General features: G+C 66.6%; 53 protein-coding genes. 19 read left to right on the top strand and 34 right to left on the bottom strand.

Annotated elements, in window-relative coordinates:
• Nucleotides 1-657 (bottom strand): aldehyde dehydrogenase family protein (locus ACAG21_RS24665; RefSeq protein ID WP_370498887.1); only part of this gene is annotated, 657 nt, incomplete at its 3' end.
• 81 nt (nt 658-738) lie between these two features.
• Here ACAG21_RS24665 and ACAG21_RS24670 point away from each other — a divergent pair.
• Nucleotides 739-2,385, top strand: coding sequence for an acetolactate synthase large subunit (locus tag ACAG21_RS24670; RefSeq protein WP_370498888.1), 1,647 nt, complete (start codon nt 739-741; stop codon nt 2,383-2,385).
• A gap of 32 nt (nt 2,386-2,417) precedes the next feature.
• Here ACAG21_RS24670 and ACAG21_RS24675 read toward each other — a convergent pair whose 3' ends face one another.
• Together ACAG21_RS24675 and ACAG21_RS24680 are read right to left on the bottom strand one after the other, a co-directional pair.
• Nucleotides 2,418-3,170 carry an HNH endonuclease signature motif containing protein gene (locus ACAG21_RS24675; RefSeq protein ID WP_370498889.1) on the bottom strand — a complete coding sequence of 251 codons (753 nt, stop codon included), beginning with the start codon at nt 3,168-3,170 and terminating at the stop codon, nt 2,418-2,420.
• Entirely contained in the window at nt 3,167-4,117 is a 951-nt protein-coding gene (locus tag ACAG21_RS24680) for a R2-like ligand-binding oxidase (RefSeq protein ID WP_370498890.1), read from the bottom strand. Before ACAG21_RS24680 ends, ACAG21_RS24675 begins: the two co-directional genes overlap by 4 nt.
• Before the next feature lie 223 nt (nt 4,118-4,340).
• Between ACAG21_RS24680 and ACAG21_RS24685 the strand changes: the two genes are divergently transcribed.
• Nucleotides 4,341-4,595: a hypothetical protein gene (locus ACAG21_RS24685; RefSeq protein WP_370498891.1), complete on the top strand. Its 255-nt coding sequence runs from the start codon at nt 4,341-4,343 to the stop codon at nt 4,593-4,595.
• Nucleotides 4,596-4,601: 6 nt separating this feature from the next.
• Here the strand turns inward: ACAG21_RS24685 and ACAG21_RS24690 are convergent, their stop codons facing one another.
• The 5 genes from ACAG21_RS24690 to ACAG21_RS24710 form a co-directional block, all read right to left on the bottom strand.
• A complete protein-coding gene (locus ACAG21_RS24690) occupies nt 4,602-6,050 on the bottom strand; it encodes a lipase maturation factor family protein (protein WP_370498892.1) in 1,449 nt (482 codons plus the stop codon).
• Between the two features lie 87 nt (nt 6,051-6,137).
• Nucleotides 6,138-10,349, bottom strand: coding sequence for an alpha-(1->3)-arabinofuranosyltransferase family protein (locus tag ACAG21_RS24695; protein WP_370498994.1), 4,212 nt, complete (start codon nt 10,347-10,349; stop codon nt 6,138-6,140).
• A gap of 151 nt (nt 10,350-10,500) precedes the next feature.
• Nucleotides 10,501-10,674 carry a DUF2613 domain-containing protein gene (locus ACAG21_RS24700; RefSeq protein ID WP_066947240.1) on the bottom strand — a complete coding sequence of 58 codons (174 nt, stop codon included), beginning with the start codon at nt 10,672-10,674 and terminating at the stop codon, nt 10,501-10,503.
• 85 nt (nt 10,675-10,759) lie between these two features.
• A complete protein-coding gene (locus ACAG21_RS24705; RefSeq protein WP_370498893.1) occupies nt 10,760-10,966 on the bottom strand; it encodes a DUF2613 family protein in 207 nt (68 codons plus the stop codon).
• An 88-nt stretch (nt 10,967-11,054) separates the two neighbouring features.
• A complete protein-coding gene (locus tag ACAG21_RS24710; protein ID WP_370498894.1) occupies nt 11,055-11,315 on the bottom strand; it encodes a DUF2613 family protein in 261 nt (86 codons plus the stop codon).
• Nucleotides 11,316-11,442: 127 nt separating this feature from the next.
• Between ACAG21_RS24710 and ACAG21_RS24715 the strand changes: the two genes are divergently transcribed.
• From ACAG21_RS24715 to ACAG21_RS24725, 3 genes are all read left to right on the top strand, one after another.
• A complete protein-coding gene (locus ACAG21_RS24715; RefSeq protein ID WP_370498895.1) occupies nt 11,443-12,588 on the top strand; it encodes a glycoside hydrolase family 3 N-terminal domain-containing protein in 1,146 nt (381 codons plus the stop codon).
• 66 nt (nt 12,589-12,654) lie between these two features.
• The gene (locus tag ACAG21_RS24720; protein WP_370498896.1) at nt 12,655-13,284 is read left to right on the top strand and encodes a TetR/AcrR family transcriptional regulator; all 630 of its coding nucleotides are present in this window, start codon (nt 12,655-12,657) and stop codon (nt 13,282-13,284) included.
• 18 nt (nt 13,285-13,302) lie between these two features.
• A complete protein-coding gene (locus ACAG21_RS24725) occupies nt 13,303-14,562 on the top strand; it encodes a chloride channel protein (protein ID WP_370498995.1) in 1,260 nt (419 codons plus the stop codon).
• Nucleotides 14,563-14,678: 116 nt separating this feature from the next.
• Here the strand turns inward: ACAG21_RS24725 and ACAG21_RS24730 are convergent, their stop codons facing one another.
• A complete protein-coding gene (locus ACAG21_RS24730) occupies nt 14,679-15,524 on the bottom strand; it encodes a MaoC/PaaZ C-terminal domain-containing protein (protein ID WP_370498897.1) in 846 nt (281 codons plus the stop codon).
• A gap of 72 nt (nt 15,525-15,596) precedes the next feature.
• Nucleotides 15,597-16,961 carry a 3-oxoacyl-ACP reductase gene (locus ACAG21_RS24735; protein WP_370498898.1) on the bottom strand — a complete coding sequence of 455 codons (1,365 nt, stop codon included), beginning with the start codon at nt 16,959-16,961 and terminating at the stop codon, nt 15,597-15,599.
• Between the two features lie 123 nt (nt 16,962-17,084).
• Between ACAG21_RS24735 and ACAG21_RS24740 the strand changes: the two genes are divergently transcribed.
• Complete coding sequence (locus tag ACAG21_RS24740; RefSeq protein ID WP_370498899.1) at nt 17,085-18,437, top strand: acetyl-CoA C-acetyltransferase; 1,353 nt, start codon at nt 17,085-17,087, stop codon at nt 18,435-18,437.
• 311 nt (nt 18,438-18,748) lie between these two features.
• Here ACAG21_RS24740 and ACAG21_RS24745 read toward each other — a convergent pair whose 3' ends face one another.
• Complete coding sequence (locus ACAG21_RS24745) at nt 18,749-20,584, bottom strand: acyl-CoA dehydrogenase (RefSeq protein WP_370498900.1); 1,836 nt, start codon at nt 20,582-20,584, stop codon at nt 18,749-18,751.
• A gap of 201 nt (nt 20,585-20,785) precedes the next feature.
• Between ACAG21_RS24745 and ACAG21_RS24750 the strand changes: the two genes are divergently transcribed.
• Together ACAG21_RS24750 and ACAG21_RS24755 are read left to right on the top strand one after the other, a co-directional pair.
• On the top strand, nt 20,786-21,850 hold the full coding sequence (locus ACAG21_RS24750; protein WP_370498902.1) for an isopenicillin N synthase family dioxygenase: 1,065 nt from the start codon (nt 20,786-20,788) through the stop codon (nt 21,848-21,850).
• On the top strand, nt 21,847-22,335 hold the full coding sequence (locus ACAG21_RS24755) for a flavin reductase family protein (RefSeq protein WP_370498903.1): 489 nt from the start codon (nt 21,847-21,849) through the stop codon (nt 22,333-22,335). The genes ACAG21_RS24750 and ACAG21_RS24755 overlap by 4 nt, the downstream gene beginning before the upstream one ends.
• Nucleotides 22,336-22,405: 70 nt before the next feature.
• On the opposite strand, the gene ACAG21_RS24760 is transcribed toward ACAG21_RS24755, so the two are convergent.
• The 4 genes from ACAG21_RS24760 to ACAG21_RS24775 form a co-directional block, all read right to left on the bottom strand.
• On the bottom strand, nt 22,406-23,152 hold the full coding sequence (locus ACAG21_RS24760) for a succinate dehydrogenase/fumarate reductase iron-sulfur subunit (RefSeq protein WP_370498904.1): 747 nt from the start codon (nt 23,150-23,152) through the stop codon (nt 22,406-22,408).
• Complete coding sequence (locus ACAG21_RS24765) at nt 23,152-25,071, bottom strand: fumarate reductase/succinate dehydrogenase flavoprotein subunit (protein ID WP_370498905.1); 1,920 nt, start codon at nt 25,069-25,071, stop codon at nt 23,152-23,154. Before ACAG21_RS24765 ends, ACAG21_RS24760 begins: the two co-directional genes overlap by 1 nt.
• Before the next feature lie 39 nt (nt 25,072-25,110).
• Nucleotides 25,111-25,938, bottom strand: coding sequence for a hypothetical protein (locus tag ACAG21_RS24770; RefSeq protein WP_370498906.1), 828 nt, complete (start codon nt 25,936-25,938; stop codon nt 25,111-25,113).
• Nucleotides 25,939-26,017: 79 nt separating this feature from the next.
• Nucleotides 26,018-26,314 carry a hypothetical protein gene (locus ACAG21_RS24775; RefSeq protein ID WP_370498907.1) on the bottom strand — a complete coding sequence of 99 codons (297 nt, stop codon included), beginning with the start codon at nt 26,312-26,314 and terminating at the stop codon, nt 26,018-26,020.
• A gap of 112 nt (nt 26,315-26,426) precedes the next feature.
• Here ACAG21_RS24775 and ACAG21_RS24780 point away from each other — a divergent pair, with 112 nt between their 5' ends.
• Nucleotides 26,427-27,188: an isocitrate lyase/phosphoenolpyruvate mutase family protein gene (locus ACAG21_RS24780; protein ID WP_370498908.1), complete on the top strand. Its 762-nt coding sequence runs from the start codon at nt 26,427-26,429 to the stop codon at nt 27,186-27,188.
• A gap of 125 nt (nt 27,189-27,313) precedes the next feature.
• Here the strand turns inward: ACAG21_RS24780 and ACAG21_RS24785 are convergent, their stop codons facing one another.
• Complete coding sequence (locus tag ACAG21_RS24785; protein ID WP_370498909.1) at nt 27,314-27,808, bottom strand: winged helix-turn-helix transcriptional regulator; 495 nt, start codon at nt 27,806-27,808, stop codon at nt 27,314-27,316.
• Nucleotides 27,809-27,905: 97 nt separating this feature from the next.
• Here ACAG21_RS24785 and ACAG21_RS24790 point away from each other — a divergent pair, with 97 nt between their 5' ends.
• Nucleotides 27,906-28,445, top strand: a complete 540-nt coding sequence (locus tag ACAG21_RS24790) for a DUF302 domain-containing protein (RefSeq protein ID WP_370498910.1) — start codon at nt 27,906-27,908, stop codon at nt 28,443-28,445.
• A 65-nt stretch (nt 28,446-28,510) separates the two neighbouring features.
• On the opposite strand, the gene ACAG21_RS24795 is transcribed toward ACAG21_RS24790, so the two are convergent.
• Nucleotides 28,511-28,951, bottom strand: a complete 441-nt coding sequence (locus tag ACAG21_RS24795; RefSeq protein ID WP_370498911.1) for an Hsp20/alpha crystallin family protein — start codon at nt 28,949-28,951, stop codon at nt 28,511-28,513.
• Nucleotides 28,952-29,176: 225 nt separating this feature from the next.
• Between ACAG21_RS24795 and nirB the strand changes: the two genes are divergently transcribed.
• Both nirB and nirD read left to right on the top strand, forming a co-directional pair.
• Nucleotides 29,177-31,738: a nitrite reductase large subunit NirB gene (gene nirB, locus ACAG21_RS24800; protein ID WP_370498912.1), complete on the top strand. Its 2,562-nt coding sequence runs from the start codon at nt 29,177-29,179 to the stop codon at nt 31,736-31,738.
• Nucleotides 31,739-31,755: 17 nt separating this feature from the next.
• Complete coding sequence (gene nirD, locus ACAG21_RS24805; protein ID WP_370498913.1) at nt 31,756-32,112, top strand: nitrite reductase small subunit NirD; 357 nt, start codon at nt 31,756-31,758, stop codon at nt 32,110-32,112.
• On the opposite strand, the gene ACAG21_RS24810 is transcribed toward nirD, so the two are convergent.
• The 11 genes from ACAG21_RS24810 to ACAG21_RS24860 form a co-directional block, all read right to left on the bottom strand.
• Nucleotides 32,109-32,558 (bottom strand): hypothetical protein, encoded by a 450-nt coding sequence (locus ACAG21_RS24810; protein ID WP_342926246.1) that lies wholly within the window; start codon nt 32,556-32,558, stop codon nt 32,109-32,111. The genes nirD and ACAG21_RS24810 overlap by 4 nt on opposite strands.
• Before the next feature lie 24 nt (nt 32,559-32,582).
• Entirely contained in the window at nt 32,583-33,320 is a 738-nt protein-coding gene (locus ACAG21_RS24815) for a sirohydrochlorin chelatase (RefSeq protein WP_370498914.1), read from the bottom strand.
• Nucleotides 33,317-34,462 carry a uroporphyrinogen-III synthase gene (locus ACAG21_RS24820; RefSeq protein ID WP_370498915.1) on the bottom strand — a complete coding sequence of 382 codons (1,146 nt, stop codon included), beginning with the start codon at nt 34,460-34,462 and terminating at the stop codon, nt 33,317-33,319. Before ACAG21_RS24820 ends, ACAG21_RS24815 begins: the two co-directional genes overlap by 4 nt.
• A 77-nt stretch (nt 34,463-34,539) precedes the next feature.
• Nucleotides 34,540-35,937: a nitrate/nitrite transporter gene (locus ACAG21_RS24825; protein WP_370498916.1), complete on the bottom strand. Its 1,398-nt coding sequence runs from the start codon at nt 35,935-35,937 to the stop codon at nt 34,540-34,542.
• A 406-nt stretch (nt 35,938-36,343) separates the two neighbouring features.
• Entirely contained in the window at nt 36,344-37,753 is a 1,410-nt protein-coding gene (locus ACAG21_RS24830; protein ID WP_370498996.1) for a nitrate/nitrite transporter, read from the bottom strand.
• A gap of 235 nt (nt 37,754-37,988) precedes the next feature.
• Entirely contained in the window at nt 37,989-38,534 is a 546-nt protein-coding gene (locus ACAG21_RS24835; RefSeq protein ID WP_370498917.1) for a GNAT family N-acetyltransferase, read from the bottom strand.
• A 53-nt stretch (nt 38,535-38,587) separates the two neighbouring features.
• Nucleotides 38,588-39,475 (bottom strand): 5-oxoprolinase/urea amidolyase family protein, encoded by an 888-nt coding sequence (locus tag ACAG21_RS24840; RefSeq protein ID WP_370498997.1) that lies wholly within the window; start codon nt 39,473-39,475, stop codon nt 38,588-38,590.
• 41 nt (nt 39,476-39,516) lie between these two features.
• On the bottom strand, nt 39,517-40,179 hold the full coding sequence (locus ACAG21_RS24845; protein ID WP_370498918.1) for an allophanate hydrolase subunit 1: 663 nt from the start codon (nt 40,177-40,179) through the stop codon (nt 39,517-39,519).
• 99 nt (nt 40,180-40,278) lie between these two features.
• The gene (locus ACAG21_RS24850) at nt 40,279-41,277 is read right to left on the bottom strand and encodes an ABC transporter substrate-binding protein (protein WP_370498919.1); all 999 of its coding nucleotides are present in this window, start codon (nt 41,275-41,277) and stop codon (nt 40,279-40,281) included.
• Nucleotides 41,278-41,333: 56 nt separating this feature from the next.
• A complete protein-coding gene (locus ACAG21_RS24855; RefSeq protein WP_370498920.1) occupies nt 41,334-41,918 on the bottom strand; it encodes a TetR family transcriptional regulator in 585 nt (194 codons plus the stop codon).
• The gene (locus tag ACAG21_RS24860) at nt 41,905-43,197 is read right to left on the bottom strand and encodes a DNA polymerase domain-containing protein (protein WP_370498921.1); all 1,293 of its coding nucleotides are present in this window, start codon (nt 43,195-43,197) and stop codon (nt 41,905-41,907) included. The genes ACAG21_RS24855 and ACAG21_RS24860 overlap by 14 nt, the downstream gene beginning before the upstream one ends.
• A 58-nt stretch (nt 43,198-43,255) precedes the next feature.
• On the opposite strand from ACAG21_RS24860, the gene fadD2 reads away from it, so the two are divergent.
• Nucleotides 43,256-44,935: a long-chain-fatty-acid--CoA ligase FadD2 gene (gene fadD2, locus ACAG21_RS24865; protein WP_370498922.1), complete on the top strand. Its 1,680-nt coding sequence runs from the start codon at nt 43,256-43,258 to the stop codon at nt 44,933-44,935.
• Between the two features lie 18 nt (nt 44,936-44,953).
• On the opposite strand, the gene ACAG21_RS24870 is transcribed toward fadD2, so the two are convergent.
• Entirely contained in the window at nt 44,954-45,337 is a 384-nt protein-coding gene (locus ACAG21_RS24870; protein WP_370498923.1) for an ATPase, read from the bottom strand.
• Nucleotides 45,338-45,943: 606 nt separating this feature from the next.
• Here ACAG21_RS24870 and ACAG21_RS24875 point away from each other — a divergent pair.
• Nucleotides 45,944-46,324 (top strand): hypothetical protein, encoded by a 381-nt coding sequence (locus tag ACAG21_RS24875; RefSeq protein ID WP_370498924.1) that lies wholly within the window; start codon nt 45,944-45,946, stop codon nt 46,322-46,324.
• Between the two features lie 171 nt (nt 46,325-46,495).
• Here the strand turns inward: ACAG21_RS24875 and ACAG21_RS24880 are convergent, their stop codons facing one another.
• Genes ACAG21_RS24880 through ACAG21_RS24895 form a run of 4 tightly spaced genes read right to left on the bottom strand, consistent with a single transcriptional unit; the run spans nt 46,496 to nt 51,469 of the window.
• Entirely contained in the window at nt 46,496-48,682 is a 2,187-nt protein-coding gene (locus ACAG21_RS24880; RefSeq protein ID WP_370498925.1) for an acyl-CoA dehydrogenase, read from the bottom strand.
• Between the two features lie 51 nt (nt 48,683-48,733).
• Entirely contained in the window at nt 48,734-49,696 is a 963-nt protein-coding gene (locus ACAG21_RS24885) for a 2-hydroxyacid dehydrogenase (RefSeq protein WP_370498998.1), read from the bottom strand.
• Nucleotides 49,693-50,826, bottom strand: coding sequence for an alpha/beta hydrolase (locus ACAG21_RS24890; protein ID WP_370498926.1), 1,134 nt, complete (start codon nt 50,824-50,826; stop codon nt 49,693-49,695). The genes ACAG21_RS24885 and ACAG21_RS24890 overlap by 4 nt, the downstream gene beginning before the upstream one ends.
• Nucleotide 50,827: 1 nt before the next feature.
• Complete coding sequence (locus ACAG21_RS24895) at nt 50,828-51,469, bottom strand: TetR/AcrR family transcriptional regulator (protein ID WP_370498999.1); 642 nt, start codon at nt 51,467-51,469, stop codon at nt 50,828-50,830.
• Nucleotides 51,470-51,572: 103 nt separating this feature from the next.
• Here ACAG21_RS24895 and ACAG21_RS24900 point away from each other — a divergent pair, with 103 nt between their 5' ends.
• Nucleotides 51,573-52,154 carry a VOC family protein gene (locus tag ACAG21_RS24900; RefSeq protein ID WP_370498927.1) on the top strand — a complete coding sequence of 194 codons (582 nt, stop codon included), beginning with the start codon at nt 51,573-51,575 and terminating at the stop codon, nt 52,152-52,154.
• A gap of 35 nt (nt 52,155-52,189) precedes the next feature.
• Nucleotides 52,190-52,738 (top strand): hypothetical protein, encoded by a 549-nt coding sequence (locus ACAG21_RS24905; RefSeq protein ID WP_370498928.1) that lies wholly within the window; start codon nt 52,190-52,192, stop codon nt 52,736-52,738.
• Here the strand turns inward: ACAG21_RS24905 and ACAG21_RS24910 are convergent.
• Complete coding sequence (locus tag ACAG21_RS24910) at nt 52,671-53,375, bottom strand: TetR/AcrR family transcriptional regulator (RefSeq protein ID WP_370498929.1); 705 nt, start codon at nt 53,373-53,375, stop codon at nt 52,671-52,673. The two genes, ACAG21_RS24905 and ACAG21_RS24910, sit on opposite strands and share 68 nt — an antisense overlap.
• Nucleotides 53,376-53,458: 83 nt before the next feature.
• Between ACAG21_RS24910 and ACAG21_RS24915 the strand changes: the two genes are divergently transcribed.
• From ACAG21_RS24915 to ACAG21_RS24925, 3 genes are all read left to right on the top strand, one after another.
• Entirely contained in the window at nt 53,459-54,367 is a 909-nt protein-coding gene (locus ACAG21_RS24915) for an oxygenase MpaB family protein (RefSeq protein WP_370498930.1), read from the top strand.
• Between the two features lie 134 nt (nt 54,368-54,501).
• Nucleotides 54,502-56,097, top strand: coding sequence for a PPE family protein (locus tag ACAG21_RS24920; protein WP_370498931.1), 1,596 nt, complete (start codon nt 54,502-54,504; stop codon nt 56,095-56,097).
• Nucleotides 56,098-56,226: 129 nt separating this feature from the next.
• A complete protein-coding gene (locus tag ACAG21_RS24925) occupies nt 56,227-57,132 on the top strand; it encodes a class I SAM-dependent methyltransferase (RefSeq protein WP_370498932.1) in 906 nt (301 codons plus the stop codon).
• Nucleotides 57,133-57,149 lie beyond the last annotated feature (17 nt).

The raw sequence follows: 57,149 nt of genomic DNA on the forward strand, positions 1-57,149 counted from the left end.
GCCGACGGACTGGCCGGCCGGCTCGCTGCCGGTCAGCGTGGCCGCCGCCACCCGGGGGTCGCGCAGGATGCGTTCGACGACGCTCGAGGACACCAGCAGCGTCTGGAAACAGCCCTCGGGGAAACCGCCGCGCGCGATCACGTCGGACAGATACAGCGCCGACTGCGGGACGTTGGAGGCGTGCTTGAGGATGCCGACGTTGCCCGCCATCAGCGCGGGTGCGGCGAACCGCACGGCCTGCCACAGCGGGAAGTTCCACGGCATGATGGCCAGCACCACGCCGAGCGGCTGATAACGGGTGTAAGCGCGCTTCGCGCCCACCGCCTTGGCGTCGGCCGGTTCGTCGGCGAGCAGCTGCTCGGCATTATCGGCGTAGTAGCGAAAGCCCTTGGCGCACTTGATGACTTCGGCCTTGGCCGATTTCAGGGTCTTGCCCATTTCCAGGGTCATCATGGCGCCGACCTCGTCGGCCTCGGCTTCCAGCAGGTCTGCGGTGGCGTTCGCCCACTCGGCACGCTGGGCGAAAGTGGTGTTGTGGCGGTAGTCGCGGAATCGCTCGTAGGCGCGGGCGATCGCCGCTTCGACTTCCTCGTCGGTTGCCGGGCTGAAGGTTTTGACTGTCTCGCCGGTAGCCGGGTTGACCGTGGCAATGGGCACGCTGACATCCTTCGCGTTTAAGGGTTGGCAATACGTCCAACATCTAGCCTGCCACTATCGTTCCCTCCAGGGAGGTGCCGGATGAGCAAAGCCGCCGAGCTGATGGTCAAGTGCCTGGAAAACGAGGGAGTATCCGTCGTGTTCGGGCTGCCGGGGGAGGAGAACATCCGCTTCGTGCAGGCGCTGGCGTCGTCGACCATCCGCTATGTGCTGACCCGCCACGAGCAGGCCGCGGCGTTTATGGCCGAGATGTACGGGCGTGTGACGGGCCGGGCGGCCGTGGTCTCGGCCACGTTGGGCCCGGGCGCGATCAACATGCAGCTCGGGGTGGCCGACGCCACCACGAACAGCACCCCGATGGTGGCGATCTCCGCGCAGGTCGGCCAGGACCGCCAATTCAAGGAGTCGCACCAGTATGTCGACTTGGTCTCGATGTTCGCCCCGATCACCCGCTGGGCCGACGGCGTGCCCACCGCACGTGCGATCCCGGAGATGTTCCGCAAGGCGTTCAAGGTCGCCGAGGCCGAACGCCCGGCCGCGGTCTACCTCGCGGTGCCCGAGCACATCGACGCCGACGAGACCGACTACGAGCTGAGCCCGCTGCCGCGCAACGTGGTGCGCGCCGAGGCGCCGGCTCCCGGCCAGATAGAACGCGCGGTCGACATCCTGCGCAGCGCCAAGCGGCCGGTGGTGCTGGCCGGGCACGGCGCCGCGCGCGCCGACGCCACCGCGGCATTGGTCCGGTTCTCCGAGGACTTCGGGATTCAGGTCGCCAACACCTTCCACGGCAAGGGCGTTATGCCCGACGATCACCCCAACGCCATCGGGACCATCGGGTTCATGCGCCACGACTACGTCAACTTCGGATTCGACAACGCCGACGTCGTGATCGCGGTCGGCTACGAACTGCAGGAATTCGACCCGGTCCGGATCAACCCGCAAGCCGACAAGAAGATCATCCATATTCATCGCTTCCCGGCCGAGGTCGACATGCACTACCCGGTCGACGTCGGGATCATCGGCGACATCAGTGCTTCGCTCAACGCCCTGACCGAGGCGCTGGCCGGTCACGGCATCGAACATGCCGACGAGGTACCCGGGTCAGGACTGCTTGCCGAGGAATTCGCTCGGGGACAACAGGATTCGCGGTACCCGCTGGCGCCTCAGCGAATCGTCGCCGACATTCGGGCCGCGCTGGGCCGCAGCGACGTCGTGCTCGTCGACACCGGTGCGACCAAGATGTGGATGGCCCGGCTCTACCCGACCTATGAGCGCAACACCTGTTTGGTTTCGAATGGCTTGTCCACCATGGCTTTTGCGCTGCCGGGAGCGTTGGGAGTCAAGCTGGCCCGGCCGGAGTCCAAGGTGCTCGCCGTGGTGGGTGACGGCGCCTTCTTGATGAACTCGCAGGAAATCGAGACCGCGGTGCGGGAGAAGATCCCGCTGGTGGTGTTGATCTGGGAGGACGGCGGCTACGGCCTGATCGAGTGGAAGATGGATCTCGAGCTCGGCAACCACTACTACGTGAAGTTCGGCAACCCCGACATCGTCAAGTACGCCGAAAGCTTTGGCGCCAAAGGGTATCGGGTCAACAGCGCCGCCGAGTTGTTGCCGACGCTACAGACCGCGCTCGCCGACGATGGGGTCTCGCTGATCGCCTGCCCGGTGGATTACTCCGAGAATCTGCGGCTGACCGACCGTCTCGGCGAGCTGGACGAAACGCTCTAAATCCTCTTCTCTGCGAATAATGTTGGGGGAAGTCATGATAGGTCTTCGCCCCGGGCGTATCGGCTGACGAAGTCCAATCCGGCATCGGCGACTTCGTATTTGTGATGAGTCGATGCGGGTGACGAGTCGACTCGTTTCAAGAGCCCGTCATTGACGGCGCGCAGCAGTGGGATCTCCAAACCGGCCTCGACGACGAAGGACTTCCGGCCGCTCTCGGCGATCTGGTCGAACAACCGTCGCTCCAAATCGGAGTAGCGACTGTTCAAGATCCCAAGGTTGCGCTTGTACGTGCGGATCGACTGCCGGGCGATACCTTTCCCTTGGCAGCTCGGGCATAACGCGATTAGGTTGTCGAACGAGTCGTCGCGGCGCTGCGTCTCAGACACGATGTGAGCTATCTCCGTCGTCGGATTCCGGCAGGTGGGGACGGCGCATCGATGAGCCGCCTCGACGAGGACTCTTCTCTTCACCTCTGGGTTTCCCTGAGCGGTCGTCGGAAATGCCGGCCCAACCCAGACTGCCCGGCGGGGGACCGGACCGGCCGGGACCCGAGGGGCGGGACTGGAGCGATGCGAAATCAATCCGATAACCCACGCGATAAGACCGACTGTTGTCATGAACACCCCATAATGCAGCCCCCACTGCCACCAGGGTGGGTTCTTCTCCTCGTCTGCGGCGCTGCTGGAGTACGCAACCGCCTGTGCCACAACGGGTGTCGTTGCGACTACGAGAGAAATCGGTACGAACGCTATGGTGGCCGCCGCCAAAGGCCCCAGTGCTTTCATCGCACTGGTGCCGAGGCTGCCAGGGCCTTCTCGTCCTCGACGGCGAAGGTGTCCTCGAGTTGCAGCGGCGAGTAGTCGAGGTCGATCTCTTCAAGCGGTCGGCCGCGGGCGCTGGATATGGTGCCAAACCGCCGAATTCCCCTGTCGGAGGCGTACTGTCGCGAATCCTCCATGTCCAGACCGAACGGGATGGGGTCGCCGAAAATCGCATACGCCTGCTCGGTGGCCTGCAGCACCAGCGGGATCAGCTCGTTCATCCGTGCCTCGAAGACGGCCCAGTTGGTGTCGTCGGCGGCGACGTGACGCCGGCAGGTGAAGGTGCCCCAGGCCATGTGCCGGCGCTCGTCGTCGCCGATGCGCCGGACCAGCTCCTGCATGCCGGGCAGAATGTTATGGCCGACACAGATGTGGTGCCAGGAGCGGTAGCCGGTCAGTGCCATCATGCCCTCGACTACGTGGTTGTAGGTGACGGACGCCCGGATCTGCGCGGCCGGCGAGGGGTCGGTTGCCAAGGCGCCCAGACTTTTTGGCAGCTCATCGTAGAAGATCTGCCGGTATGCGGATAGCGGTTCGAGGTAGTGGTGCAGATCGTCGGTCTCTCCCACGGCGTCGAGCCACAAACGGAACACCTGCGTGTGCCGGGCTTCCTCGTAGGCGAACTGCGTCAGGTACATTTCGTCGCCCAACCGGCCCTCGGCCCGCATGGCGGCCATGAACGGCTGAATGTCTTCGGTCACCGCCTCCTCGCCGGCGACGAACTGGGCGCACAACTGCATCGCAAGTAGGCGTTCCTCATCGGTCAGCCGTTCCCAGTCCTCGCGGTCACGGGAGAAATCGATGTCGGCGGGATTCCAGAACTTGGCATTGCCCCCGGCAAAGAGCCGCAACGGCAGGCTATCCCAGTTGAGCCCGCCCGCAGCCAGTGAGCCTGTGCCTGTGCGTTTCATCTGATCGTCCTCCTCGATCCGCGGAATGTGACCGCACTGATCCGATGGTGACGGCAATTCGGGCCCGAGGCCACACGCTGGCCAGAACGCGCATGAGTTAATACGTCCTACGCACGGCGCTGAACGCGAAGTTTCTCGAGGGCAGTCGCGACGACCGAATGCTGCGTATGTCGTACGAGCCGGTCGCCAGCGCCTTCAATTTCACCGCACTCAGCGGCGGTCCATGGCCGAGATGCTGGATCAGACTGCTACGCACTGCGGTTCGCTGGTGACGGGCTGTCCCTGTCCGACGTTGAGCATGACTGTGACGATCCTGCGCGCCGGAGCGACGAAATCCTATGTGGCGACCGGCCGCGTGCTGAAACTGGCGAGGACCAACGCCGTGCTGGGCGCCGACCTCGATGACGACACGGGCCGCCGAATTGCCACGATCACGGTGGTTTCCCAGCTCCTCACGGACCTGGGCAGAATTACCTGACCACGCTCACCCGGCAGGCGGCGAGGTCGTCTTCTGCAGCGTCATCGGCGAAACATAGCTACCCACCAGCGCGCGATGCCACCACACCCGATCGCGCCGCAACTCCGCCGGTGTGGTGAAGCGGTACTGGTAGAGCTGCGCTCGCACATACCGCGGCGGCGAATCGGGAAAAGGATTGTGCCGCAACAGCCGCAGCGTGGGCCGATCGTTGCGCAGCAGTCGTTGCAGGAAGGGTGTCAGCCATGGCTGGGCATAACCCGGCGAGATGGCGGCAAACCACATCAGCCAGTCCAGCCGCAAATGGTAGGGCGCCCACTGACGCGGCAACCGTCCCGGAGCGCCGGGTTTACCTTTGAACTCGTATTCCTTCCACACTGTCTGCGCGGTGAGCCGCGGTTCGTCGGTGCCCTCGATCACCACCTCGCGGCGGACGCGGCCGATGTTGCCGAAGGCGCCGTAGGTGTTCACCAAATGAAACGGGTTGAACGACATGTTCATTCGCTGACGCGGTGACAGCATGTTGCGCACCGGCCAGTAGGTCAGGAACAGCACCGCGCCGGCAAAGCCCACCACCAAGACGGCGAACCACAGCGGCGCGCCCGACGCGGCAAGATGTCGGGGGATCGGCACCAGCAGCGCGGCGGCCGAATCGCCGATGGCGCTGAACGCCAGCACGATCGTCAGCCAATTGAGCCAGGCGAAGTTGCCCGATGCCACCAGCCACAGCTGCGTCACCACGACGATCGCCGCAGCCACGCTGGCCACCGGTTGGGGCGCGAACAACCCGAACGGGACCACTAGCTGCGCGAAGTGGTTGCCCGCCACCTCGATTCGATGCAGCGGTTTGGGCAGGTGATGGAAGAACCAGCTCAGCGGACCCGGCATCGGCTGGGTTTCGTGGTGGTAGTAAAGGCAGGTCAAGTCGCGCCAGCATGCATCGCCGCGCATCTTGATCAACCCGGCGCCGAACTCGACCCGAAACAGCAGCAGGCGCACCATCCACAACGTCAGCACCGGCGGAGCGACGCGATCGTTGCCGAGGAAGATCATCAGGAATCCGCTTTCCAGCAACAGGGATTCCCAGCCGAACGAATACCACGCTTGCCCGACGTTGACGATCGAAAGGTAGAGCACCCACAGAGTCAGCCAGACCGACATCGCGGCCCAGAGCGGCAGCACGTCGGCCGCGCCGACGACGACAGCCGCCGACAGCGCGGCGCCGAGCCAGGACACCGAGGCGAACAGCCGATCGGAGTAGTGCAGCACAAAGATGCTGGGCGATCTCCACACCGACCGCCCCGCCAAAAATCGCGGCACCGGCAGGATTCCGTGCTCTCCGATCAGGACGCGGAACTGCAGCGCGGCGGCGATGAACGCGATCAGGTAGATGGCCGCTACGCCGCGCTCGAGCACGAACCTGCCCAACCAGTAGTCGGGGGCTGAAAACCAGTCCATGGCCACAACTCCTCGGACAGTGGCGGTCATACGATGACCGCGTATCCAGTCAACCAGGCGATAAACGGCTAGCCAACGCCGGAAACGTTATTCGTCGCGCGCCGGGTGCCCGCGATCCGGCATGGCGACCACCGAGGCGGCGAGCACCGCTAGCGAAATCAGCACCAGCAGTTGAACATTCGCCCAATGGCCGGAATACCCGTCGACCGACCGCCAGGGATGCCGCGACAGCGCCGCGCCGGCCAGAATGAGTCCGCCCGCACTGGCGGCGATGGTGATCCGATCGCGCAACCGCTCGCGCTGACGCAGCGCGTACCGCAGGCCGAGTGCGGCGCCGATCACGATGACCCCCGCCACGCCGGCGATCAGTGCCCCGGCCGCCAGCAGCGGCGCGGCGGCCCAGGGCCCGGGCGTCCAAGGCGGCGCCGGTGGGTCGTCGGACCGGACGCGCCGGCGCCACAACGCGAGCATGGCCAACAGCGGCAGCAACGCCAGGCCCGCGGCAAGTCCGACCCGATACAGCGAGTTGGACGCGAAGCTCAGCGTGATCGTGCCGGGATCTCCGGCAGGCACCACCCAGCCCTGCTGCCACCCGTTGACGGCCACCGGCGTCAACCGGGTCCCGGTGCTGGTGCGTGCCACCCAGCCGGGATTGATGCTTTCCGGAATGACCAGCACCCGGGAGACGGACGACGCCGGGGCCCGGACTTCGCGGCGGTCCGGTCCCCACGCCCCCGTCACGGCCGGCACCGTCGAAACCCGCGTGGGACTGGATGTTTCGGCGGTCGAGAGTTGTGCACCGTCGACGACGAACTGGGCACCGGGACTGATCAACAATTCCTGTTGCCCGGCCGGCAACGCGATCGGATTGGGATCGCAGGTGCTCACCGGTGTCGGCTCGCCGTTGCGCAGCGCTTGCGCCGTGGTCCGGATCGAGGTGTGCACGAACCGGCCGGCGACCGCGATGACCGGGCCATGGTCGCAGTCGACGACGATCTCGCGTGACCGGTTGCGTGCCGCGTCGGCGGGGGCGATCGGATTGCCGTCGGCGCCCAGCGCCGCGACCTCGGCCAGCCCCGGCGGCTTGAGCTGGTCGAAGCCCAGCGCGTTGCGGTCGATGACGTCTTGCCAGTCCAGCAGGCTGACGCTGACGGTGTCGGTCACCCGGGGCCGCAGCGCCAGGGTCTGGGCGGCCGCATCGTCGCTCGGCGTGATCTTGCGAACCTGCGGGCCGTCGCCGAGGTTGACGGCCACCACCGTGGGTTGAGCGGGCAACGTCGACCGACTCGGCACCAGCCGCAGTCCGGCGACCTCGGTCGGCCGCGGCAGCACCAGCGTCAACGTCGGCGCGCTGCGGTGTTGCACCACGCGCTGCGGCGCCGTCCAGGCGGTCGCCGGATCGCCGTCGGTAGCCGCATAAGCCGAACCCAGGATGTCCACTGTGTCTGAATCACCTTGGGCCCGAGTGGTATTCGGCTCAGCGATCAAGTCGGCCAAGTGGGGGCCTTGCCGGGGCCGCACCCACAACCGCGGGGTCACCGACACCGGCGCCGCAACGGTCAGGGTGCGGCTGAAATTGACCGGCTCCTCCGGAGCCAGCGCCATCGACGGCGCACAGCGCACGCTGTCGTCCGCCGCGGCACAGCCCGGCCGGCCGAGCAGTTCGGTGCCCAGGTCCCAGCCGGTGATCGCCGAGCCCGGCGGCGGACCGGGCACTCGCACGGTATGGCGCAGGTCGACCGGGTGCGCGAAACCGGAGGCGTCGTACTGGGTGATCGACAGGTCGGTGATGCCGAACTGCACGCCGCTGGATCCGTCGTCGGTGCCGGCGGCGGTGATCCGCACCCACGGGGTTTCGCCGTAGGGCAGGGCCGCGGTGAGCGGTTTGCCGGGCTGATCGAAGCGCAGCGTGGTGCTGCCGGTGGCGGTGTCGATCACGATGCGACGGACCTGGGAACCCACCGCGGTCGCGCTGGGTGTGAGGGTGAGCGCCGCGTTGGTCACCGGGTGGTCGAAGTTCACCTGCATCCACTGCCCGACCGCGGCTTGCAGGGCATTGGTCACCCACGCGGTTGCCGGATCGCCGTCGATCGCGGCGGCCGGCGAGGTCGCCGGAGCCACGTCGGGCATGGCGGTCGAATCCGACGACGAACTCGAGACCGTGATCCGGCCGCCGTTCCACCCGCCGAGTACCGGTTCGGCGCCCGGGACCGGGTAGTCGGGCACCCTGTTGAAGGTGTGCCGGCTGTCGCCGTCGGCGCGGATCGCCGACGAGTGTTCGTCGACGCGGCCGTAGTCGGTTTCCCGCGCCGTCGGGGTATCCGTCACGGTCACGACGGGTGCGGGCAGGTCGGCACCGCGAGCGTCGGTGGTCAGCAGCACCGGGCCCAGTGGCGGCTGGCCCAGCAGCCGGCGCCGTTCGTCGAGACGCAGCAGCACTTCGGGTCCGCCGTCGATGCGGGGCAACTGATCGACGTCGGCAAAGTAGGGCGCGCCGGGATTGCCGGCAGCGGCCACCTTATAGATCTCGACCGCCGGGTAGCGCGGCCGCAGCCCGCTGTCGGCGACGAACCCCGGCAACGTGCCGGGCCCGACCGGCTCGCCGAACTGTGCCGCTTTTTCCAGTCCCGGTGAGCCCACGATAGCGCGGTGCACCAGGATCGGGCGCGCCGAGCGCGACGCGTCGGGATCCAGGTCGTTGCGCACGACTACGTACGAAATGCCTTGGCGGGCAAGGGTATCGGCCAGACCGGCGGACGGGAGGCCGGAGGCGAACAGGCGTTGTACCGAGTCCAGCGCCCGGATGGTTTGGGGCGGGGTCAACGGGATGGAGTCGCGCACGCCCCACGGGCTGCTGCCGAGCACCTGCAGCGGCTCGTCGTGGGTGGTACCCCATATCTGCGTGGCGAACGGTGCACCCGGGACCACCAGCACCCGCCCGGGGGTCGGTGTCCCCGCGTTGTGGGCGCTGAGCCAGTCGGCGGCGTCGTGCCAGTAGCGGGGGATCGCGCTGAACGTGCCCGGCGGAGCCAGGCGCGCGGTCCACGCCAGCGAGGTGCTGACCATCAGCGCGGTCAGCACCACCACCGTCGCGGCGACGCGTTTATCGCGCTCGGGGTGGGCGAACGCGTGCAGCCACTGCGCCCTCGGCGCGCTGCCCGGTAGCGGCACCCGGCCCAGCAGCTGCGCGACGCCCAGCACGATCGGAATCCGGATGACCGACTCCAGCTTGTGCACGTTGCGCAGCGGTGCGCCCGCGGCATCCAGGAACAGCTGCACCTGGTGTGCCAACGGCGAGCCCAACCCGCCGCTATAGCCGACGGCCATCAGCACCACCCCGACCAGCAGCATCGTCACCAATCGTCCGCGGGCCGGCGTCGCCGGGCTGGCAAGCCCGGCCAACCCGGCCGCCGCGACCAGACAGGTCGCCAGGATGGCCGCCGATCCGGTCACCAGCGGCGCGCCCGCGGTCGCGGTCGGGGCCACGAACGGCGTCCAGCTGTCGGTACCGCGCAACATCTCGACCAGAGACGACCATTGCGTCGTCACCCCCGAGGATTCGATGAAGTCCAGAAACGGCGGGCTGACGTTACGCAGCAGCACCAGCGCGACGACCCACCACAGCGTCGCCAGCACCAGACTCAACAGCCACCATCCCGTGTAACGCCACCACACGCGATTCGGCCGATGACAGGCCCACCAGATCACTGCCGGCAGACAACCCGCCAGCGTGGCGATGGCGTTGACCGCGCCCATCAGCGCGACCGCCAGCCCCGCTTGGCCGGCCAGTGCCCGCACCGATCTGCCGCCCCGCAAAGCCAGGATCGTCGGCAGCAACACCCACGGCGCCAGCATGATCGGCAAGGTCTCCGACGAGATCGAGCCCAGAGTGGTCAGCACCCGCGGGCTCAGCGCGAAGGCGGCGGCGCCGATCAGACGCGAAGTCGGGCTGCCGATCCCCAGCGCCTCGGCGACCCGCAGCAAGCCCCAGAAGCCAACCGTCAACAGCAATGCCCACCACAGTCGCTGGGTCATCCAGCCGGGCACGCCGAGCAAGTGGCCGATCGCGAAGAACGCGCCGTGCGGAAACAGATAGCCGTAGGCCTGATTCTGCGTCTGGCCGAACGGCAGCTCGCTGTTCCACAGATTGGTCGCGCGGGCCAGGAAGCGCAGCGGGTTGGCCGTCAGGTCCAGCTTGGTGTCCGGGGACACCTGCCCGGGGGATTGCGCGAACGTCAGCGCCAGGCAGATCGCGCCAACCAGCAACAGCCAGCGCCGCGAGAGGGGCGCGGCGGGCAAGCTCACGGCCGAGTCCGCCGCCGGCGGAGTACGCGCCGCCACTGAGCCCGATGGCGGCGACCCGCTGCGCGCGGCTACTTCCTGTAGTGACGACCCGCTGCGCCCGGCTACGCCGCGCTTGCGATCGCCACGGCCGCGCTTGCGATCGCCGCTAGCTACGGTTGCCGTACTCGACCCGGTTGAGCACTGACGACTGCGGATCGCCCCCGGGAAGTGGCGGCTTCGTGTCCTGCTGCACCATCAGGGTGACCCCGAAGATCGCGGCCGCGCCCAGCAACAAACCAACCACCACACTCGCGGCAGCGGGTGCAATGATCCGGTTCATCGGTCTCCTTGGGTTTCGCGGCGTCACGGAGGACTACCCAGAAGTCAACCTAGCAGAACGCCCGTCCCGGTCCGCGGACCGCGAGTCATGGCCATGGCACGCAATGGCCATGCCAACAGCGGGAGCCGTAGTTCACCAGATACGGTCCCGCGGGACTGGGGATGGCCGGCGCGCTTGGTACGGGCCCCATCCGATGGTCCTCGACGGTGAGCGTGACGCCGACGGTCGCGGCGGCACCGATCGTCAGCCCCGCCGCGATGCCGACGGCCGCGGCCAGCGCGAACCCGGGCATCGCTGGCTCCTCCCCTTGCCAGTCACAGGTCTGTGGCCAACCTAACCGGGACGGGATCGGAAATGCGTGACGACGGCCGCGAGTCGCGTCAGGGCTGCAATTCCGGCGGCAGTCCCGGTATCGGCGGGATCTGGTTCAAGCAGTCGTCCGGGTTGTCGCACGGTACGCAGTAACCGCCGATGCACCGGTCGCCGTAGTGCACGAGGTAGTGCCAGGACGGGTTGGACGGGGCTCGGGCCGGCACCACGGTGTGGTCTTCGGCGGCGAGCGTGACGCCGACGGTCGCGACGGCACCGATCGCCAAACCCGCAGCGATACCCGCCGCGGCCGCCAGCGTGAAGGCAGTCATCGCTGCCTCCTCCCTCCCCGTGCTGATGAGCCGTAGCTAACGTATCCCGGGTCCTCGGTCGACGCCCATGGAATTGGCCCAGTCGGGCGCGCATCGATGCGCACACCCGTCGTGACACCATGTCCCGATGCCATTTCCGCGCACTCTGGCCGTGCTGGCCGCCGCCACCGCTGTAGTGGCGGCGTGTGGACACGACACCGGCCGGCCCCCCGCATCCACCACGAGCAGCAAGGTGGTCGCCGCACCTCCGGCGCCACCGGTTTGCGGTGATCCCACGGCCAAGCTGTCGACCCGCGACAAGCTGGCCCAGCTGCTGATGGTCGGGGTGAAGAACGCCGACGACGCCCGCGCGGTGGTCAATGGCTACCACGTCGGCGGCATCTTCATCGGCAGCTGGACGGACCTGGACATCTTCAAGGGCCCACTGGCCGAGATCGCGGGCAACGCGGGGCCCCTGCCGCTGGCGGTCAGCGTCGACGAAGAAGGCGGCCGGGTATCGCGACTGAAATCGCTGATCGGTACCGCGCCCTCACCGCGGCAGCTGGCCCAGAGCCAAACCGTCGAGCAGGTCCGCGACCAGGCGGCCCAGCGCGGCAAGAAGATGCACGACCTGGGCATCACCGTCGACTTCGCGCCGGTGGTTGATGTCTCCGACGAGCCGGACGACGACGTGATCGGGAACCGCTCTTTCAGCAACGACCCGGCCGTCGTCACCGCTTACGCCGGGGCCTATGCGCAGGGCCTGCGCGACGCCGGAGTGCTGCCGGTGCTCAAACACTTCCCCGGCCACGGGCACGGTTCCGGGGATTCGCACAAGGGCGGTGTGGTCACCCCGCCGCTGAGCGATCTGCAAACCAGCGACCTGGTGCCGTATCGGACGCTGATCACCGCGACACCGGTCGCTGTCATGGTGGGCCACCTGCAGGTTCCGGGGCTGACCGGCGACGACCCGGCCAGTTTGAGCCGGCCCGCGGTGCAATTGCTGCGCGACGGCATCGGCTACGGGGCTCCGCCCTTCAACGGGCCGGTGTTCAGCGACGACCTGTCCAGCATGGCCGCGATCTCCGATCGTTTCGGCGTTGCCGAAGCGGCGCTGCGGAGTTTGCAGGCGGGTATCGACGTCGCGCTGTGGGTCACCACCGACGAAGTCCCCGCGGTCCTGGACCGCCTCGAAAAGGCAGTATCCGCAGGCGAATTGGCGTTGCCAGGGGTGGACCAATCGCTGGTCCGGGTGGCGACGATGAAGGGACCCGCCCGGACGTGTGGACACTGAACGGCCGCTCGGTCGTTACCCTGGAGTCAGATTGACAGAGCCCGAAGGGCTTGAAAGGGCGCAGCGATGGCAGGTGGTACCAAGCGGCTACCGCGTGCTGTCCGGGAACAGCAAATGCTCGACGCCGCCGTGCAGATGTTCTCGGTCAACGGCTACCACGAGACGTCGATGGACACCATCGCCGCCGCGGCCGAGATTTCCAAGCCGATGCTCTACCTGTACTACGGCTCCAAAGAGGATCTGTTCGGCGCCTGCCTGAATCGCGAGATGACCCGGTTCATCGAGGCGGTGCGCGCCGACATCGACTTCACGCAAAGCCCGAGGGACTTGCTGCGCAACACCATCGGCTCGTTCCTGCGCTACATCGACGCCAACCGGGCGTCCTGGATCGTGATGTACACCCAGGCCATCAGCTCGCAGGCGTTCGCCCACACCGTGCGCGAGGGACGTGAACAGATCATCGAGCTGGTGGCCGGGCTGGTACGGGAAAACAGTCGCACGCCGCGCACCGACGCCGAGCACCAGATGATGGCCGTCGCGCTGGTGGGTGCCGGCGAGGCGATGGCCAATCGGCTGTCCACGGGCGACATCGACGTCGACGAGGCGGCCGAGCTGATGATCGACCTGTTCTGGCACGGCCTTCGGGGCGTGCCGGTGGATCAGGACATCAGCGCCTCAACACGCAACGCGGGCTAGATTCGTGCAGTGCCCCGCGTGCGCGCCTGGACATCGGGCCGCAATGTCGACTTCTTCTGCGCCGTCGTCATTGTGGGGCTGTTGGCCGGGGTCGCCGGCCTGTCGACGACGTTTGTGCTGCGCTTTGTTCAGCACCTGACCTACAACTACAGTTTCGGCACCCTGTTGGTCGGGGTCGCCGGCAGCAGCCCGGTGCGCCGCGCGCTGGGGCCGATGGTCGGCGCGTCGCTGGCCGGGCTGGGCTGGTGGATTTTGCGGCGCCGGGCGCAGGTGCCGCCGCTGGCCGGAACCATCGCCCGCCATGAGCCGATACCGCGGCTGTCATGGAGCATCGACGCGATGCTGCAGGTGCTGTTGGTCGGTTCCGGGGCGTCCCTGGGCCGGGAGGGTGCGCCGCGCCAATTCGCCGCGGCATTAGGCGATTTCGCGACGTGCTGGCTGCGGCGACTGTCCGGCCGGGACCGCGAGATCCTGCTGGCCTGCGCGGCCGGGGCCGGGTTGGGTGCGGTGTACGCCGTGCCGCTGGCCGGTGCGTTGTTCTCGGTGCGGATCATGCTCAACACCTGGCATCCGCGGGCGCTGGGCGCGGCATGTCTGACCTCCAGCCTGGCCGTCGCGATCGGCTCGGCCATCACCCGCGATCAGCCCAACCTTGCCTGGCCGATCGGGGAGTCCACCTACCTGCTGACCGCACACGGCTTGTTGCTGGCGCCGTTCGCTCTCGCGGTGGGGCTGGCGTTTAACCGGCTGATGTCGGCCGCGCGCCCCGCCCGCCAGATCCGCAGCTGGGTGCTGATCCCCGCGCTCGCCGGCGCCGGGCTGGTGATGGGTATCTGCTCGCATTGGTGGCCCGAGCTGCCCGGCAACGGCCGCAGCATCCTGACCGTCAGCCTGGCCAGCGGCCTGACGCTGACCGCGGCGACCGCGATCCTGGTGTTGAAGCCGTTGCTGACCGCCCTGTTCCTGCGGGCCGGGGGTGCCGGCGGGATGCTCACGCCGTCGCTGGCCACCGGCGCCGCGACCGGCACGGCGCTGGTGCTGACCATCAATTGGCTGACCGGAACGCATTTGCATGTGCCGGCCGTCTCGCTGGCCGGCGGCGCCGGGGTGCTCGCGGTCACCCAGGGCTCGCCGATCTGGGCCGCGATCTTCGTCTGGGAGCTGGCCCGGCCGCCGCTGTGGCTGTTCGGAGTTTTCCTGCTGACCGCGACCGGCGCCCACGGCCTCAAAAAACTGCTGAGCGTGCGCGCGCAGAAGCAGGACGAACGCGCCGGCTGAGCCGGGACGGCTTTCGTCGTCGAAAGTGCGTCTAGGGCGCCCTGGGCGCACAGTCACCGCCATGAGCGCACACTCGACGTTGACGACGACGACGAACGTCCCGGCTGATCCGGTCGCTACAGCGCCCGGACGGTTCCGGTCAAATGCGGATAACCCTTGGCGATGTTGCGCAGGGCGAGCTCCCAGCTGCCCCGGTCGTTTTCCTCGATGTAGAGGCCCATGGTCGCGGGCAGGATCACCGGCTTGCCGAACCGCACCGAGTACCTCACCGCGTCGGGTATCCGGGCCTCGATATTAGCTAATACCGCTGCGGCGCTGAACATTCCGTGCGCAATAACGGTCGGGAATCCGAATAGCTTGGCGGCGATCGGGTTGGTGTGGATGGGGTTGTGGTCACCGCCGATGACGGCGTAGCGGCGGATTTGGCCGGGCGTGATCCGCAGCAGCGCAGGCGGTGGCGGCAGCTTCGGCTGCTTCTGCGGCGGGGGCTTGGGTTCGTCGGACAAGCTGGTGCGCTGCTGATGCAGGAAGGTCGTCACCTGATGCCATGCGGTTTCGTTGCCGACATGTACGTCGGTCACCAGGTCGACAAGCAGTCCCTTGCGGTGCTCACGCAGATTCTCGGCGTGCACCCGCACCCCGACGGTGTCGGTGACCGCGATTGGCCGGTACTGCGTGATGTGGTTCTCGGTGTGCACCGAACCCATTGCGGCGAAAGGGAAGTCAAAACCCGTCACCAGCGACATCAGTGCCGGGAAGGTCAGCGCGAACGGGTAGGTGAGCGGCACGTTGTTGCCATAGCGCAGACCCGTGATCGCGGCGTACTCGGCCACGTTCGTCTGGTCGATCGGCAGTTCCTCGACGGTCACCGTGCGGCTGGGCAGCTGATCCGTCCGGGACACCAGGGGCAGCGCCCCGGCCGCTGCTCGCAGCATGTTCCGCAGGCCGCTTGGCTGATTCATTCGTGTCTCCTTGAGCTTCGGCTGAACTGTCCGCTCCTCAGCGGGCCGTTCCCACCCGCATCGCCACCGGACTCAGGCGCCCAGCATGGCCTGGCCGCAGACGCGAATGACGTTGCCGGTCACCGCGTTTGACGCCGGACTGGCGAAGTAGGCGATCGCCTCGGCGACGTCGACCGGCTGCCCGCCCTGAAACAGCGAGTTCATCCGGCGGCCCACCTCGCGGGTGGCCAGCGGAATCGCTTCTGTCATCTTGGTTTCGATGAACCCCGGTGCCACCGCGTTGATCGTGATGCCCTTCTCGTGCAGCTCCGGCGCCAGCGCCTGGGTGAGGCCGATCATCCCGGCCTTCGTGGTGGCGTAGTTCGTCTGCCCACGGTTGCCGGCGATACCGGCCATCGACGACAAGCCGATCACCCGGCCACCTTCGCCGATGCTGCCGTTGCCGATCAGCCCTTCGGTGAGTCGTTGCGGGGCAAGCAGATTGACGGCCAGGACGGAGTCCCAGCGCGCGTCGTCCATGTTGGCCAGCAGCTTGTCCCGCGTGATGCCGGCGTTGTTGACCAGCACATCGGCGTGCCCGGCGTAGTGGTCGCGCAGGTGCTCGGTGATCTTCTCGACGGCGTCGTCGGCGGTGACGTCGAGCCAAAGCGCTGTGCCGCCCACCCGGCTCGCGGTTTCGGCCAGCGCCTCGGCACTGGACTCCACGTCGATTGCGACCACACGCGCGCCGTCGCGGGCGAATACCTCGGCGATCGTCGCGCCAATGCCGCGGGCGGCACCGGTCACGATCGCCACCTTGCCGTCCAGCGGCCGGTCCCAGTCCGCCGGTGGCGTCGCGTCGTCGGCGCCCAGGTAGAAGACCTGGCCGTCGACATAGGCCGACTTGGCCGAAAGGATAAACCGCATGGTCGATTCCAGGCCCGTCGCGGCCGGTTTGGCCTCCGGTGACAGGTAGACCAGCGCCACCGTCGAGCCGTGGCGCAACTCCTTGCCCAGCGAGCGGGTGAAGCCCTCCAGCGCGCGCTGTGCGATCCGCTCGTCGGTGCTGCCCGCGGCGTCGGGTGTGGTGCCGACCACAACCACGCGCGCACAGTGGGCAAGATTGCGCAGCAGCGGCGTGAAGAAATCGTGCAACGCCTTGAGGCCCTTGGGCGCCGTAATACCGGTGGCGTCGAAGACCAGCCCGCCGAATCGGTCGGCCCAGCGGCCACCCAGATTGTTGCTGACCACGTCGTAGTCGCCGTCCAGCGCCGCCCGCAGCGGCTCGACCACCCTGCCTTCGCCGCCGATCAGCAAGGATCCGGGCAGCGGCGCGTCACCGGCGGAGTAGCGGCGCAGGTTCTCGGGTTGCGGAACACCCAGCTGCTTTGCCAAAAAGGATCCGGGACCGGAGTTGACCACTTGTGAGAACAGATCGGACGGACGATTGGGAGCCACTGAGCTGCCTTCCGTTTCTTGAGTGCCGTACAAGCCAACCGTATCGGGGACGAACTTACTGCAGAGTAAGAACCGTGGGTAGTATGGGTCCCAACGTCCAATCCCCCAAACTGAAAACTGGAGATGAACGTGGCCCCTGCAAGTTCGCAGCCAGGCAATCAGGCAGCTCAGACGAGTGAGAAGCCCCGGCGGCGCGTCGCCGTGCTGGGCGGCAATCGCATTCCCTTCGCACGGTCCGACGGTGCCTACGCCGAGGCGTCCAACCAGGACATGTTCACTGCGGCCCTCGGTGGCCTGGTGGACCGGTTCGGGTTGGGCGGTCAGCGGCTGGGCGTGGTCGTCGGGGGTGCGGTGCTCAAGCACAGCCGCGACTTCAACCTGATGCGTGAGTGTGTGCTGGGGTCCGAATTGTCTTCTTACACACCGGCATTCGACATCCAGCAGGCCTGCGGTACCGGCTTGCAGGCGGCGATCGCGGCTGCGGACGGCATCGCGTCAGGCCGCTACGAGGTCGCCGCCGCCGGCGGAGTGGACACGACGTCGGACCCGCCGATCGGCCTGGGCGACAACCTGCGCCGCACCCTGCTGAAGTTGCGCCGGTCCAAGTCCAACCTGCAACGGCTGAAGTTGGTGGGGACGCTGCCCGCCACGCTCGGCGTCGAAATCCCGGCCAACAGCGAGCCGCGTACCGGCCTGTCGATGGGCGAGCATGCAGCCATCACCGCCAAGCAGATGGGGATCAAGCGGGTCGACCAGGACGAGTTGGCCGTGGCCAGCCACCGCAACATGGCCGCGGCCTACGACCGGGGCTTTTTCGACGACCTCGTCACACCCTTCCTCGGGCTGTACCGCGACGACAACCTGCGAGCCAACTCCAGCACCGAGAAGCTCGCCACGCTGCGCCCGGTATTCGGCGTCAAGGCCGGCGACGCGACGATGACGGCGGGCAACTCGACACCGTTGACCGACGGCGCCTCGGTCGCCCTGCTGGCCACCGAAGAGTGGGCCGCCGAGCATTCCTTGCCGCCGCTGGCCTACCTGGTGGACGCGGAGACCGCCGCGGTCGACTACGTCAACGGACGGGACGGGCTGCTGATGGCACCGACGTATGCGGTGCCACGGTTGCTGGCCCGCAACGGCCTGAGCCTGCAGGAATTCGACTTCTACGAGATCCACGAGGCCTTCGCGTCGGTGGTGCTGGCGCATCTGCAGGCGTGGGAGTCCGAGGAGTACTGCAAGGAACGGCTGGGGCTCGACGCCGCGCTCGGATCGATCGACCGGTCCAAACTCAACGTCAACGGCTCGTCGCTGGCCGCCGGCCACCCGTTCGCGGCCACCGGCGGGCGGATCCTGGCGCAGGCCGCCAAACAGCTGGCCGAGAAGAAAGCCCAGAGCAAGGGCGGGGGGCCGGTACGTGCGCTGATCTCGATCTGCGCGGCCGGTGGACAGGGTGTAGCAGCGATTTTGGAGGCCTGACCTGTGCTTTCGGTATCGGCTCACCCGCACGGGTCGCGCATGAAGTTCGTCACACCTGGTTAGTGCGAGCAGAGGACGGGTAACCGGACTGCGGATTGTCCCGTGTTGTGGTCTGACCCCCCGACCCCGACGGCAACACGGGGCATCCCCCATTCGACCGCCGGTTCACAAGACGGGCGTACGAAAAGGGCCGCCGCTGGTTTGAGGGGATCCAGCGGCGGTCTTTTTGGTACTCCCGCCCCATACCGCCAGAGACTCAAAATCCCCCGCTTCAACGTGGAAGCGGGGGATTTTGCGTGTACAGCTTTGTCTTAGAAGGCGGCCTCGTCGAGTTCCATGATGTCGTTGTCCAGCGTCTCGATCACCTCGCGGGTGCCGGCCAACAGCGGCAGGAAGTTCTTCGCGAAGAACGACGCGACCGCGATCTTGCCTTCGTAGAAGGAGCGGTCGGCACCGCTGGCGCCGGCGTCGAGCGCCTGCACGGCCACCGCCGCCTGACGCTGCAGCAACCAGCCGATCACCAGGTCTCCAACGCTCATCAGGAAGCGCACCGAACCCAGACCCACCTTGTACAGGCTGGAGATGTCCTCCTGAGCGGCCATCAGGTAGCCGGTCAGGGTGGCGGCCATCGCCTGGACGTCTTCCAGGGCCTTGGCCAGGTGCTCGCGCTCGGTCTTGAGCCGGCCGTTGCCGGCCTCGGCGTCGACGAACTTCTGGATCTGCTCCGACACGTGCGCCAGCGCCACACCCTTGTCGCGGATGATCTTGCGGAAGAAGAAGTCCTGCGCCTGGATGGCCGTGGTGCCCTCGTAGAGGGAGTCGATCTTGGCGTCCCGGATGTACTGCTCGATCGGGTAGTCCTGCAAGAAGCCGGACCCACCGAACGTCTGCAGGCTCTCGGTCAGCTTCGCGTAGGCCTGCTCGGAGCCCACGCCCTTGACGACCGGCAGCATCAGGTCGTTGACCTTGACCGCCATGTCCGCGTCGACACCGTACAGCGCCTCGGCGACGGCCGCGTCCTGGTAGGTCGCGGTGAACAGGTACAGCGCGCGCAGACCCTCGGCGTAGGCCTTCTGGGTCATCAGCGACCGCCGCACATCCGGGTGATGCGTGATGGTCACCCGCGGTGCGGTCTTGTCGGTCATCTGGGTCATGTCGGCGCCCTGCAGGCGCGACTTCGCGTACTCCAGCGCGTTCAGGTAGCCGGTGGACAGCGTGGCAATTGCCTTGGTGCCGACCATCATCCGGGCCATCTCGATGACCTCGAACATCTGCGCGATACCGTTGTGCACGTCACCGACGAGCCAACCCTTGGCGGGCACGTCGTGCTGGCCGAACGATAATTCGCACGTCGCGGAGACCTTCAGGCCCATCTTGTGCTCAACGTTGGTGACGAACACCCCGTTGCGCTCGCCGAGCTCGCCGGTCTCGTGGTCGAACAGGAACTTCGGCACGATGAACAGCGACAGTCCCTTGGTGCCCGGTCCAGCGCCTTCGGGGCGGGCCAGCACCAGGTGCACGATGTTCTCGAACAGGTCGTCAGAGTCGGCCGACGTGATGAACCGCTTGACGCCGTCGATGTGCCAGGAGCCGTCCTCCTGCTGGACTGCCTTGGTGCGGCCGGCGCCGACATCCGAGCCGGCGTCCGGCTCGGTCAGCACCATGGTCGCGCCCCAGCCGCGCTCGGCGCACATCACGGCCCACTTCTTCTGCTCCTCGGTACCGAGGTGGTAGATGATGTTGGCGAAGCCGGCGCCGCCGGCGTACATCCACACCGCCGGGTTGGCGCCGAGGATGTGCTCGTGCAGGGCCCACACCAGCGCCTTGGGCATCGGCATGCCGCCCAGCACCTCGTCGATGCCCGCCTTGTCCCAGCCGGCTTCGATCACCGCGCGGACAGACTTCTTGAACGACTCGGGCAGGGTCACCGCGTGAGTCTTGGGGTCGAACACCGGCGGATTGCGGTCGCCGTCGACGAACGACTCGGCGACCGGCCCCTCGGCCAGCCGGCTCATTTCGGTAAGCATTTCGTGGGCGGTGTCGGCATCGAGGTCGCTGAACGCGCCTTGGCCGAGCGCCTGGTCAACGCCCAACACTTCGAACAGGTTGAATACCTGGTCGCGGACGTTGCTCTTGTAGTGGCTCACTACTCTCCTCCTCGTTGAGAATGCCACGCTGTGGTTGAGTACTTGGGCTAAGTTACCCACCAGTAACACCGCTAAATATAGCCGTTGGATCGGTTGGCGCAAGGGAATGTGAGCTAGATTTCATTGTCTAATTAACCAACCGGTTGGGAAGGCCCAGCTCACGCCGTCGACGGCTTCTCTACCTGCGGCGATAATGGAACGGTGACAGGTGTGAAGAGCATCACCGCCTTGCCGGTGGTGGACCTGACGGCCGAGACCGACGTGTTGCGCGAAGGCCTGCGCGAGGCCGCCCACGAGGTGGGTTTCTTCTATCTGACCGGCCACGGCGTACCGCAGGCGCTGGTTGACCGGGTGCTCGAAGTGGCCCGCGCGTTCTTCGCGCTGCCGCAGGCCGATAAGGACGCCGTCGCGATGGCGCACAGTCCGCACTTCCGCGGTTACACCCGGCTGGGCGGCGAGCTGACCCTGGGCGAGGTGGATTGGCGCGAGCAGATTGATATTGGGCCCGAGCGCCCGGCCATCGCCGGGCCGGGCCGGCCGGACTACCTGTGGCTGCAAGGCCCCAACCAGTGGCCGGTGGCGCTGCCCGAGTTACCGGCGATCATCGCCGAGTGGGACACCGCCCTCTCGCGAGTGGCCCGCATCCTGCTGAGGCACTGGGCGGCCTCGCTGGGCAGCCCGCCCGAGGTGTTCGACGCCGCCTTCGCCGAGACGCCCGCCACGCTGATCAAGGTCATCCGCTATCCGACCCGCGCGGCCAGCCCGCAGGGCGTGGGTGCGCACCGGGACTCCGGGGTGCTGACGCTGCTGCTGGCCGAGCCGGGCAGTCGGGGACTGCAGGTGCGCCGGGGCGCCTCGCACGGCTGGGTCGATGTTGCGCCGTTGCAGGGGGCGTTCATCGTCAACATCGGCGAGTTGCTCGAGTTCTCGACGAGCGGCTACCTGCGTGCCACCGAACACCGGGTAAATCTGGGCGGCGGGACCGCCGAGCGAATTTCGATCCCGTTCTTCTTCAACCCCCGGCTGGATGCGCAAATACCGGTGCTGTCGCTGCCCCCGGAGCTGTCGGCACCCGCCGCCCGCACCGATAGGACCTGGACACCGACCGAAAATCCGTCGGACCCGATCTTCTCGGTCTACGGTCGCAATGCCTGGAAGAGCAGGCTGCGGGCGCACCCCGATGTGGCTAATGCGCACGGGCACTCGACAGGTAGGGTCAGAAACGCGAATCCGTCGTTGGCTCAAGGGGCGAATGAAGTCCAGTGAATGCATCGAACAAGCTGACACCATCCACACTTCGTGAGGCCTTCGGTCATTTCCCGTCCGGCGTGGTGGCGATCGCCGCCGAGGTCTCGGGAGTCCGGGTGGGACTGGCCGCCAGCACCTTTGTCCCCGTCTCGTTGGACCCGCCGCTGGTCTCGTTCTGCGTGCAGAACACCTCGACCACGTGGCCCAAACTCAAGGACCTGCCGATGCTGGGCATCAGCGTGCTCGGTGAGGCGCACGACGAGGCCGCGCGCACCCTGGCCGCCAAGACCGGAGACAGGTTCGCCGGTATGGAGACGGTGTCCTATGAATCCGGCGCCGTCTTCATCAAGGGCACCGGACTCTGGCTGGAGAGCGCGATCGAGCAGACGATCCCGGCCGGGGACCACGTCATCGTCGTCCTACGGGTCAACGAAGTGGCGATTGATGCCGAGGTGGCCCCGATTGTGTTTCACCGCAGCGTATTTCGTCGCCTCGGCGCCTGACTGCCGCGAGACTGTAACTGGCAACGCATCGCCTGAGAGACGACGTCGGTAGTTACAGCCTCGCGCAGGATCAGCGGCGGAACAGCTTGTTGCCCAGCCAGACGACCGGGTCGTACTTGCGGTCGGCAACCCGCTCTTTCATCGGGATCAGCGCATTGTCGGTGATCTTGATGTGCTCGGGGCAGACCTCGGTGCAGCACTTGGTGATGTTGCAGTAGCCCAGGCCGAATTCCTCCTGGGCCATCTCGCGCCGGTCCAGCGTGTCCAGCGGATGCATCTCGAGCTCGGCGGCCCGCATCAGGAAGCGAGGACCGGCGAAGGCCTTCTTGTTCTCCTCGTGGTCGCGAATCACGTGGCAGACGTTGTTACACAGGAAGCACTCGATGCACTTGCGGAACTCCTGCGAGCGCTGCACGTCGGCCTGCGCCATCCGGTACTCGCCCGGTTGCAGGTCCTTGGGCGGTGCGAAAGACGGGATCTCCCGGGCCTTTTCGTAGTTGAACGAAACGTCGGTGACCAGGTCGCGGATCACCGGGAAGGTCCGCAGCGGCGTCACCGTCACGACCTCGTCCTCGGCGAACGTCGACATCCGGGTCATGCACATCAGCTTCGGCATGCCGTTGATCTCCGCCGAGCAGGATCCGCACTTTCCCGCCTTGCAGTTCCACCGCACCGCGAGGTCGGGGGTCTGCGTTTGCTGCAGGCGATGGATGATGTCGAGCACCACCTCGCCCTCGTTGACCTCGACCGTGAAGTCCTGCAGTGCGCCGCCGACATCGTCGCCGCGCCACACCCGCATCGTCGCGTTGTAGCTCATTAGCCTCTCCGTCCTGGGTGGTCGGCCAGCTCTTCATCGGTGAAGTACTTCTCGAGCTCGGAGATCTCGAAGAGCTCCAAGAGGTCGGGCCGCATCGGCACCTGGTCTTCGCGCGTGACGGTGATGTCGGGAATCGCGTCGTCGTCACCGCTGGCCGCACGGCACACCAGCAAGACCTTGCGCCACGACGGGTCCATGCCCGGGTGGTCGTCGCGGGTGTGTCCGCCACGGCTTTCGGTGCGCAGCAGCGCGGCCTTGGCGACGCATTCGCTGACCAGCAGCATGTTGCGCAGGTCGATGGCCAGGTTCCAGGCGGGGTTGTACTGGCGGTGTCCCTCGACGTGAATGTGCTTGAACCGCTCACGCAGCGCGGTGAGCCGTTCCAGCGCCTCGGAGATCTCTTCCGACTTGCGGATGATGCCGACCAGGTCGTTCATCGATTGCTGCAGTTCCAGCTGCAGCGTGTACGGGTTCTCGGCGGCCGAGCCGTTGGTCGGTGCCTCGAAGGGGGCCAGCGCCCGCTTGGCCGCCGCCTCGATGGCGTCCTCGCTGACGGTCGGGCGACTGGACAGAGCGCGCGCATAGTCGGCGGCGCCCAGCCCGGCGCGACGGCCGAAGACCAGCAGGTCCGACAGCGAGTTGCCGCCCAGCCGGTTGGAGCCGTGCATGCCGCCCGAGCATTCACCGGCGGCGAACAGGCCGGCGACGGTGGCCGCGCCGGTGTCGGGGTCGACCTCCACACCGCCCATCACGTAGTGGCAGGTGGGCCCGACTTCCATTGGCTCCTTGGTGATGTCGACGCCGGCCAGCTCCATGAACTGGTGGTGCATCGACGGCAGCCGCCGCTTGATCTCGTCGGGCGTCAACCGGGAAGCGATGTCCAGGTAGACGCCGCCGTGTGGGGTGCCGCGACCGGACTTGACCTCCGAGTTGATCGCCCGGGCGACCTCATCGCGGGGCAGCAGGTCCGGGGTGCGCCGCGCCGAGTCGTTGTCCTTGAGCCATTGGTCGGCCTCCTGCTCGGTCTCGGCGTACTGGCCCTTGAACACCGGCGGGATGTAGTCGAACATGAAGCGCTTGTTGTCGGAGTTCTTCAGCACTCCGCCGTCGCCGCGCACGCCCTCGGTGACCAGAATTCCCTTCACACTTGGCGGCCAGACCATGCCCGTCGGGTGGAACTGGATGAACTCCATATTGATCAGCGTCGCCCCGGCCCGCAGCGCCAGCGCGTGGCCGTCGCCGGTGTACTCCCAGGAGTTCGACGTGACCTTGAAGGACTTGCCGATGCCACCGGTGGCCAGCACTACGGCGGGGGCGTCGAAGACGACGAACTTGCCGCTTTGGCGCCAGTAGCCGAATGCCCCGGCGATCGCGTCGCCGTCTTTGAGCAGTTCGGTGATCGCGCATTCGGCGAAGACCCTGATCCGCGCCTCGTAGTCGCCGAGTTCGGCGAAGTCTTCCTGCTGCAGCGAGACGATCTTCTGCTGCATGGTGCGGATCAGCTCCAGGCCGGTGCGGTCACCGACGTGCGCCAGTCGCGGGTAGGTGTGGCCACCGAAGTTGCGCTGGCTGATCTTGCCGTCCTTGAGACGGTCGAACAGCGCGCCGTAGGTCTCCAGCTCCCAGACCCGGTCCGGTGCTTCCTTGGCGTGCAGTTCGGCCATCCGCCAGTTGTTGAGGAACTTGCCACCGCGCATCGTGTCGCCGAAGTGGGTCTTCCAGTTGTCCTTGGGGTTGGTGTTGCCCATGGACGCCGCGCAGCCACCCTCGGCCATGACCGTGTGGGCCTTGCCGAACAGGGATTTGGTCACCACCGCCACCTTGAGGCCGCGTTCGCGCGCTTCGATGACCGCGCGCAAACCCGCGCCGCCGGCACCGATCACGACCACGTCGTAGGAGTGCCGTTCGACCTCAGTCATGGAACCTCACTTAACATTCGAATTCCGCCAAAGGGCTTATCAGCCAACAAATCTCGGGTCCGAGATGGTGCCGCTGGCCACCAGTGCGATGTAGAAGTCGGTAAGCATCAGCGTGCCCAGGGTGATCCACGCGTACAGCTTGTGCCGGGTGTTGATGACGCTGACCTGAGTCCAGATCCAGTACCGCACAGGGTGTTTGGAGAAGTGCTTGAGCCGTCCGCCGGTCACGTGCCGGCACGAGTGGCAGGACAGGGTGTAGACCCACAGCATGATGACGTTGCCGAGCAGGATCAGATTGCCCAGACCGAACCCGAATCCGCCCGGTCCCCCGTCGGAATGGAACGCGACGATCGCGTCATAGGTGTTGATCACCGAGATGATGCCGGCGATGTAGAAGAAGTATCGGTGCGTGTTCTGCACGATCAGCGGGAACTTGGTTTCCCCGGTGTAGTGGACGCGGGGCTCGGCCACCGCACACGAGGTGGGCGACTGCCACACCGTGCGGTAGTAGGCGCCGCGGTAGTAGTAGCAGGTCAGCCGGAACAGCAGCAGGAATGGCAGGGTCAACGCCGCGTACGGCAACCACCACACGTCCGGAAGGACCTGCGGCCAGAATTCGCTGGACGCACCGCAGGCTTTACTCACGCACGGCGAGTAGAACGGCGTCAGGTAGTGGTACTTGGGGACGTAGAAGTAGTTCTGCTGGAACGCCCGGAACGTCGCGTAGATGACGAATGCGGCGAAGCCGAGGTCGATGCGCAACGGCGACATCCACCACCGGTCGGTCCGTAGTGTCCGCTGCTGAATTTGGGCGCGCGTCGGTGAAAAGATGCCGGACGCAGGACGGTTCGCCGTTGGTGCGCTCATGCAAATGTTCCTCTTCGAACAGGGCTGTTGGTCGAAGGGTACAAGACCAATGCCTCCGATTTAACGGGGGCTTGGAATATCAGGAACGATTGTGACCCCCGACACCCTCGTCGTCGACATCACGCCAGAAATCGGTGTCGTACTGGGTGTCGGGAATGACGATCTTCTCGCCGGAATGCTGAACAGTGGCCCGCGCCAAGTCCAATTCCGAAACATCGGTGTCGAGTAATTCGACATCGCCGATGATGCGGTCGGCGTCCATCACGATGCGGCGCATCGCCGGGCTGTCGCCGTAGCGCGACCTCAAGGAGCTCACGCACCGCCGCAAACCACCGATGAGATCGTGCAGTTCGGCGAGTTCAGTCGTGGTGGACAAGAGATCTCCTAGGGCCGAGGGTGTCAAGGATCACAATATGACTTTCGATACTATCCACCGCGCAGGACCGACGTCGGACAGATGACGCGCCCAGATTGCGGAGCAAACACCCATGACAGGTCAGACCACCGCCGCCGAGCGCGCGGCCACGCTGCTGAAATTGCACCAACCGGGCAACCCGGTAGTCCTGCCGACGGTATGGGATGCCTGGTCGGCCCGTCTTGCCACGAGCGCCGGATTCGCCGCCTTGACCGTGGGCAGCCATCCGTTGGCGGACTCCATCGGCAAACCCGATGGCGAGGGCATGTCGTTCGACGATGTGCTCACCCGGGTCGCCCAGATCACCGCGGCGGTCGACGTGCCGGTGTCGGTGGACATCGAGTCCGGCTACGGCCAGCCGGCCCAGCGCCTGATCGACGGCTTGCTGAGCGTCGGCGCCGTCGGGCTCAACATCGAGGACACCGTGCATTCGGAGAACAAGCGACTGCGGTCCGCGCGCGAGCATGCCGAAATGGTCGGCGCGCTGCGCTCGGCTGCCGATGCGGCCGGGGTGCGCGTCGTGATCAACGCCCGTACCGATCTGTTTCTGCGCAACGACGGCGACGAGTCGGACCGCGTCGAGCGGGCCGTGGCACGACTGATCGAGGCGGCCGACGCCGGCGCCGACGTGCTCTACCCGGTGGGTCGACACGACCCGGAGACGTTGCGGCGCTTGGCAACTGAGCTGCCGCTGCCGATCAACGCGATCGCGCTGCCCGACCAGGGCGACCCGGCGTCGTTCGGCGCGTTGGGGGTCGCCCGGATCAGCTTCGGCCCGTTCCTGCAAGCCGCGCTGGCCGAGCGCGCCAAGGAACTGCTGGCCCGCTGGGCCTGAAGCTCGAGTGTGCCTTGCGGGCTTCGAGTGTGTCCTGTGGGCGCAATTCGATCCCAAATTCCGCCGTGGGTGCACACTCAAAACCGTGATGGCACACCCAATCGCGCACCGCTGGGCTAGATCGGCTAGATCGGCTCCAGCATGCGGCGCGGGCGGCGCAACGCCTCGCTGACCGCATCGTCGCGACTCGGATCGTGCGGCCGGCGCGGCGGATGCCCGATCAGGTCGGCGACGTCGGGAACCCGCTGGCAGCGCTCGCAGCGTCGATCGGGCCCGATGCCGCCGCCGCAGTCTGCGTGCCGATAGGTGCGGGTCGGCTTGTCCAGCAGGTTCTCGCTTCCCCACGCGATCATCGACCAGAGCAGTGGCCACAGCCGCTTGCCCTTGGTGGTCAGCGTGTATTCGCCGGCGGTCTTGGTCAGCACGCCCTCGGCGACCAGGAAGGTAAGCCGTTCGGAAAGCACAGCTTTGGGGATGCCGAGGTGGTTGTGGAAGTCGCTGAATCGCCGCACGCCATAGAACGCGTCGCGCACGATCAGCAACGTCCAGCGTTCGCCGACGATCTCGAGGGACCGGGCGATCGGGCAATTCTCGTCCGGATATTCACGGGGGAGGGCCACGCTGTCAATGCTACCTCTTGCCGGTTCATTCACTGAACCGTATAGTCGAATTTGTTAAGTTCGTTCACCGAACCATTGACGAATCTTGAGGAATGTCATGACAAGTAGCGTTAAGACGGCCGAATTCAACCGTGTGTCGCACACCATGAACCGCATCGACATCACCACGGGTGTGGATTTCGACGAGTTCATCGCGGCCTTCGAGAAGGCTGCTCCGGTGGTCGACCGGGCGGCGGTCCAGGAGATCGTCGATCGCGGTGGCAGCTGGGACGACATCCTCGCCGCCGCGGCGCGCAACGCGCCTCACGATCTGATGGTTTACGCGAAGATCGACGCGCTGCCGTTCTTCAGGGTGGCCGGCCACACCACCAAGGCGGTGGAGTATCTGCTCGGCAACCACACGATCGCCGAAACGATGTACCGCCACGATCCGAAAGCCTTGCTGTACGCGCCATTACGGCTGCTGATCTACTCAGACGCGGACGGCAATGCGGTGTTTTCGATGGACCAGCCTGGTCCCGCGTTCGGCAGCCTCGGCATCGCCGAGGTGACGAAGGTCGGCGAGAGCCTGGACCGCAAAGTGGTTAACCTGTTGCGAGTCATCGGTATTGACGCCGACCAGGCGTTCACCCGTTAAGACGCGAACGTCGGGTTGTTGGGCGCCATGATGGCTAGATTGCCCAACAACCCGACGATCGACGGTTACTTGGCTATCTCGATGCGCTGCGCCCGGGTTCCGGCGTACGCGCCGCTGACCCGCACGGTCAATACACCGGCTTCGTAGGAAGCCTTGATGGCTTCGCCGGTGACGTGCGCGGGCAGCTGGAACGAGCGACGGAACGATCCATAGCGGATCTCGCGCAAGGTACGGCCGTCCTTGTCTTCTGCGTGCTCGTCGCGGTGTTCGCCGTGGATGACCAGCCGGCCCCTGTCGACCTCGACGTTGACGTCCTTGTCGACGTCGACACCGGGCAGTTCCAGGCGGACTACCGCGTCGTCGCCGTCCTTGACGATCTCGGCTGCGGGGTTGAAACCGCTGTTCACCGGCTTGTACCAGTCCGCCGTCGCGGCCGGGCCGAAGAAGTCGCGCAACCACCGGTCGGTGTCCCAGGCCGGGCGCGACCACACTGCGAGATTACTCATTTCGTCACCTCATTGCTTCCTTGAGCTTCATTGTGAGTGTGCTGTGACCGGCGCCTTGCCGGCCGGCTACTTAGACGAACTTGAGTTGACTACGCTTAAGTTCCACCTGCTCGTTCGCCGGAAGCGAACACACATCACACAGGAAGTTGTGAGGTGTGAGACCCACGTCATACGAGCGATACATTCGGGGATTTTTCCTTAATTTCTGGCCCCTAACCTCGTGGCATGACCTCAGCCCCAGACTCGAGCCAGCAGTGTGCTGCCCGTCACTTGGTTGTGGTCGGGCATGGCATGGTGGGCCACCGTTTGGTCGAGGCGCTACGCGCCCGTGACACCGACGGCTCTTGGCGCATCACGGTTTTGGCCGAAGAGGCCGACGCCGCCTACGACCGCGTTGGATTGACCTCGTACACCGAAAGTTGGGACCGCGCCCTGCTGGCGCTGCCCGGCAACGACTACCCCGGTGACGAGCGGGTACGACTGCTGCTGAACGCACGGGTCACCGAAATCGACCGTGCGGCAAAGGCCGTGGTGACCGCGGACGGCGAACGTCACGACTACGACGTCCTGGTTCTGGCCACCGGTTCCTACGCATTCGTCCCTCCCGTGCCCGGACACGACCTGCCCGCGTGCCACGTCTACCGCACCCTGGACGACCTCGACGCGATCCGGGCCGCGGCCGAACGTGCCCGTGATGAGGGTCACAATGCGGCCGGCGTGGTGATCGGCGGCGGTCTGCTGGGACTCGAAGCCGCCAATGCGCTGCGTCAGTTCGGGTTGGAAACACACGTCATTGAGATGATGCCGCGACTGATGGCCCAGCAGATCGACGAGGCCGGTGGTGGGCTGCTGGCGCGGATGATCACCGAGCTCGGGATCTCGGTGCACGTCGGCACGGGCACCGAATCGATTGAATCCGTTGAGCGTGCCGACGGTTCGGTGGCGACGCGGGTGCGGCTGACCGACGGCGACGTGATCGAGGCGGGCCCGGTGATTTTCGCAGCCGGCGTGCGGCCTCGTGACGAGCTGGCCGCGGCAGCGGGGCTGACGCTGGCCGAGCGCGGCGGCGTGCTCACTGACTTATCTTGCCGGACAAGCGATCCCGACATCTATGCGATCGGTGAGGTCGCGGCGATCGACGGGCGGTGCTATGGCCTGGTCGGACCGGGCTACACCTCGGCGGAGGTCGTGGTGGACCGGCTGTTGGGCGGCGCCGCGGAGTTCCCGGAAGCCGATCTGTCCACCAAGCTCAAACTGCTGGGCGTCGACGTCGCCAGCTTCGGTGACGCGATGGGCACGACCGAGAACTGCCTCGAGGTCGCCATCAACGACGCGGTCAATCGGACCTACGCCAAGCTGGTGCTCTCCGACGACGCCAAGACCCTGCTCGGCGGGGTGCTGGTCGGCGACGCCTCCAGCTACGGCGTGCTGCGACCGATGGTCGGCAGCGAACTGCCCGGCGACCCGCTCGCGCTGATCGCGCCCGAGGGCTCCGGCGGCGGGGCCTCGGCGTTAGGCATTGGCGCGCTGCCGGATTCGGCGCAGATCTGCTCCTGCAACAACGTCACCAAGGGCGATCTGAAGTGCGCGATCGCCGACGGCTGCGGCGACGTCGCGTCGCTGAAGTCGTGCACCGCGGCCGGCACGTCGTGTGGATCGTGTGTGCCGCTGCTCAAGCAGCTGCTGGAAGCCGAGGGCGTGGCACAGTCCAAGGCGCTGTGTGAGCACTTCAGCCAGTCGCGGGCCGAGCTCTTCGAGATCATCTCGGCCACCGAGATCCGGACCTTCTCCGGTCTGCTGGAGCGATTCGGCCGCGGAAAGGGTTGCGACATCTGCAAACCCGTAGTCGCGTCGATCCTCGCCTCGACCGGTTCCGAGCACATCCTGGACGGGGAGCAGGCCTCGCTGCAGGATTCCAATGACCACTTCCTGGCCAACATCCAGAAGAACGGCAGCTACTCGGTGGTGCCGCGGGTGGCCGGCGGCGACATCAAGCCCGAACACCTGATCCTGATCGGCCAGATCGCCCAGGACTTCGGGCTTTACACGAAGATCACCGGCGGCCAGCGCATCGACATGTTCGGCGCCCGGGTGGACCAATTGCCGCAGATCTGGAAGCGACTCGTCGACGGTGGCATGGAATCCGGTCACGCGTACGGCAAGTCGCTGCGCACCGTCAAGAGCTGCGTCGGCACCGACTGGTGTCGCTACGGTCAGCAGGACTCGGTGCAGCTGGCCATCGACTTGGAGCTGCGCTATCGCGGCCTGCGGGCACCGCACAAGATCAAGATGGGTGTTTCGGGTTGCGCGCGGGAATGCGCGGAGGCCCGCGGCAAGGACGTCGGCGTTATCGCCACCGAAAAGGGTTGGAACCTCTACGTCGGCGGCAACGGCGGTATGACTCCCAAGCACGCCCAATTGCTGGCCGGTGATCTGGACACCGAGACGCTGGTTCGCTACGTCGACCGGTTCCTCATGTACTACATCCGCACCGCCGACCGGCTGCAGCGCACCGCGCCGTGGGTCGAGTCCGTCGGGCTGGATCACGTGCGCGAGGTCGTGTGCGAGGACTCGCTGGGCTTGGCCGCGGAATTCGAGGCCGCAATGGAGCGGCACGTGGAGAACTACCAGTGTGAGTGGAAGGGCGTGCTCGACGATCCGGACAAGCTCTCGCGGTTTGTCTCCTTCGTCAACGCGCCGGATGAAATCGATTCGACTGTCACATTCACCGAGCATGCCGGGCGCAAAATTCCTGTGTCCATTGGCATGCCGAAGGTCCGTTCATAGAGTCTGAAGGAGCAAGCATGACAATTCTCAACGACATTCAGGTATGGACCACCGCGTGCAACTACGACCACCTGATCCCCGGCCGGGGCGTCGGTGTGCTGCTCGACGACGGATCGCAGGCGGCGCTGTTCCGGCTCGACGACGGCTCGCTGCACGCGATCGGCAACATCGACCCGTTCTCCGGTGCGGCCGTGATCTCCCGTGGGATCGTCGGTGACCGTGGCGGTCGTGCTGCCGTGCAATCGCCAATCCTCAAGCAGGCCTTCGCACTTGAGGACGGCTTCTGCCTGGACGACCCGCGGGTGTCCGTGCCCGTGTACCCGGTGCGCGTCACCGACGAGGGAGAAATCCAGATCGGGCGATTGGCTGCCTAGCCGATATCCCCGACCAGGTAGCGTTGCATCGTCGGCCCGATCGCGTCGACGAGCGCGTCGACCGACATCGAGTGCAGTGGCTCGCTACGCACCCCGTAGCGCATGATGCCAAGGCCGACCAGCTGCGAGGCACATAGCGACGCCCGCACGGCGACCTTGTCGGCGCCCAGCATCTTCAGCACCGGGCCGAAAACCGGCCCGATGAACATGCTTTGCACTATTTCGGCCGTCTTGGCCATTCCCGTGGACGCGACCGCGCTGGCTGCGAACGGGCCACCGCCGGCGGCATCCCACGTGGTGATCAGCATATGAAGCGTTCGGCGGCCGACCTGGTTGACCCCTCCGGTGATGATCCGGTCGATGAATTCCGGTGTGCCGAACGGTAACCGCAGCATTTTGGCGACCGGGTCGAGGAACCCACGCGATGGCTCTTCGCGACTGGGCATGGTGTCAGGATCACCCGCAGGTGATCAAAGATCAAGCATCGCGTGCGTCGGCGCGCCCGGCCGGTGACGACGTACCGGATGCCGGGTGGCCACCGGTACCGCCCGGCGGAACCGGTTCGCGATCAAGCGGGCCAGCCGCGGATGAGTCCCCAGCGGCCGGCTGACCAGATCGGCGCCGCAGTTGCGCAGCTTTTCCTGGAACAGTCCGTCGGCCAGCAGATAGGAGGCGATGGCGACACGGCGCGCACCGTCGGCCCGCACCCGCTGGACAGCCTCGATGATCTGCGGGTCGCCGGTTGCGGCAAATCCCAGCGTGACTCGTGATCCGGTCAGCGCGGACAACAGCGTCGCGGTGGTGTGCAGGTCCGCACGGGCGATGGGGTCCGATGTTCCCGCTGCCCCGAGGATCACCGAATCACCGGGGCGCCAGCCAGATTTCATCAGCTGGTCGGCAACGATCCGGGCGATCTCCCCGCCCGGGCCCAGTGCCGGGGTGACGATGACATTGGGATGTCCGCTGGCCGCAACATGGGCGGGCACATCGGCGCGGACGTGGTAGCCGCGGGACAAGAACGCCGGTACCACGACGGCCTGGTGGCCGCCGACCGCGGAAAGCACCTCGCTGGGTGTGGGTCCCAATACATCGACGAAGGCGACCCGAACCGGGTGGCCGAGCTGCCGGCTCACCTGTGCCGCCAGGTCGCCGATCATCGCGACACCGCCCGGTCGGCGCGTGCCGTGCGCAGCAAGTATCAGGTTCATGGCGCTCCCACCGGTTCATCGATCGCCAGCCGGTAGCCCCGCTTCACGACGGTTGCGACAATGTTCTTGTCGCCCAATGCGGTTCGCAGTCGCAGCACGGCAGTATCGACGGCGTGCGGGTCGTTGCTGTTGCCGGGCAGGACCCGCAACAAATCATTGCGGGCCACGACGTCGCCGGGGCGCTGCGCCAGCGCGCGCAGTACGGCCATACCGGATCCGGATAGCGATTGGACCAAACCGTCGACCAGTACGCAGTTTCCGCGGATCTCGATCGCGTGACCCGCGGCCTTCACATTGCACGACCCGAGCTGCGGCAGTTTTTCGGCGATGTGGCGAGCCAGCGCTCCCAGTCGCATCCGTTCGGGCGCCGTCGTCGGAATACCCTTGCGGTGCAACGGCTGTGCCGTCACGGGGCCGACGCACATGGCGTGCACATCGGTGCGCAACGCCTCGATCACCTGGTCCTCGATATTCAAGTCGCGGCTGCGCTCCAGAACCGCGGCCGCGGCGGGCGCGGACGTGAAGCTGACCGCATCGAACTGGCGTTTCGCGATTCCGGTGACCAGTTGGTCGAAGTTGCCGCCCATCGCGGTGGACTTCCACCGATACACCCGGATCGGCACCACTTCGGCACCCGCGGCGCGCAATCCTCCGACGAATTCCGGGAACGGGTCCCAGGCGTCGGCGGCGCCGTGGAGTTGCACCGCAATCCGTGCGCCGGACACTCCGGATTCGAGCAAGTACTTCAGAAGTTCTTGGGAGGACTCGGATTTCGGCGACCACTCTTCGTGCAGTCCGGCCGCGCGCAGCGCCCCAGTGGCCTTCGGCCCGCGCGCCAGCACTCGCGCCTTGGACAACGACGCGATGAGTTGATTGGACAGTCCCCAACCCTCGGCGGCGGCCACCCAGCCGCGAAACCCGATGCCGGTATGGGCTACCAGAATGTCGGGAGGGTTGGCGATCACGGCTTCGGTATTGCTCTGCAGTTCTTCATCTTCGGGCAACGCGATCATGTTGATCGCGGCAGCGCTGGAGACTTCGGCGCCCTGACGGCCCAACAGCGCGCACAGCTCCTCAGAGCGGCGCGCAGACGTGACCGCTATCCGGTAACCGGTGAGCGGCGGGGACTCGGGCTGGTCCATACGACCTGTGTATGCCTGCGACATTTCTGCGGCGTTACCTGACGATTGCTGACGCATTGCCCATGTTGCGGTGATCATCACACCCGGGCAGGCTCTGTTGTGAGCACCGAATTCGGCGCATCCTGCGCAGATACCGGTCGGCGCAGGTACATCATCCAGGTCACTATCGCCGCCGCGATGTAAGAAGTCAGAAACACCCAATACGCCGCCGTCTCGGTGCCGCTGCGCAGGTAAGACTCGCGCAGGGCCAAGTTGATTCCGACACCGCCCAGCGCGCCGACCGCCGAGCAGATGCCGATCAGCGATCCGGATTTGGCGCGCGACCACTGCCGGCGTTCCGCCTCGCTGACATCCAGCGAGCGGCTGCGGGCCTCGAAGACTGACGGGATCATTTTGAACACCGACCCGTTGCCCATCCCCGACAGCACGAACAGAACGATGAACCCGATGACGTAGCCGACCACCGCGGTGAACGACGTCCGGCCGCTGTGGTCCTCGACCGTGCTGATAGCCACCAGCACGCCGGCGCCCGCGATCATGCCCAAAAGGACGCCCAGGGTGACGCGGCTACCGCCGCGGCGGTCTGCCAGCCGGCCGCCGTAAATTCGCGCCAGCGAGCCTAATAGCGGCCCGATAAAGGCGATCTGAGCCGCGTGCAGGGATGCGTGGGCGGGGCTTTCGCCATTGGCCCCGAAGTTGACCTGCAGCACCTGGCCGAAGGCGAAGGAAAATCCGATCCAGGAGCCGAAGGTGCAGATGTAGAGCAGCGAGATCACCCAGGTGTCGCGGTCGAACAGGATCAAGCGCATGTCGTTCACCTCGACGCCGTGGTCGAGGTTGTCCATGAACAGCGCCGCGGCGATACCGACCACGGTGAGCAGCACCAGATAGACCGCGCACACCCAGTACGGCGCCTGATGCCCGGCGGTCGCCAGCACCAGCAGGCCGACCAATTGGATCACCGCGACACCGAGATTGCCGACGCCGGCGTTGATCGCCAGTGCCGTGCCCTTCAGCCGCTGCGGATAGAAGGCGTTGACATTGGCCAGCGATGCGGCGTAGTTGCCGCCGCCCAGGCCGGTCAGTGCCGCGCACAGCACATACGGCCACAGCGGCAGCCCGGGATTGGCAAGCAGGACGATGGTGCCGGCGGTCGGGATCAGCAACACGAACGCCGAGAACACGGTCCAGTTACGGCCGCCGAACTTGGCGATACCCAAGGTGTAGGGGATGCGCGCGCAGCCGCCGACCAGCGTGGCCACGGCACCGAGGAGCAACTTGTCGCTCGCGTGGAAGCCGTAGACCGACATCGGCATGAACAGCACCATCACCGACCAAAGCGTCCAGATCGAAAATGCCACATGGTCACCCGCCATCGTGCACAGCAGATTGCGGCGGGCGATCCTGTCATTGCCGCCCTCCCAGGCCGCGACGTTTTCCGGGTTCCAGTCCGTGATGTGGTGGTTGCGGCCCATGCGATCTGCACCTTTCGTGGACGGGTGGTCGAAATCGTCTGGGCGTCAAACAGTTCAACCCATATCCGGGAGGAGCTGCGGTGAGTCTGGCTTTCAATGCCCTTGTGGGCGCCTCGAATTGAGAGGCATGCCCTGCCTAGTTCTGATGCTCACATTCGGAACCGAACTGCGTCAACTCATTCCGACCAATATCGCCTGTAAGTTGAATCCTAGTTATCTGGTAGATCGCTGAGGGGACCAGAAGGTCGACGGTCGTCGCAGTTCAGGACCGCTTTTTGCCAATGGTCACGCGCAAAGATTGTCAGTACCCGACTGTGCCCGAGCGCCTGGGGAATTCGGTGTGAGGTCGAATACATTTCGTGCTAAACGTATTCTCTACCGAATCGGTATGGCGGGTTTACCGCGCCTATACGGTGGCCAGCCGAGCCCCCGATGCGGCCTCAGCCGCCTCCGGCGCCATCACCTCGAGCGGACGGCGAACGTACACCGCCCAGGTCAGTATCGAGGCGGCCACGTAGCACAACGTGAACGCCCAGAACGCCGACGTCGCGGTGCCGCTGTGCAGATACGACTGCCGCAATGCCAGGTTGACGCCGACGCCGCCGAGGGCGCCGATCGCGCCGGCGAGGCCGATCAGGGCTCCGGACATGGAACGTGACCACTGCCGGCGCTCGTTCTCGCCCATCTGCATCGAGTGACTACGCGCCTCGAAGATCGACGGAATCATCTTGTACACCGACCCATTGCCGATGCCGGACAGGATGAACAGAGCGACGAAGCCGATCACGAAACCGACCATCGTCGAGGCAGACGTGTGGCCCGCGCCATGGCTACCGAAAGTGCTTGCGCTGACCAGTATCCCGCCGGCCAGGATCATCGAACAGAAGACGGCGAGCGTGACCCTGCCACCGCCGATGCGGTCGGCTAGCTTGCCGCCGTACACCCTCGACACCGATCCCAAAAGTGGCCCCAGGAAGGCGATTTGGGCGGCGTGCAGGGAAGCCTGCGCGGTGTTCTCGCCGCTGGCGACGAAGTTCATCTGCAATACCTGGCCGAACGCGAACGAGAAACCGATGAACGAGCCGAAGGTGCCGATGTACAGGAGCGCGATCACCCAACTGTGCGGCTCGGACAGCACCGCCCGCATGGTGGACGTATCGATGCGGTAATGCTGCAGGTTGTCCATGTACAGGGCGGCGCCGATACCGGCGATCGCCAGCAGCACAAGGTAAATGGCGCACACCCAATACGGCTGCCGGTTTCCGGCGGCCGCGATCACGAGCAGACCGACCAGCTGAACCACCGGCACCCCGAGATTGCCGCCACCGGCGTTGACCGCCAACGCCCAGCCCTTCAGGCGCTGCGGGTAGAACGCGTTGATGTTGGTCATCGACGACGCAAAATTGCCGCCGCCGAGGCCGGCCAGCGCCGCGCACACCAGGTACGGCCACAGCGGCAGGCCGGGGTGAGCCAGCAACACCATCGTGCCGACCGTCGGGATCAACAGCACCAGCGCGGAGAACACCGTCCAGTTGCGCCCGCCGAACTTCGCGGTGGCGAACGTGTACGGGAAGCGCAGGCACGCCCCGACCAGGGTGGCGGTGGCGCCGAGCAGGAATTTGTCCCCGGCGGAAAAGCCGTACACCGACGCCGGCATGAACAGCACCATCACCGACCAGATCGACCAGACCGAGAAGCCGATGTGCTCGGCGGCCACCGACCAGATCAGGTTGCGGCGGGCGATCTTGTCGTTGCCGGCCTCCCAGGCCACGGTGTCTTCGGGGTCCCAGTTCGAAAGGACATGCGAACGGCCCAGCGAAAGTTTCATGGCGATAACGCTAGAAATCCATTGTTGCCCGAGCGCTGCCCGCAATGACCCGGGCGTGAATTTCCGCTCACCCGCCGACGTCAGGCGGTGTGAGGGCGGTCAATCAATGTGGCGTGCGGCACAATTAGGACGCCAGGCGCGACGACAACTCACAGTCTAGCTAACCGCCGTGTGATGAATCGCGGTGGGGTGAGGGAAGTTTCGCGTGTACCAACAATCCGCGCTACCAAACGTCGCCGCCGCGCCAATCGCACATCAGCTCCGCCGAGCTGTCCAACGTGACCGTGACCGGGAAGACGAATACCGTTCCGTCGTCATCGGGTGTGCGCGTCGGACCGCTCGGCGCCAGCACCGACGTCGGTCCGGTCCACGGCGACCAGCCGCGAGCCGCGTACAGGCCGCGGGCCCGCACCGATGAACTGAGTGCTCCCAATTCATAGGCGCCGCGCAGCACTTGTTCGACTCCGTCCAGCAGCGCGTGCACCAGCCCTTGGCCGCGGTGGTCTTCCCGCACCGCGACTCCTTCGACGTACCCGCAACGCAGCGCGTTGCCCCGGTAGATCAACCGCCGCTGGATTACCGCGGCGTGCGCGATGATCGCGCCGTGCTGCCAGATCAGGGCGTGCATGCCGCCCAGGGTGTGCTCCCAGTCGTCGTCGGTGAAGTCACCGGCGAAGGCATCGGCGATCATGTGATGAACGCGCTGCCGTGTGTCGCTGTCGAGATCGGCAGTGTGAACCAGGCGTGCGGTGTGGACCTGGGTGAGCACACTCCCTGTCTACAACGTTGTCGCCGGGCCCGCACCTGGACAACGCGCGATGTCTAATACGACGGGGCGCCCACCGGCACCCGGGGCCGAGCCCAGTGCAGTCGCACGTGCTGGCCCGCACGCACCTGGGCGACCTTGTCGATGTCCTCGTCGACCACCACGCCGACCACCGGGTAGCCACCGGTGATCGGATGGTCGGGGCCCAGGATCACGGGTAATCCGTTGGGCGGCACCTGGATCGCGCCGCGGGTGGCACCCTCGCTGGGTAGCTGCCGGTCGGGGAAGCGGTACTGCAGAGGGCGGCCGACCAGCCGCATCCCGACCCGGTCGCTGCGATCGGACGACACCCAGTCGGTATGGACGAGCACGTCGGGATCGACGAACCAGTCGTCGCGCGGTCCGGGTATCACCAGCAACTCGACGGTGTCGGCACTGATGGCCGCGACGGGAGCCTGGTCGAGTTCGGGATACTGGTCGGTGTGCGCGCCGACGGGTAGCCGGTCTCCGGGGGACAGAGGCGACGGGCCGATCGCAGACATCACGTCGTAGCTGCGCGAGCCCAGCACCGGCTGCACCGAAATGCCGCCGCGCACTGCCAGATACGTCCGCAGGCCGGCTCGCGGGGTGCCCAGTGAAATCACTTGGCCGTCGCGGACGTGCTGAATGCTGTTGGTACCGAACTTGATTCCGTTTACCGCCGGGTCGGTGTCGGCGCCGGTCACCGCGATGTCGACGTCGCCGCCGTGCACCCGGGCGGCGAATCCGCCGAAGGTGACTTCGACGGTGGCGCGATCGTCGGGGTTGGCGACCAGCCTGTTGGCGAGTTTGTGCGAGCGGCGGTCGGCGGCACCGGACCGGCCGACGCCGAGGTGGGCCTGCCCGATCCGCCCGAGGTCTTGGAGGACGGCGAGTGGTCCGGTGCGCAGGATTTCCAGCTGGATATCCGGCTTGGCATGGGGCTTTGTCACGGCATGCTCCTTGATCACACGGCCCGGAACTGAATCCACATGCCCTGCGCCAGCAACGCCGGATCGGACCGCATCTGGTCCCACAGGACCGCGTCGGTGCGACCGATGAGTTGCCAGCCGCCGGGGGATTGGCGCGGATAGATGGCGCTGAACTCACCCGCGAGTGCGACGGAGCCAGCCGGCACCGAGGTGCGCGGCTCAGCGCGGCGCGGCACCCGCAGCCGTGGGTCACCGTCGACGAGGTACGCGAAACCCGGTGCGAATCCACTGAATCCGACGCGCCACAGCGTGGCGGTGTGAGCGTCGATGACCTGTGCGGTCGTCAGCCCGGTGTGGCTGGCGGCCTCGGCGAGGTCCGGACCGTCGTAGACGACGTCGATCACCACGTCGGCGGTGCGCTCGGCCGGGGCGACCGTGTCCGCGGTGATCCGTAGTTTCCGCAGTCGCTGGCGGATGACGCCCTGGTATCGCGGGCCGTCGAGTTTGACCAGCACCGTGCGCGCGGCGGGAACGATGTCGAGCACACCGGGCAATGCCGCCGCACGCAACGTGTCCGCCCATGCCAATACCTCTGCGGTGCTGCCACATTGCACCAACAGCGCCTGGTCGCCGTAGTCCAGGACGACGTTGCCGACCAGCCCGGTCGACACGTCCGCGGGGAGATCCGTCACGCTCATTACTGAACGGTAACTTCGGCCCCGGCGCAGGCCAAGAGGCCTGGGCGGGATTTTCGAGCACTGCCAGAGCTGCCTTAGCGAATGCTCAAAGAGCCGGCACTAGCCGAGCACTTTGCCGATCATCGGGGGCAGCTGATCGGCGACCATCGGGTAGCTCAGCGGCGAGGCGAAGGCGATCGCGCCGGCCTGGTCCTTGGTGGTGAAGACATGGCGGTTCTGCGCGGTCGCCTGCGATCCGGCGACCTCGGGGTCGGCCAGCAGTGCCTTCTGCTCGTCGGAACTCTCGGTCGTCCAGATCACCACGTCGGCGGAATCGAGCACCGTCTTGATCTGGTCGCGCGGGATGACGGCGCGGTGATCGCTGACGAAAGGCTTGATGCTGTCGGCGATGACCAAACCCATCTGGTTGAGGAAGTCGGTTCGCCAACCCGCCGCGGTGGCGACCACGGTGCCGCGGAACAGGGTGCCCTGCATCAGCAAGGCGCGCTTGGTCTTCCACTGCGGGTGATTCTGGGCGACGGCAACGAACTGCTTGTCGACGCTATCGATGAGCGCCTTCATCTGGTCGGCCTGAAACACCGCTTGGCCGACCGCGGTGGCCTGGTCCTTCCATGGCTCGAAGAACGCGTCGCCGTCGGACTGTGCCACGGTCGGGGCGATCGCGGCCAGCTTCTTGTAGGTGTCGGCATCCAAGCCGGCGTTGATGGCGACGATCAAATCGGGCTTCAGGCCGGAGATCTGGTCGACGGGTATCCCGTTGTCCAGGTTCAACACGACCGGTTGTGCGCCGCCGAGCTTGGGCTGGGCCCACGGCCACACCGCGAACGGCTGGTCACCGAACCAGTTGGTCACCGCGATCGGTACGACGCCGAGGGCGAGCAGGTCGTCTTGCTCGGTGTAGCCCGCGCTGACCACACGCTTGGGCGGCGTCTTGATGACGGTCTGACCGAAAAGATGGGTGATCGTCACGCCTTCGCTGCCGGGAGCGCTCGCCGTCGGTTTCGGGTCCGAGCAGCCCGCCGCCGTCCCCGCCGCCACGGCGGCCGCGGCGGCACCGGCGAGCTGCAAGAACCCCCGCCGATTCCATCCCTGTCGCATCGCGTGAGAGTATCGCGTCGCCGACGCTGACCTGCATCGCCGCACGGTTTTGCCGCTCACCGCAGTGGCATGCCAGCGTCGACGAAGTCCAGGGCCCGATAGATCGTCGCGGCCGTCGGTGGCGCGTTGTCGGCGGCGGCCATCATCGCGCCGGTCAGTGCCCCGGCGAACACCCGGACTTCGAAATCGTCTGTGGGACGGCCGATTCGGTGCCCGATCATCTCCGCCACAACGTTGACGGTGCGGTAGTACTCGTCGTACATGGCGGCCTTGAGCTCGGGTATCGAGAAGATCAGTCGCTGTCGGGTGTTCTCGAAATCCAGCTGTTCAGCGGGCAGAGCGGCCATGACTTCGGTGTAGGCCCGGCGGATCGCCTCGGTGGGCGACAGCTCGGGCGGCTGCGCCTCGAACGCCGCGAAGATCAGCGGGTCCAGGTCGTCGGCGAGCAGCAACGACTCCTTGGACCCGAAGTAGCGGAAGAAGGTGCTGGGTGACACGTCGGCGGCCTCGGCGATCTGTTCGACGGTGGTGGCCGCATAGCCTTGCGCATCGATCAGGCGAAACGCCTCGCGCCTGATGGCCTGGCGGGTCTTGAGCTTCTTGCGCTCCCGCAGGCCCAGGGGCTGATCAGTCGCGGGCATCGGGTAATTCTCCCGCACCCGCGGCGCCCGGCCGCGAACCCGGCGGCGTGTATCCGTCCCAGGGACTGTAATCGGCGATCAGCTCTTCCTGCGGCGGGCGCTGGTCGACCGGAACGTGCTGCAGGTTGATCCGGATCCGGTACCAGATCGAACTCGGCCCGCGCATGCCGTCGACCAGCACATCGGCCGGCGCCAACCGCTCGGCGACGGCGGGATAACGGCCGCGCCAGGTATCCAGCGCGCCCATCGCCTCGTCCTTGGTCTTGGTCCGGGCGATCTCGATCAGTGGCATCGAGGACCGGCGGCGGCCGTCGGCACTTTTCGCCGCCCCACGCGGCGCCCGCTCCGGGGGGCCCATTTCCTCGGCCAGCATCAGCAGCCGGTCCAGGTCGCCCACCGCGTCGTCCATCCCCACCCATGGGTCGCCGATCCGGGCGAACCGGTCGGGAACGGTGGCGATCGTGAACGTCTCCGGCCGGCAGCCGGCGACCTCGTCCCAATGCAGCGGCGTCGACACCCGGGCATCCGGAGTGGCCCGCACCGAATAGGCGGACGCGACGGTACGGTCCTTGGCGTTCTGGTTGAAGTCGACGAAGACGCCCTCGCGCTCTTCCTTCCACCAGCGGCTGGTGGCCGCGCCGGGCACTCGCCGCTCCACCTCACGGGCCACGGTCTGGGCGGCCAGCCGGACCTGACGGAACTCCCAGCGCGGCGTGATCCGGGCGTAAATGTGAAAGCCGCGCGACCCGGACGTCTTGGGCCACCCGACCAGGCCATAGTCCTCCAGCACCTCGCGGGCCACCAGGGCCACATCGACGATGCCGTGCCAGTCGACCCCGGGCATCGGGTCCAGGTCGACGCGCAACTCGTCGGGATGATCGAGATCGGTGGCGAGCACCGGATGCGGGTTGAGGTCCACACAGCCCAAGTTGACCGCCCACGCCAGCCCGGCGGCGTCGTGGATGACGGCCTCGGCGGCCGACGTGCCCCGCGCGTAATGGAGCTCGGCGACGTCGACCCAATCCGGCCGCTTCGTCGGCGCACGCTTCTGGAACACCGCCTCTTCCGAGATTCCCTTGACGAAGCGCTTCAGGATCATCGGCCGCCCGGCCACACCCCGCAACGCGCCGTCGGCGACCGACAGGTAATAGCGGACCAGGTCGAGCTTGGTGTAGGGCCCGGTCTGTCCATGGGCTTCGAACACGACCTTGTCGGGGTGGGTGATCGTGACGTGGTGCCCGGCAACCTCCATTGACACCGGACCGGTCATGGCGTTCATCGTAATTACGGGAAAATTTTCTGGCCGCGTTGCGACCCGCGTCACATATGGTGAGGTTATGCCTAACCTTCCTGGCCTGCCCGGGCAAGCCGTTTCCAAGGTCCAGCAGTACGTCGAACGCGGTTCGGCGGAGCTGCATTACGTGCGCAAGATCTTCGAGGCCGGCGCCTTCAAGCTCGAGTCGCCGCTGAAGACCGCCGCGATGGCAACCGACATCGCCAAGTGGGGCGAGTTCGGCATGCTGCCCTCGCTCAACGCCAGACGGACTCCCGACCGCGCGGCGTGCATCGACGAGGACGGCGAGTTCAGCTATCGCGAGCTCGACGAGGCCGCCCACGCGGTGGCCAACGGCCTGATCGAAAAGGGCGTCAAGGGCGGCGACGGCGTCGCCATCCTGGCGCGCAACCACCGCTGGTTCATGATCGCCAACTACGGCGCGGCCCGGGTCGGTGCCCGCATCATCCTGCTCAACAGCGAATTCTCCGGACCGCAGATCAAAGAGGTGTCCGAGCGCGAAGGCGCCAAGGTCATCATCTACGACGACGAATACACCAACGCCGTCAGCAAGGCCGAGCCGGAACTGGGCAAGTTGCGCGCACTCGGTGTCAACCCGGACAGCGACGAGCCCTCCGGCAGCACCGACGAAACCCTGGCAGAGCTGATCGCCCGCAGCAGCAAGGAGCCCGCCCCCAAGGCCAGCAAGCACGCGTCGATCATCATCCTGACCAGCGGCACGACCGGGACACCCAAGGGCGCGAACCGCAGCACCCCGCCCACCCTGGCTCCCGTCGGGGGCATCCTGTCGCACGTTCCTTTCAAGGCCAACGAGGTCACCTCGCTGCCGGCGCCGATGTTCCACGCCCTCGGCTACCTCCACGCCACCATCGCGATGTTCCTGGGCTCGACGCTGGTACTGCGGCGCAAATTCAAACCGCCGCTGGTGCTCGAGGACATCGAGAAGCACAAGGTGACGGCCATGGTCGTGGTTCCGGTCATGTTGTCCCGCATCCTGGACACGCTGGAGAAGATGGACTCCAAGCCCGACCTGTCCAGCCTGAAGATCATCTTCGTGTCCGGCTCCCAGTTGGGCGCGGAGCTGGCCAACCGCGCACTGAAGGACATCGGTCCGGTGGTCTACAACATGTACGGCTCCACCGAGATTGCGTTCGCCACGATCGCGCGGCCCGAGGACCTGGAGAAGAACGCGTCGACGGTCGGGCCGGTCGTCAAGGGCGTGAAGGTCAAGATCCTCGACGACAACGGCAACGAATTGCCGCAGGGCGAGGTGGGACGCATCTTCGTCGGCAACGCCTTCCCCTTCGAGGGCTACACCGGCGGCGGGCACAAGCAGATCATCGACGGCCTGATGTCGTCGGGCGACGTCGGCTACTTCGACGAATACGGCCTGCTGTATGTCAGCGGCCGCGACGACGAAATGATCGTCTCCGGTGGCGAGAACGTGTTCCCCGCGGAGGTCGAGGACCTGATCAGCGGACACGACGCCGTGGTGGAGGCGACCGCGATCGGTGTCGAGGACAAGGAGTGGGGCCACCGGCTGCGCGCGTTCGTCGTGAAGAAGGAAGGCGCCGAGGTCGACGAGGACACCATCAAGGGATACGTGCGCGACCACCTGGCCCGCTACAAGGTGCCGCGCGAGGTGATCTTCCTCGAGGAATTGCCGCGTAACCCGACCGGCAAGATTCTCAAGCGCGAACTGCGCGAAATGCAGGTCGACTAGCCGCGCCGGCAGGACGGGCTAGCGTCGGTCCTGGATGGCCCGGACGATCTGGGCCGCGAGTTTGGGATCGGCCAGCAGCTGGTCGATGAGCGCGGTGAGCACCTCCTGGCCGGTGACCCGGGCGACACCCAATTGGTCGGCGGCTTCTCGCTGCCAGATGTCGAGTGCTCGGTGGGTGGCGGCCGGGAGGTCGACGGTGCGCCGCGTCCGTTGGATGCGGGGGCTTTCGCCCGTGGAGCGTGACCGGGATTCCGCGGAATCGCCGACCATTCGTTGGGGACGCGGCTGACGGAAGCCGGTGAGGCGTTCAGTTGGTGCGCTGTCTCCGGCGGGTGTCGTGGCGGACATCTGCGCTCGGAACGCTGCGGCGCCGGGCCCGATCTGGCCGGGGTTGAAGCTCACTGGGGCGACCGTCCCTCCGGTGGGTGCCAATCAGTAAATCAGTGCTTCCGTGCACGTTGCCTACTGATTGTCTCACTGACACCAGCGTAAGTCCCGTCGCGCGAAGCCGGGTGTGGCGGCAGGCCCGGGGACCGCGGCAGGCCCGGACGCGCGCGGCGGTCCTTACCAGCGAAAATTAAAAAGAGTAGCTGTTGGAAATAGAGAACGCGATCAGTACCGCCATCTAGCGTTTATCTGCTAGGACAACACTATCTGCATGACGAATCTCCTTGCCGTGTAGATTAGGGCCTATTAATTCACAGTAATTGCTGATCTCCTGAATGTAGGATATCCGGAGGTCAGTAGATCAGTAGATGCCATCTGACCTGCTTATAGGTCCGAGTCAGTGCCTACTGATCTCAGTATTGCCGGCTTTCCTGAATGGCGCAGATAAGTATTAAATGAGATACGGATTTGCGTTATTATGGCGTTAATTGCCGCACCGGCTGTTGCAATTAAATTGTTAGCTATTTCACAGCACAATTCTGCGCCATTGCTATTGTTTGCTCAGAAATTTATGCGTAGCGTTTCGAGATGTCGGGGGACAGGGTTCGGAAGGAGCTCACCATGAGGTATTCACTGCGATCGATCCGCGGCGCGGCCGCGGGCGCTGTCGGCGCCGGCGCGGTGGCCGGCGCGATGCTGTTCGGCGGGATGCCCGCGGCGCAGGCCGCGCCCGCGCCCGCCCCTGCCACGACTTTTGACATCGGCGGCCCGCACGGTGGCGCCCCGCTCAGTCCCGGGATCCTTCCCGAGCGGCCGGGCGGCGGACACGGCGGCCACGGTTGGGGTCCCGGCGGCGGGCACGGTGGCTGGGGCCACGGCGGTGGTTGGGGCCGCGGCGGCGGCTGGGACCGCGGCTGGGGCGGTGGCTGGGGCCACGGCTGGGGTCATGGTTGGGGACACCCTGGCTGGGGCTGGGGCAACTGGTGGCGCCCCTGGTGGTGAGCCGCCACGATCGCGGGGCCGGCCAGCCTCGTCCTGCCAGATACACAGGCAGGCCGACCCGCACCTAGGGGGGAACCCACGCCGGTCTGACGACCTCAGACCGGCGTGGCCCCCAAACCAATAGACGTCCATGCCGAACCGGGACCGGCCCCGGTTCGGCATGGATTTTCTTTACGGGTCGCGCGGCAGGCCCAGCAGACGCTCGGCGATGATGTTGAGCTGCACCTCCGAGGTGCCGCCGTAGATCGTGGTCGCCCGGCTAGCCAACAGGTACTCGCCCCACTTGCCCGCCAGCTCGTCGGGGTCGCCGATCGCACCGTCGGTACCGAACGAGGACACCGCGAATTCGGCGTAGCCCTGACCGGTGCGCATCGACAACAGCTTGGAGATCGCGGCGGAGGGCATCGCGTCACCGCCGGCCAGCGTCAGCAGCGTCGAGCGCAGGTTCAGCACCTTGGCCGCATGCCCTTCGGCGATCAACTGCCCGGCCCGGTGCTGGGCGACCTGATCGAATTGGCCGTCGCGGACGAACTCGACGAACTGGGGCAGGGTGGCCAGGAAATTCGCGTCGCTGCTGCCGATCGACACCCGCTCCGCGGTCAGCGTGTTGCGGCTGACCTCCCAACCGCGGTTGACCTCGCCCAGCACGCACTCGTCCGGAACGAACACGTCGTCGATGTAGACGGTGTTGAACATCGCGTTCCCGGTCAGCTCGCGCAACGGCTTGACCGTCACACCTTCGCTGCGCATATCCAGCAGGAAGTAGGTGATGCCGTTGTGCTTGGGTGCCGACGGGTCCGTCCTGGCCAGCAACGCACCCCACTGCGAGTACTGCGCGGCCGTGGTCCAGATCTTCTGGCCGGTGATGCGCCAGCCGCCATCGGTCCGGGTTGCCTTGGTGGTCAGCCCGGCCAGGTCCGATCCGGCGCCCGGCTCCGAGAACAGTTGGCACCAGATCATCTCGCCGCGCAACGTCGGCGGCAGCAGGCGTTGCTTCTGCTCCTCGGTCCCGAACGCGACGATCGACGGGATGATCCACGCGGCGATGCCGACCTGCGGCCGCCGGACCCGTCCGGTGGTGAACTCCTGGGCGATGATGACCTGCTCGATCGGGCTGGACGCCCGGCCCCACGGCTTCGGCAGATACGGCAACACCCAGCCGCCCTCGGCGAGGGCCACGGTGCGCGTCTGGCGATCCATCGCCTTGAACGCGGCGACCTCGGCGCGGATCTCCTCGCGCAGCTTCTCGGTCTCGGGATCCAGGTCGATGTCCACCGGGCGCATGCCGGTGGTGGTCGCGGTGTTGACCACCTTCTGCGGGTAGTCCGAGCTGCGACCGAAGCAGGCGGCCAGCATCAGCGCGCGGCGGTAGTACACATTGGTGTCGTGCTCCCAGGTGAAGCCGATACCGCCGTGCACCTGAATGCAGTCCTGGGTGCAGCGCTGGGCGGCCGCGGGCGCCAGGGTCGCGGCCACGGCGGCGGCGAACTCGACGTCCGGCGAGGCTTCGTCGATCGCGCGCGCCGCGTCCCACACCGCCGCGGTGGCCCGCTCGGTGTCGGCGATCATCTCGGCGCACTTGTGCTTGATGGCCTGGAACTGGCCGATCGGCCGGCCGAACTGCTCCCGGATCTTGGCGTACTGCGCCGCCGTGTCCGTTGCCCAGCGGGCCACGCCGATCGCCTCGGCCGACAGCAGCGTCGACATCAGCGCGTAGGCGGTCGTCATAGTCAAGGTGCTCAACAGGGCATCCTCGCCGACCTCGACGGCGTCGGCGCGTACATGGGCGATCGGCCGCAGCGGGTCCAGGCTTTTCACCGGCTCGATCTCGAGCTCCTCGGCGCGCAGCACCACCCACTCGTCGCCGCTGTCGATCGCCACCGGCAGCACCAACACCGACGCCTGGGCCGCGGCCGGAACCGCGCGGACCTCGCCGCGGATCACCAGCACCCCCTCGTCCTCCGGGCCCTTGCGGGTGGCGGTCAGCCCGGAGTCCAGCGCGTAGGCGGCGATGGCCGCACCGGACGCCAGCTCGGCGAGCACCTTGGCATCCGGGTCGTGCGACGCGATCAGGGCACTGGCGATCGCCGACGGCACGAACGGCCCGGGCACGGCGCCGTAGCCGAACTCGGCCAGCACGATGGCCAGCTCGAGCAGGCCGAAGCCCTGCCCGCCGACCGCCTCGGAGAGATGCACGCCCTGCAGGCCTTGCTCGGCGGCCGCCTGCCAGTACGGCGGCGGGTTCTCGACGGGGGTCTCCATGGCCGCGTGCAGCACCTCCGACGGCGCGACGCGTGCCACCAGGGACCGCACCGAATCGGCCAGGTCTTGATGCTCGGAATTTATTGCGATCGGCATTGGTCGCCTTCCCATGCGTTCGGGGCTCGTTTCGGCCAAGCACTCTTCAATCTAATAACCGGTGGGTTGGTTGACTACAGGGGTCACCAGGTGGGCCAACGGCTCGCCGTCGCGCAGCCGGCGGCAGTTGGCGACGGCCTCGACCAGATAGCGCCGCATCGTATCGACCGTGTACCAGGTGACGTGCGGCGTCAGCACGACGTTGTCCAGGCCGAACAGTGGATTGTCGGGCGCGGTCGGCTCGGTCTCGAAGACGTCGAGGCCGGCGGCGGCCAGTCGTCTGTCGCGCAGCGCGCCGGCCAGCGCGTCCTCGTCGACGATGGCACCGCGCGACGTGTTGACCAGCACCGCGCTCGGCTTCATCACGGCGATCACATCCCGGTTGAGCAGGTGCTGGGTGTCGGGCGTCAAAGGCAGGTGCAGCGAGACGATGTCGCTGGCGGCCAGCAGGTCGGTCAACGGGCGCCAGCCGGGATGTCCGTCGTCGCGGGTGCTGGTGTGCAGCACCTCGGCACCCATCGCACTGACGATGCCGTCGACCCGCTTGGCGATGTTGCCGTAGCCCACCAGGCCGACCGTGCAGCCACCGATGTCGCGGACCGTCTCGCCCAGGCCCGGATCGAGCGGCCAGCCACGCCCCTGCCGGGTGGCGCGGTCCAGCTCCGGCAGCCTGCGCAGGGCGGCGAGCATCAACAGCACGGTTCCCTCGGCCACCGACGGCGCATTGGCCCCGGGCATGTTGGCGACCGCGATGCCGCGGTCGGTCGCGGTCGCCACGTCGATGGTGTTCACCCCGGCGCCGAGCTTGTGCACCAGTCGCAGCTTCGCCCCGCGTTTCAGGTCTTCGCCTGACAACGGCCGTAGTACATGCCAAATCACGTCGGCGTCGGGCAGCTCGCGGTAGAAGCCGGCGTCGTCGTCGGCGGCACACCAGCGAATGTCGAGCCAATCTGCTTCGGCTGCAAGGAAATCGAGGACTTTGTCACCGGGAACGAAGTGGGCGAGAACTCTCAGCGCCACCGCTTGCTGATCCACCTGGCGATGGTATCCGCCTGCTCGCTGCGCGCGCCGGGGGTGGTGAAGTAGTGGTCGCTGTCGATCGAGACCTGCAGCTTGTCGGTGCTCGCGAGCGCGTCGTAGATGCGTTGGGCGTCAGACGGAAACACGCCGGTGTCTGCCTCGGCGTTGATCACCAGGGCTGGGCAGGCGACGCGGCTCAGGTGCGGCTCGGCCCGGGTTTGCGCCACCCGCAGGCTCCACATGCCCAACCAGCTCCGCAGCGTGCAGGACGCGGCGATGCCTTGTGCCGATCGGTTGGCCTTGGCCGGCACGCCCGCGTAGCACAGGTTAGGCAAACGCTTGGTGGGCTCGATCGTGGGATCGACCATGCGGGGATCGGCCCAGGTTCGCATCACCGAGAACGGCCTATCCGAAAAGCCCGCTGCACGAACACGTTTGAGTTCCGTCTCGGCCCAGTCGGTGATGGCGTGGTTGCGCGCGAGCTGCGCCGAGCGGTATCGGGCGATGAACTCCGGGGGGTACGGCGGGCCGTTGACCTCGTTGAACAGGTCGAGGTCCGCGTCGGTGGCGACGGGGTCGTTTTCGTCGACGACGGCGGCATCCATCCAGGCGGTCAGCACCTCCGGGCGGCCGGGATGCGCCGCGGTGGCGACATAACCGTCGGCCGGCAGCAACTCCGTCAGCCCGCTCGCCGGCCGCATGCCGGGCAGCGGGGTCACATTCGGCTCGACGGCCTGCGACTGGTAGGCGGACATCAACGATCCACCTCCCGAATTGCCGAGCAGTACAACGGTATCCACGCCCTGAACCTCGCGTAGCCAGCGCACACCCACGCCGATGTCGACCAGCGCGTGGTCGAGCAGGAAGTTGTTCTCGAAGCCGCGGAACCTGGTGTTCCAGCCGAGGAATCCGATACCGCGAATCGCCATGTAGTCGGCGAGATAGTGCTCGGAGAAGTCGATCTGATAATGCGTGGCGATCATGGCGACCTTGGGCTTGCGTCCTACGCCGCGGTGATACAGCCCCTGACAGGGGTGCCCGCCCGCGCCGGCGCGCCCGGCGGTGGGCGACTGGAGGCCGACGAACTCGCGGACAACCCCTGCGCTGCCGCTGTTAGGCGTCAATTCAGTGACCTTCCGTCGAGTAGATCGCCCGGTAGTAGATGTTCGCCAGGGTTTGGATGCAGGCCTGGTCGTCGAGGTCCGCGTCGGTGGATCGGCTGAGCTGGATGTAGCAGAACTGGTTGAACATCGCCACGATCGCTTCGGCGATCAGCTGCGGATCATCGCCCGGGCAATACCCTTGGGTTTGCGCGCGACGGACTGTTTCAGCGATGAAAGAGATTGGAATTCCACAGATTTCGGCCCAGTACTGCGCGAAGTCGTCGTTGACCATCGCCAGTTGGGACACACTGATCACCTCGGCCAGCCGGTTGCGGTAGGTGTGCCAGTGCGCCGCGGCAGCCTCGTGGGCGCGTTCGCGGTTGGACAGGCCATGCCCGGTGACCGAGCGGGCGCGCTTGTTGGCCTCGTCACGAAAGCGCAGCGCCCACTGCCGGACCATCGCCTCTTTGGAGTCGTAGTAGTTGTAGAAGGAGGCCGGCGAGCGGCCGGCTTCCGCGGCGATATCGGCAATCGTCGTCGCCAGAATTCCCTTGCGCGCGATGACCGTTCGTGCGGCCGTGTCGATCGCCGCCTGTGTTCGCCGACCGCGGTGCGTCGGGAATTCGGCCGGCCGGCCGGCCCGGCCGTCAGCTGCCGCCGCGATCGACACCCGTTATTCCTTCCTGGAGTGAAACTGAATCTGATGTTAGATTCAGTTCTATTGATTGGCCAGGCCCAACGCGCCGGCAATCGACGGGAGCCGCAACATGATCAAGCCCGACAATCCCAACGCCGAATTCGAACTCGGCGGAATCAATCATGTCGCGCTGGTGTGTTCGGACATGGCTCGCACGGTGGACTTCTACAGCAACATCCTCGGCATGCCGCTGATCAAGTCGCTCGATCTACCGGGTGGCGCCGGCCAGCACTTCTTCTTCGATGCGGGCAACGGCGACTGTGTCGCCTTCTTCTGGTTCGCCGACGCACCCGACCGCGTCCCGGGCGTCTCCTCGCCCGGCGCGATTCCGGGTATCGGCGACATCACCAGCGCGGTCAGCACGATGAACCATCTCGCCTTTCACGTCCCGGCCGAGAAGTTCGACGCCTACCGGCAGCGGCTCAAGGACAAGGGCGTACGAGTCGGTCCGATACTCAATCACGACGAGAGCGAGATGCAGGTTTCGGCGACGCTGCATCCCGGCGTCTATGTGCGCTCGTTCTACTTCCAGGACCCTGATGGGATCACGCTTGAGTTCGCCTGCTGGGTCAAAGAATTCGGCGCGAGCGATGCCCAGGCTGTTCCCAAGACGGCGGCCGACCGGCGACCCCGGGAGCACGCCGTAACCTAATCGGCAAACCGTTGCCGAGCCGGGGGGAGTCGATGATGACGGACGGTGTTTTGACCGACGAGCAGATCGCGGCGCTGACACCCGCGCAGCGGCGAGACTTGATCACGCGGCTGGAGGCACCGCTGTCGGAGGTGATCGACCCGGCGGTGATCGCCCGGATAAGACGTCTGCGGTTGGGCCTGATGATCGGTGGTTCGATCGCGATGATTCCCTGGCTGGCCTACCTCGCGCTGACGCTGCCCGATAGTTACGTCGCGCACAACTGGGTACTGACCTGGGTGGGCTTCGACATCCTGCTGGTCGGATTCATGGTGGCGACAGCGGTTTTCGGTTACTTCCGCCGCCAGGTGTTGCTGTTCGCGGCCTTCACTTCCGGCGTGCTGCTGATCTGCGACGCATGGTTCGACCTGATGACCGCCGGGCCCGAAGACATCTGGCTGTCGGTCGTGACCGCGTTGGGCATCGAGGTGCCGCTGGCAATTTTCATGATCCGCGGCGCCCAGCGCATCATGCGGCTCACGATGTTGCGTCTGTGGCTCCTGGATCCCGGGATGCGGCTGTGGCAGTTGCCGTTGTTTCCGTGACCCCGTACAGCCGCGGACGGGCGAGTTCGTCGAGCAGCACGGCCAGCTGATCGACGAGTTGATCGGGCTCCAGCACCACGTCGCCGACCAGCCAGGCGCTGATCATCTGCCCGACGCCGCCCACCGCGAAGTGCGCGCCCGCCTTCATGCTGTCGTTGGCCGGAATCCGCAGCATGTCGCCGCCATGCTGGCCCAGCAGCATCGCGAACAGCGCGGTGGATTCGGCGCGTTTGCGCACGATCACGGCATCGGCGAGCTGGGTGCTGAACAGCAGCCGTCCGACCCGGGGATCCTCGGCGATGGTCCGCACGATGTTGGCCATGCCGGCCCGGGACTGTTCGGCTATCGGCACCGCCGCGACCGCGGCCTGGGTGGTGGCGGCCAGGTCGGCGATCACCGAGTCGAATACCGCGCTGACGAATCCGTCTCTGTCGCTGAAGCTTTCGTAGAAGTAGCGAGGGGTTAGGCCGGCGCGGGTGCAGACCGCGCGAACGGTCAACGCCGAGGCGTCCTGCTGGTCGGCGCCCAGCAGATCCAGGCCTGCGGTCAACAGCCGGCCCCGTCGCTGCGCCAGTCGGCGCGCGGCGTCGACGCCGCGGTAAGGGCGCTCGCTGGGGGTCTGGTCCATGAGCACCATCTTGACACCGGCCCGGTGCGCCGACAATATCAGGAAACAAGCGTTGTCACATTTAGCGTACGGAGCGGCGGAAGGGTTCCCGCATGGCAATACACGAGACGGTTCAGCACCTCATTCCGCACGTCGAGCGCCCGATATCCGACCCGCCGCGGCCTCAGTCGAGGCGACGCAGCCGGCTGGTCCCGGACGACTACGCCCTAATGGGTGTGGCGCTGCTGGCCGGTCCGGCCAACGTGATCATGGAGCTGTCGATTCCCGGCGTCGGCCACGGCGTGGCGGAAAGCCGCGTCGAGAGCGGCCGCATCGACCGCCACCCGATCAAGCGGGCCCGCACCACCTTTACCTACATCGCGGTAGCCACTGCCGGGACCGACGAGCAGAAGGACGCCTACCGGCGCGCGGTCAATCGTTCGCATGCGCAGGTGTACTCCAGGCCCGGCGACCCGGTGCAGTACAACGCGTTCGATCCGGAATTGCAGCTGTGGGTGGCGGCGTGCATCTACAAGGGCGGCGTCGACATCTATCGCACCTTCATCGGCGAGATGCGCGAGGAGGACGCCGAACGGCTCTACCGCGACAGCATGTCGCTGGGCACCACCTTGCAGGTGCCACCCCAGATGTGGCCGGCGGACCGCGCGGCGTTCGACAAGTACTGGCAGGAGTCGCTGGAAAAGGTGCACATCGACGACACCGTCCGCGAGTTCCTGTACCCGATCGCCGTGTCCCGGGTGCGCGGCGTGCGCCTGCCGCGGCGGGTTCGCGAACCGCTGGAGAATTTCAACCTGCTGATCACCACTGGCTTTCTGCCGCAACGGTTTCGCGACGAAATGCGGTTGCCGTGGGATGCCGCCAAGCAGCACCGCTTCGACCGGCTGATGTCGGTCCTGGCGGCGGTGAACCGGATGCTGCCGCGCGTCGTCCGGGAGTTTCCGTTCAACCTGATGCTCTGGGACCTGGATCGCCGGATTCGGACGGGTCGTCCGCTCGTCTAGGGTGCGGCGGGGCCGCAGTACCAGGTCCTGTTGATAACGACAATCATTTTCATTAGGCTCCTCGGAAACTTTCCAGTCCCTCTCAGCCGAGGAGTTGTGGTGATGTCGTATCTGGTTGTCGGTGGTTGCTGGAGATGACGGTGCCGATGTGGATGGCTGCACCGCCGGAGGTGCATTCGGTGTTGTTGAGTAGTGGTCCGGGGCCGGCGTCTTTGTTCGCTGCGGCGGCGGCGTGGAGTTCGTTGAGTGTCGAATATGCTTCGGCTGCGGCCGAACTCGGCGAGGTTCTGGCATCGACGCACGCCGGGGTGTGGCAGGGGTTTGGCGCCGAGTCTTATGTGGCCGCCCATGGTCCGTTTCTGGAGTGGTTGATGCAGGCCAGTGCGCACAGTGCCGCCGCGGCCGCACAGCATGAGACGGCGGGCACGGCGTACGTTGCGGCGCTGGCGGCTATGCCGACCGTGGGTGAGTTGGCCGCTAACCATGTTGTCCATGGTGCGTTGATGGCGACGAATTTCTTTGGCATTAATACGATTCCGATCGCGGTCAACGAGGCCGACTACGCGCGGATGTGGGTGCAGGCTGCCACCACGATGACGACCTATCAGGCCGTCTCGACCGCGGCGGTCGCGGGCACGCCGCAGACCGACCCGGCCCCGCAGATCCTGCGATCCGAGGTCGGCGGCCAGCACGACCATGAGCACGAGGACGGCGACGATCACGAGGGCCACGACCACGGCTTCGACAGCCCGCTCAATCAGTTCCTCGCCCAGATCCTGCGGCTGTTCGGACTCGATTGGGATCCCGTCGAGGGAACGCTGAACGGGGTGCCCTTCGACGACTACACGAACCCTGGCGACATCCTCTGGTGGGTAGTTCGAGCCCTCGAGCTGTTCACCGATTTCCAGCGCTTCGGCACCCTGTTGCAGGAAAACCCGGCGGCGGCTTTCCAATTCATCACCGACCTCGTGCTGCTGGACTGGCCGACTCACCTGGCCCAGCTCGGCAGCTGGTTGCCGGCGCAGCCGCAACTGTTCTTGGTCCCGATGCTGATCGCCGCCGCTCCCTTGGGCGCCGTGGCCGGATTCGCGGGTCTGGCCGGGCTGCCGCCCGCTGCCGCGCCCGCGATGGCCCCGGCCCCGCCCGCCGCACCTGTGCCCGACTTGCCGGCGGCGCTGGGAACGACACCCATCGCCGCCCCGGCCGCCACCGCGACCCCACCGGCACCCGCGCCTGCTCCCGCGGCGAGTGCGGTCGCCGGCGCGGCGCCGCCCGCGCCAACGGCTTCCCCGGGCGCCGGCTTTGCGCCCCCTTACTTCGTCGCGCCACCGGGCATCGGGTTCGGTTCCGGGATGAGCGCTGGCGCGGCCGCTGCGGCGAAAAAGAAAGCATCAGAACCGGATTCGGCGTCCGCAGCCGCCGTGGCGACCGGCCGCGAGCAGGCCCGGGCCCGGCGCCGGGGGCGGGCGCGGCAGCGCGGCCACGGTGACGAGTTCATGGACATGAACGTCGACGTCGACCCGGACTGGGGTGGGCCGGCGGTGTCGGAGGCGTCGGGCAGCGGCGCCGGGAATCTCGGGTTCGCCGGCACGGTGCGTAAGGCAACCGCCGAGGCGGCGGGCCTGACCACTCTGGCCGTGCGTGAATTCGGGGACGGGCCCCGGATGCCGATGCTGCCGGGCAGCTGGGACTCGGAGGGCGGTGAAGTGCCGCACGACGGCGGCGACTAGGGCTCGATGCTTGCCGTCGGCCGCGACTTCACTGCGCCGTCGAGGGTTGCAAAGACCGGCTGGCCGCAGCCAATCCCGGTTGACCCCAGGCGGAAAGGTGTGTCGGCGCGGCGGCGTACTGTCGGTTGAGTGCGTAGCGAAGGTGACACCTGGGACATCACAACGAGCGTCGGATCGACGGCGCTATTCGTAGCGACCGCGCGGGCGTTGGAGGCGCAGAAGCCTAACCCGCTGGTAGTGGACTCGTATGCCGAGGTTTTCTGTCGTGCCGTCGGTGGCTCGTCCGCTGACGTTCTCGACGGCAAGGAACCCGACCACCCGCTCAAAAGCGCCGACTTCGGCGAGCATTTCGTGAACTTCCAGGCCGCTCGCACGAAGTACTTCGACGATTACTTCCTGCGGGCCGCCGACGCCGGTGCGCGCCAGATCGTCGTGCTGGCTGCCGGCCTCGACTCGCGCGCCTACCGGCTGGACTGGCCCGCCGCGACCACGATCTTTGAGCTGGATCGCCCGCAGGTCCTCGATTTCAAGCATGAGGTGCTCGCCGGCCACGGCGACCAGCCGCGCGCCGAGCGGCGAGAGATCGCCGTCGACCTGCGTGACGACTGGCCACAAGCGTTGCGGGACAGCGGCTTCGACCCCGCCAAGCCGTCGGCGTGGATCGCCGAGGGCCTGCTGATCTACTTGCCGGCCACCGCGCAGGAGCAGCTGTTCACCGGCATCGACAGCCTGGCCGGACACGGCAGCCATGTCGCGGTGGAGGATGGCGCACCGCTGCAGCCCGACGAATTCGAAGCCGCCGTCGAAGAAGAGCGTGCGGCCGGCGCCCAGGGCGAAAAGCGGCTGTTCTTCCAGTTGGTCTACAACGAGCAACACGCCCCGGCCACCGAATGGTTCGGCCAGCACGGCTGGAAGGCGGTCGGCACCCCGCTGGCCGATTACCTGCGCCAGGTCGGCCGCCCGGTCCCCGGACCGGACACCGAAGCGGGACCGATGATCGCCCGCAACACCCTGGTCAGCGCCGTCCGGGCCTGAGCTCGCCGCCGTAGTCT

Origin of the sequence: Mycobacterium sp. pR1184 (assembly GCF_041287235.1) — a bacterium.
GTDB lineage: Bacteria > Actinomycetota > Actinomycetes > Mycobacteriales > Mycobacteriaceae > Mycobacterium.

Bases quoted from the DNA above. Each gene is read 5' to 3' on its own strand.
- ACAG21_RS24670 (WP_370498888.1), top strand. From the start codon at position 739: ATGAGCAAAGCCGCCGAGCTGATGGTCAAGTGCCTGGAAAACGAGGGA.
- ACAG21_RS24675 (WP_370498889.1), bottom strand. From the start codon at position 3,170: ATGAAAGCACTGGGGCCTTTGGCGGCGGCCACCATAGCGTTCGTACCG.
- ACAG21_RS24680 (WP_370498890.1), bottom strand. From the start codon at position 4,117: ATGAAACGCACAGGCACAGGCTCACTGGCTGCGGGCGGGCTCAACTGG.
- ACAG21_RS24685 (WP_370498891.1), top strand. From the start codon at position 4,341: ATGGCCGAGATGCTGGATCAGACTGCTACGCACTGCGGTTCGCTGGTG.
- ACAG21_RS24690 (WP_370498892.1), bottom strand. From the start codon at position 6,050: ATGGACTGGTTTTCAGCCCCCGACTACTGGTTGGGCAGGTTCGTGCTC.
- ACAG21_RS24700 (WP_066947240.1), bottom strand. From the start codon at position 10,674: ATGAACCGGATCATTGCACCCGCTGCCGCGAGTGTGGTGGTTGGTTTG.
- ACAG21_RS24705 (WP_370498893.1), bottom strand. From the start codon at position 10,966: ATGCCCGGGTTCGCGCTGGCCGCGGCCGTCGGCATCGCGGCGGGGCTG.
- ACAG21_RS24710 (WP_370498894.1), bottom strand. From the start codon at position 11,315: ATGACTGCCTTCACGCTGGCGGCCGCGGCGGGTATCGCTGCGGGTTTG.
- ACAG21_RS24715 (WP_370498895.1), top strand. From the start codon at position 11,443: ATGCCATTTCCGCGCACTCTGGCCGTGCTGGCCGCCGCCACCGCTGTA.
- ACAG21_RS24720 (WP_370498896.1), top strand. From the start codon at position 12,655: ATGGCAGGTGGTACCAAGCGGCTACCGCGTGCTGTCCGGGAACAGCAA.
- ACAG21_RS24730 (WP_370498897.1), bottom strand. From the start codon at position 15,524: ATGAATCAGCCAAGCGGCCTGCGGAACATGCTGCGAGCAGCGGCCGGG.
- ACAG21_RS24740 (WP_370498899.1), top strand. From the start codon at position 17,085: ATGAACGTGGCCCCTGCAAGTTCGCAGCCAGGCAATCAGGCAGCTCAG.
- ACAG21_RS24760 (WP_370498904.1), bottom strand. From the start codon at position 23,152: ATGAGCTACAACGCGACGATGCGGGTGTGGCGCGGCGACGATGTCGGC.
- ACAG21_RS24765 (WP_370498905.1), bottom strand. From the start codon at position 25,071: ATGACTGAGGTCGAACGGCACTCCTACGACGTGGTCGTGATCGGTGCC.
- ACAG21_RS24770 (WP_370498906.1), bottom strand. From the start codon at position 25,938: ATGAGCGCACCAACGGCGAACCGTCCTGCGTCCGGCATCTTTTCACCG.
- ACAG21_RS24780 (WP_370498908.1), top strand. From the start codon at position 26,427: ATGACAGGTCAGACCACCGCCGCCGAGCGCGCGGCCACGCTGCTGAAA.
- ACAG21_RS24790 (WP_370498910.1), top strand. From the start codon at position 27,906: ATGACAAGTAGCGTTAAGACGGCCGAATTCAACCGTGTGTCGCACACC.
- ACAG21_RS24795 (WP_370498911.1), bottom strand. From the start codon at position 28,951: ATGAGTAATCTCGCAGTGTGGTCGCGCCCGGCCTGGGACACCGACCGG.
- nirB (WP_370498912.1), top strand. From the start codon at position 29,177: ATGACCTCAGCCCCAGACTCGAGCCAGCAGTGTGCTGCCCGTCACTTG.
- nirD (WP_370498913.1), top strand. From the start codon at position 31,756: ATGACAATTCTCAACGACATTCAGGTATGGACCACCGCGTGCAACTAC.
- ACAG21_RS24810 (WP_342926246.1), bottom strand. From the start codon at position 32,558: ATGCCCAGTCGCGAAGAGCCATCGCGTGGGTTCCTCGACCCGGTCGCC.
- ACAG21_RS24815 (WP_370498914.1), bottom strand. From the start codon at position 33,320: ATGAACCTGATACTTGCTGCGCACGGCACGCGCCGACCGGGCGGTGTC.
- ACAG21_RS24820 (WP_370498915.1), bottom strand. From the start codon at position 34,462: ATGGACCAGCCCGAGTCCCCGCCGCTCACCGGTTACCGGATAGCGGTC.
- ACAG21_RS24825 (WP_370498916.1), bottom strand. From the start codon at position 35,937: ATGGGCCGCAACCACCACATCACGGACTGGAACCCGGAAAACGTCGCG.
- ACAG21_RS24845 (WP_370498918.1), bottom strand. From the start codon at position 40,179: ATGAGCGTGACGGATCTCCCCGCGGACGTGTCGACCGGGCTGGTCGGC.
- ACAG21_RS24850 (WP_370498919.1), bottom strand. From the start codon at position 41,277: ATGCGACAGGGATGGAATCGGCGGGGGTTCTTGCAGCTCGCCGGTGCC.
- ACAG21_RS24855 (WP_370498920.1), bottom strand. From the start codon at position 41,918: ATGCCCGCGACTGATCAGCCCCTGGGCCTGCGGGAGCGCAAGAAGCTC.
- ACAG21_RS24860 (WP_370498921.1), bottom strand. From the start codon at position 43,197: ATGAACGCCATGACCGGTCCGGTGTCAATGGAGGTTGCCGGGCACCAC.
- fadD2 (WP_370498922.1), top strand. From the start codon at position 43,256: ATGCCTAACCTTCCTGGCCTGCCCGGGCAAGCCGTTTCCAAGGTCCAG.
- ACAG21_RS24875 (WP_370498924.1), top strand. From the start codon at position 45,944: ATGAGGTATTCACTGCGATCGATCCGCGGCGCGGCCGCGGGCGCTGTC.
- ACAG21_RS24880 (WP_370498925.1), bottom strand. From the start codon at position 48,682: ATGCCGATCGCAATAAATTCCGAGCATCAAGACCTGGCCGATTCGGTG.
- ACAG21_RS24900 (WP_370498927.1), top strand. From the start codon at position 51,573: ATGATCAAGCCCGACAATCCCAACGCCGAATTCGAACTCGGCGGAATC.
- ACAG21_RS24905 (WP_370498928.1), top strand. From the start codon at position 52,190: ATGACGGACGGTGTTTTGACCGACGAGCAGATCGCGGCGCTGACACCC.
- ACAG21_RS24910 (WP_370498929.1), bottom strand. From the start codon at position 53,375: ATGGTGCTCATGGACCAGACCCCCAGCGAGCGCCCTTACCGCGGCGTC.
- ACAG21_RS24915 (WP_370498930.1), top strand. From the start codon at position 53,459: ATGGCAATACACGAGACGGTTCAGCACCTCATTCCGCACGTCGAGCGC.
- ACAG21_RS24920 (WP_370498931.1), top strand. From the start codon at position 54,502: ATGACGGTGCCGATGTGGATGGCTGCACCGCCGGAGGTGCATTCGGTG.